This is a genomic window from Cupriavidus sp. IK-TO18, from assembly GCF_015549295.1.
Classification (GTDB): Bacteria; Pseudomonadota; Gammaproteobacteria; order Burkholderiales; family Burkholderiaceae; genus Cupriavidus; species Cupriavidus oxalaticus_A.
On the sequence record NZ_JADGMP010000015.1, the window covers coordinates 114385 to 171836 of the forward strand.

Annotated in this window: 49 protein-coding genes, 1 tRNA gene, 1 pseudogene and 1 riboswitch (1 of these 52 running past the window's edge); of the genes and pseudogenes, 28 read left to right on the top strand and 23 right to left on the bottom strand. The window is 66.3% G+C overall.

The window, feature by feature from the left end:
- Window positions 1–26 precede the first annotated feature (26 nt).
- Complete coding sequence (rpsO, locus tag IPF36_RS13120; protein WP_010809136.1) at window positions 27–296, bottom strand: 30S ribosomal protein S15; 270 nt, start codon at window positions 294–296, stop codon at window positions 27–29.
- Window positions 297–455: 159 nt separating this feature from the next.
- On the bottom strand, window positions 456–1724 hold the full coding sequence (locus IPF36_RS13125; RefSeq protein WP_135704879.1) for a branched-chain amino acid ABC transporter substrate-binding protein: 1269 nt from the start codon (window positions 1722–1724) through the stop codon (window positions 456–458).
- Between the two features lie 199 nt (window positions 1725–1923).
- Here IPF36_RS13125 and IPF36_RS13130 point away from each other — a divergent pair, with 199 nt between their 5' ends.
- Entirely contained in the window at window positions 1924–2457 is a 534-nt protein-coding gene (locus tag IPF36_RS13130; RefSeq protein ID WP_133094156.1) for a hypothetical protein, read from the top strand.
- A 113-nt stretch (window positions 2458–2570) separates the two neighbouring features.
- On the opposite strand, the gene IPF36_RS13135 is transcribed toward IPF36_RS13130, so the two are convergent.
- The 7 genes from IPF36_RS13135 to IPF36_RS13165 form a co-directional block, all read right to left on the bottom strand.
- Window positions 2571–4112, bottom strand: coding sequence for a 2-isopropylmalate synthase (locus IPF36_RS13135; RefSeq protein ID WP_063241466.1), 1542 nt, complete (start codon window positions 4110–4112; stop codon window positions 2571–2573).
- A gap of 333 nt (window positions 4113–4445) precedes the next feature.
- Complete coding sequence (gene lysM, locus IPF36_RS13140) at window positions 4446–4949, bottom strand: peptidoglycan-binding protein LysM (protein ID WP_135704878.1); 504 nt, start codon at window positions 4947–4949, stop codon at window positions 4446–4448.
- 125 nt (window positions 4950–5074) lie between these two features.
- Window positions 5075–5989 (bottom strand): CDP-diacylglycerol--serine O-phosphatidyltransferase, encoded by a 915-nt coding sequence (gene pssA / locus IPF36_RS13145; RefSeq protein ID WP_133094154.1) that lies wholly within the window; start codon window positions 5987–5989, stop codon window positions 5075–5077.
- Between the two features lie 42 nt (window positions 5990–6031).
- Entirely contained in the window at window positions 6032–6682 is a 651-nt protein-coding gene (locus IPF36_RS13150; RefSeq protein ID WP_133094153.1) for a phosphatidylserine decarboxylase, read from the bottom strand.
- 265 nt (window positions 6683–6947) lie between these two features.
- Window positions 6948–7964, bottom strand: coding sequence for a ketol-acid reductoisomerase (gene ilvC / locus IPF36_RS13155; RefSeq protein ID WP_092314074.1), 1017 nt, complete (start codon window positions 7962–7964; stop codon window positions 6948–6950).
- A 128-nt stretch (window positions 7965–8092) separates the two neighbouring features.
- Entirely contained in the window at window positions 8093–8584 is a 492-nt protein-coding gene (gene ilvN / locus IPF36_RS13160) for an acetolactate synthase small subunit (protein WP_116308864.1), read from the bottom strand.
- The gene (locus IPF36_RS13165; protein WP_133094152.1) at window positions 8584–10347 is read right to left on the bottom strand and encodes an acetolactate synthase 3 catalytic subunit; all 1764 of its coding nucleotides are present in this window, start codon (window positions 10345–10347) and stop codon (window positions 8584–8586) included. The genes ilvN and IPF36_RS13165 overlap by 1 nt, the downstream gene beginning before the upstream one ends.
- Window positions 10348–10742: 395 nt before the next feature.
- Between IPF36_RS13165 and IPF36_RS13170 the strand changes: the two genes are divergently transcribed.
- The 10 genes from IPF36_RS13170 (at window position 10743) to IPF36_RS13215 (ending at window position 18221) form a co-directional block, all read left to right on the top strand.
- Entirely contained in the window at window positions 10743–11312 is a 570-nt protein-coding gene (locus tag IPF36_RS13170; protein WP_133094151.1) for an RNA polymerase sigma factor, read from the top strand.
- The gene (locus IPF36_RS13175; protein WP_135704877.1) at window positions 11309–11740 is read left to right on the top strand and encodes a DUF3619 family protein; all 432 of its coding nucleotides are present in this window, start codon (window positions 11309–11311) and stop codon (window positions 11738–11740) included. Before IPF36_RS13170 ends, IPF36_RS13175 begins: the two co-directional genes overlap by 4 nt.
- A 1-nt stretch (window position 11741) precedes the next feature.
- Entirely contained in the window at window positions 11742–12515 is a 774-nt protein-coding gene (locus tag IPF36_RS13180) for a DUF3106 domain-containing protein (protein WP_133094149.1), read from the top strand.
- 92 nt (window positions 12516–12607) lie between these two features.
- Complete coding sequence (locus tag IPF36_RS13185; protein ID WP_133094148.1) at window positions 12608–13147, top strand: RDD family protein; 540 nt, start codon at window positions 12608–12610, stop codon at window positions 13145–13147.
- Window positions 13144–14124, top strand: coding sequence for an alpha/beta fold hydrolase (locus tag IPF36_RS13190; RefSeq protein ID WP_195428140.1), 981 nt, complete (start codon window positions 13144–13146; stop codon window positions 14122–14124). The genes IPF36_RS13185 and IPF36_RS13190 overlap by 4 nt, the downstream gene beginning before the upstream one ends.
- Before the next feature lie 132 nt (window positions 14125–14256).
- On the top strand, window positions 14257–15240 hold the full coding sequence (locus tag IPF36_RS13195; RefSeq protein ID WP_195428142.1) for a UDP-2,3-diacylglucosamine diphosphatase: 984 nt from the start codon (window positions 14257–14259) through the stop codon (window positions 15238–15240).
- A gap of 68 nt (window positions 15241–15308) precedes the next feature.
- Window positions 15309–16421, top strand: a complete 1113-nt coding sequence (locus IPF36_RS13200; RefSeq protein ID WP_135704873.1) for a glycosyltransferase family 1 protein — start codon at window positions 15309–15311, stop codon at window positions 16419–16421.
- On the top strand, window positions 16351–16833 hold the full coding sequence (locus IPF36_RS13205; RefSeq protein WP_195428144.1) for a diacylglycerol kinase: 483 nt from the start codon (window positions 16351–16353) through the stop codon (window positions 16831–16833). Before IPF36_RS13200 ends, IPF36_RS13205 begins: the two co-directional genes overlap by 71 nt.
- A 105-nt stretch (window positions 16834–16938) precedes the next feature.
- Complete coding sequence (locus IPF36_RS13210; protein ID WP_133094143.1) at window positions 16939–17640, top strand: TetR/AcrR family transcriptional regulator; 702 nt, start codon at window positions 16939–16941, stop codon at window positions 17638–17640.
- Window positions 17637–18221 (top strand): TIGR00730 family Rossman fold protein, encoded by a 585-nt coding sequence (locus IPF36_RS13215; RefSeq protein WP_195428146.1) that lies wholly within the window; start codon window positions 17637–17639, stop codon window positions 18219–18221. The genes IPF36_RS13210 and IPF36_RS13215 overlap by 4 nt, the downstream gene beginning before the upstream one ends.
- A gap of 24 nt (window positions 18222–18245) precedes the next feature.
- Here the strand turns inward: IPF36_RS13215 and IPF36_RS13220 are convergent, their stop codons facing one another.
- From IPF36_RS13220 to IPF36_RS13240, 5 genes are all read right to left on the bottom strand, one after another.
- The gene (locus IPF36_RS13220; RefSeq protein WP_133094141.1) at window positions 18246–18842 is read right to left on the bottom strand and encodes a DUF924 family protein; all 597 of its coding nucleotides are present in this window, start codon (window positions 18840–18842) and stop codon (window positions 18246–18248) included.
- Between the two features lie 42 nt (window positions 18843–18884).
- Complete coding sequence (locus IPF36_RS13225; RefSeq protein WP_133094140.1) at window positions 18885–19313, bottom strand: group II truncated hemoglobin; 429 nt, start codon at window positions 19311–19313, stop codon at window positions 18885–18887.
- 24 nt (window positions 19314–19337) lie between these two features.
- Window positions 19338–21959 (bottom strand): ABC transporter permease, encoded by a 2622-nt coding sequence (locus IPF36_RS13230; protein ID WP_135704871.1) that lies wholly within the window; start codon window positions 21957–21959, stop codon window positions 19338–19340.
- Window positions 21960–22084: 125 nt separating this feature from the next.
- Entirely contained in the window at window positions 22085–22693 is a 609-nt protein-coding gene (locus tag IPF36_RS13235; RefSeq protein ID WP_133094138.1) for a DUF4126 domain-containing protein, read from the bottom strand.
- Window positions 22694–22818: 125 nt separating this feature from the next.
- Window positions 22819–23913, bottom strand: coding sequence for a substrate-binding domain-containing protein (locus tag IPF36_RS13240; protein ID WP_195428147.1), 1095 nt, complete (start codon window positions 23911–23913; stop codon window positions 22819–22821).
- A gap of 140 nt (window positions 23914–24053) precedes the next feature.
- Between IPF36_RS13240 and IPF36_RS13245 the strand changes: the two genes are divergently transcribed.
- Entirely contained in the window at window positions 24054–24899 is an 846-nt protein-coding gene (locus tag IPF36_RS13245) for a substrate-binding domain-containing protein (protein ID WP_135704869.1), read from the top strand.
- Between the two features lie 20 nt (window positions 24900–24919).
- Here IPF36_RS13245 and IPF36_RS13250 read toward each other — a convergent pair whose 3' ends face one another.
- Window positions 24920–25867, bottom strand: coding sequence for a LysR substrate-binding domain-containing protein (locus IPF36_RS13250; protein ID WP_063241445.1), 948 nt, complete (start codon window positions 25865–25867; stop codon window positions 24920–24922).
- Window positions 25868–26087: 220 nt separating this feature from the next.
- Here IPF36_RS13250 and xdhA point away from each other — a divergent pair, with 220 nt between their 5' ends.
- From xdhA to IPF36_RS13285, 7 genes are all read left to right on the top strand, one after another.
- Window positions 26088–27590 carry a xanthine dehydrogenase small subunit gene (gene xdhA, locus IPF36_RS13255; protein ID WP_195428149.1) on the top strand — a complete coding sequence of 501 codons (1503 nt, stop codon included), beginning with the start codon at window positions 26088–26090 and terminating at the stop codon, window positions 27588–27590.
- A 19-nt stretch (window positions 27591–27609) separates the two neighbouring features.
- Window positions 27610–29964, top strand: a complete 2355-nt coding sequence (xdhB, locus tag IPF36_RS13260) for a xanthine dehydrogenase molybdopterin binding subunit (RefSeq protein ID WP_135704867.1) — start codon at window positions 27610–27612, stop codon at window positions 29962–29964.
- 155 nt (window positions 29965–30119) lie between these two features.
- Window positions 30120–31109, top strand: coding sequence for a xanthine dehydrogenase accessory protein XdhC (gene xdhC, locus IPF36_RS13265; protein WP_135704866.1), 990 nt, complete (start codon window positions 30120–30122; stop codon window positions 31107–31109).
- 51 nt (window positions 31110–31160) lie between these two features.
- A complete protein-coding gene (locus tag IPF36_RS13270; protein WP_135704865.1) occupies window positions 31161–32216 on the top strand; it encodes an adenosine deaminase in 1056 nt (351 codons plus the stop codon).
- A gap of 75 nt (window positions 32217–32291) precedes the next feature.
- Window positions 32292–33611, top strand: coding sequence for a guanine deaminase (guaD, locus tag IPF36_RS13275; RefSeq protein ID WP_195428152.1), 1320 nt, complete (start codon window positions 32292–32294; stop codon window positions 33609–33611).
- Window positions 33612–33846: 235 nt separating this feature from the next.
- Entirely contained in the window at window positions 33847–35007 is a 1161-nt protein-coding gene (locus IPF36_RS13280; RefSeq protein ID WP_232353231.1) for a fatty acid desaturase, read from the top strand.
- Between the two features lie 49 nt (window positions 35008–35056).
- A riboswitch (yybP-ykoY riboswitch) is annotated at window positions 35057–35256 on the top strand.
- A gap of 64 nt (window positions 35257–35320) precedes the next feature.
- Window positions 35321–35896, top strand: a complete 576-nt coding sequence (locus IPF36_RS13285; protein ID WP_133094130.1) for a TMEM165/GDT1 family protein — start codon at window positions 35321–35323, stop codon at window positions 35894–35896.
- A gap of 270 nt (window positions 35897–36166) precedes the next feature.
- On the opposite strand, the gene IPF36_RS13290 is transcribed toward IPF36_RS13285, so the two are convergent.
- Window positions 36167–37372, bottom strand: a complete 1206-nt coding sequence (locus tag IPF36_RS13290; protein ID WP_135704863.1) for a urate hydroxylase PuuD — start codon at window positions 37370–37372, stop codon at window positions 36167–36169.
- Between the two features lie 31 nt (window positions 37373–37403).
- The gene (uraH, locus tag IPF36_RS13295) at window positions 37404–37757 is read right to left on the bottom strand and encodes a hydroxyisourate hydrolase (RefSeq protein WP_029044808.1); all 354 of its coding nucleotides are present in this window, start codon (window positions 37755–37757) and stop codon (window positions 37404–37406) included.
- A gap of 310 nt (window positions 37758–38067) precedes the next feature.
- Between uraH and IPF36_RS13300 the strand changes: the two genes are divergently transcribed.
- The 6 genes from IPF36_RS13300 to IPF36_RS13325 all read left to right on the top strand — a co-directional run bounded on the left by IPF36_RS13300 (window position 38068) and on the right by IPF36_RS13325 (window position 43760).
- Window positions 38068–38835 (top strand): GntR family transcriptional regulator, encoded by a 768-nt coding sequence (locus IPF36_RS13300; protein WP_133094127.1) that lies wholly within the window; start codon window positions 38068–38070, stop codon window positions 38833–38835.
- A 194-nt stretch (window positions 38836–39029) separates the two neighbouring features.
- Window positions 39030–40436, top strand: coding sequence for a nucleobase:cation symporter-2 family protein (locus tag IPF36_RS13305; RefSeq protein ID WP_133094126.1), 1407 nt, complete (start codon window positions 39030–39032; stop codon window positions 40434–40436).
- A gap of 110 nt (window positions 40437–40546) precedes the next feature.
- On the top strand, window positions 40547–41491 hold the full coding sequence (puuE, locus tag IPF36_RS13310) for an allantoinase PuuE (protein WP_195428154.1): 945 nt from the start codon (window positions 40547–40549) through the stop codon (window positions 41489–41491).
- Window positions 41492–41503: 12 nt separating this feature from the next.
- Window positions 41504–42022, top strand: coding sequence for a 2-oxo-4-hydroxy-4-carboxy-5-ureidoimidazoline decarboxylase (gene uraD, locus IPF36_RS13315; RefSeq protein WP_135704861.1), 519 nt, complete (start codon window positions 41504–41506; stop codon window positions 42020–42022).
- Between the two features lie 185 nt (window positions 42023–42207).
- Window positions 42208–43275, top strand: coding sequence for a porin (locus IPF36_RS13320; protein WP_133094123.1), 1068 nt, complete (start codon window positions 42208–42210; stop codon window positions 43273–43275).
- 239 nt (window positions 43276–43514) lie between these two features.
- Window positions 43515–43760: a hypothetical protein gene (locus tag IPF36_RS13325; RefSeq protein ID WP_135704860.1), complete on the top strand. Its 246-nt coding sequence runs from the start codon at window positions 43515–43517 to the stop codon at window positions 43758–43760.
- Window positions 43761–43880: 120 nt separating this feature from the next.
- Here IPF36_RS13325 and IPF36_RS13330 read toward each other — a convergent pair whose 3' ends face one another.
- A complete protein-coding gene (locus tag IPF36_RS13330; protein WP_133094121.1) occupies window positions 43881–46202 on the bottom strand; it encodes an NADP-dependent malic enzyme in 2322 nt (773 codons plus the stop codon).
- Between the two features lie 307 nt (window positions 46203–46509).
- Entirely contained in the window at window positions 46510–47166 is a 657-nt protein-coding gene (locus tag IPF36_RS13335; protein WP_255519756.1) for a DUF4136 domain-containing protein, read from the bottom strand.
- A 253-nt stretch (window positions 47167–47419) separates the two neighbouring features.
- On the opposite strand from IPF36_RS13335, the gene pepN reads away from it, so the two are divergent.
- From pepN to IPF36_RS13350, 3 genes are all read left to right on the top strand, one after another.
- Window positions 47420–50134, top strand: a complete 2715-nt coding sequence (gene pepN / locus IPF36_RS13340; protein WP_135704859.1) for an aminopeptidase N — start codon at window positions 47420–47422, stop codon at window positions 50132–50134.
- A gap of 96 nt (window positions 50135–50230) precedes the next feature.
- Window positions 50231–51247 (top strand): class 1 fructose-bisphosphatase, encoded by a 1017-nt coding sequence (locus IPF36_RS13345; protein ID WP_133094119.1) that lies wholly within the window; start codon window positions 50231–50233, stop codon window positions 51245–51247.
- A 182-nt stretch (window positions 51248–51429) separates the two neighbouring features.
- Window positions 51430–51505: transfer RNA gene (locus IPF36_RS13350), tRNA-Thr, on the top strand.
- Window positions 51506–51968: 463 nt separating this feature from the next.
- Here the strand turns inward: IPF36_RS13350 and IPF36_RS13355 are convergent.
- The 4 genes and pseudogenes from IPF36_RS13355 to IPF36_RS13370 form a co-directional block, all read right to left on the bottom strand.
- Window positions 51969–52301 (bottom strand): annotated as a pseudogene (locus IPF36_RS13355) (MgtC/SapB family protein); the annotation flags it as partial.
- Window positions 52302–52313: 12 nt separating this feature from the next.
- Window positions 52314–53678: a TolC family outer membrane protein gene (locus tag IPF36_RS13360; RefSeq protein ID WP_255519757.1), complete on the bottom strand. Its 1365-nt coding sequence runs from the start codon at window positions 53676–53678 to the stop codon at window positions 52314–52316.
- A 28-nt stretch (window positions 53679–53706) separates the two neighbouring features.
- Window positions 53707–56760, bottom strand: a complete 3054-nt coding sequence (locus IPF36_RS13365) for an efflux RND transporter permease subunit (RefSeq protein ID WP_195428169.1) — start codon at window positions 56758–56760, stop codon at window positions 53707–53709.
- Window positions 56757–57452, bottom strand: the 3' portion of a protein-coding gene (locus tag IPF36_RS13370) for an efflux RND transporter periplasmic adaptor subunit (RefSeq protein ID WP_255519758.1). It continues 411 nt past the right edge of the window; the window shows 696 of its 1107 coding nt (coding positions 412–1107); its start codon lies off the right edge, out of view; it ends in the stop codon at window positions 56757–56759. The genes IPF36_RS13365 and IPF36_RS13370 overlap by 4 nt, the downstream gene beginning before the upstream one ends.

Genomic DNA, 57452 nt, shown 5'->3' on the forward strand with positions numbered 1-57452 from the left:
CATCGTACGCAACCTCTTGCGCAAGCTTACTTGCGCAGGCCCAGCTTTTCGATCAGGGCGCGGTAGCGGTCGGCGTCGTTGGACTTGAGGTAGTCCAGCAGGCGGCGGCGGCGGCTCACCATGCGCAGCAGGCCGCGGCGGCTGTGGTGATCCTTCATGTTGGCCTTGAAGTGCGGGGTCAGTTCGTTGATGCGGGTGGTCAGCAGGGCCACTTGCACTTCGGGGCTGCCGGTGTCGTTGGCGCCACGGGCGAACTGCTTGATGACTTCGGACTTGTTGATATCGGCGACTGCCATGATGATTTCCTTTCACTTGCGACCGCCACAGCGCGGGATGCGCCGCATGCGTCGTGTCACGGATTTGCCGCCATCCGGCCAGGGGCCAGTCGACGACAGCCGCGCATTATAGCCGAAAAGGCGCGCGAGGAGAATCGCAACCGCGGAGCCTGCCGGGGCTCAAGGGCGCTCCATCCGGCACGTGGTCGGCAGCGTGGTCTGCGCCGCCTTCAGCTTGCGCACGGTGCGGAAGCCGTAGCCCGAGCCCTCGTTATCGAAACGCACCGCACCGCCCTGCTTGTCCATCACGGACACATAGAGCGGCTGCAGTACCTGGTGGTCCTCCGCGCGGACGGTGGCCTCATGGAAATCGTTGACGTAGCGCATGTTCTCCAGCGCCCGCGCCACCTTGACCGCATCGGTGGTGCCCGCTTTCTCGATGGCGCGCGCCAGCATTTCCACCATCATCTGCATGCGCAGATGCACGTAATCGTCCTTCGGCTCGGGGTAACGCGCGCGGAACTGCTGGTAAAACGCATCCGAGGCAGCGCCACCCACGTTCGGGTGCCATTCGGCCACGGCCAGCACGCGGCCGACGCCGGCATCGCCCATTGCCGCGGGCGCCCCCAGGCCGTTGCCGTAGAAGGTGTAGAACTTGGCCTGCAGCCCGCCCTCGCGCGCGGCCTTGACCATCAGGGTCAGGTCATTGCCCCAGTTGCCGGTGATGACCGCGTCCGCGCCGCTTGCCTTGATCTTGGCGATATAGGGGGCAAAATCCTTGATCTTGCCGATCGGATGGAATTCGTCGCCGACGATCTGGATGTCCGGTCGGCGCGCGGCCAGCATCTCGCGCGCCGAACGCGCCACCTGGTGGCCGAAGCTGTAGTCCTGGTCGATCAGGTAGACCTTGCGCACGGACTGGTCCTGCCGGATCACCTCGGTCAGCGCCTGCATGCGCATGTCGGCGCTGGCGTCGAAACGGAAATGCCAGAAGCTGCAGTTCTCGTTGGTCAGGCTGGGATCGACCGCCGAATAGTTCAGGAACAGCACGCGCGCATCGGGCTGGCGCGCATTGTGGCGGTTGATGGCAGAAACCAGTGCGCCCGCCACGGCCGAGCTGTTGCCCTGCAGGACGAAGGGAATGCGCCGGTCGGTCAGCGCGCGCAACTGGATCAGGCTTTCGTCGACATTGCCCTTGCTGTCGAATGTCACCAGCTCGAAGAGCCGCGCGCCCTCGGCGGTCTTGACGCCGCCGCGGGCATTGACGCGCTCGATCGCCAGGCGCAGGTTGCGCGCCACCGCCTCGCCCGCGTTGGCGAACGGGCCGGAAAGGCCGTCGATCATCCCCAGCCGGATCGGCTCCTGCGCGGACGCGCCTGCCGGCACAACCGCCGCCACTGCCAACAACAAGCCACCCAGCCAACCTCGCAACCGCGCCACACCCTGCATAGTCTCTCCCGGAAAGCGGTGGATGGTACGGCAGCACGCCGGTAGTGCGCAAATCACGGCCGCCTCCACTGCATCTGCCGCGATTCGCGTCGAATGCCGTCGTATTCGGCGAAGTAGCGGAGGAAAGCAGCGCCAGGACCACACAAGGCAGGCGGAGAACTACACTTTCGATATCACCCAGGCATTGACCGAGGCCGTCATGAACCCTGCAATCGCCGGCGGCGCCCGCCGGTTCTTACTGGCGCTTGCTGCCGCCCTGCTCTGCGCCTGCTCCACGCTGATGCCGGTCCAGGAAGGCACCAAGCTTGTCGGCCAGCCCAAGGCGGCGGTCCAGGCCATGTTCGGGCCGCCCACCGATATCTACAACCTGCCCGACGGGACCTCGCGCTGGATCTACTCCAAGCAGCCGCTGGGCCAGTACGCCTATGGCGCCGAGTTCGACCGCAACGGCAACCTCACCAGCTTCCGCAATATGCTGTCGACGCCGGAGCTGTACAAGGCGCAGGTCGGCACCTGGACCCGGGAGGATGTGGCGGAGCATTTCGGCGTGACGCGCCTGCCGGTCGAATATTTTCCGCGGATGCGCAATGAAGTCTGGTCCTACCGCTTCCGCCATGAAGACGTATGGCCATCGCTGTTCCACTTCTATTTCGACGATGCCGGCGTCCTGCGCCGGACCCAGATCACGCCCGACCCGCTCTACGACCCCGATGAAAGATTCCGCCGATGGTAGGGGCGATGGCAGGCGCACATGAAAAAGCCCGCCATCCCCGGGTCGGGAATGGCGGGCTTGGTCCGTACGCTCAGGCCGGGTAAGCCGTCCGCCGTCTTACGCAGAAGCCTTGGTCAGATCTGCGGATTGATCTTCTGCACGGCCTTGTCGTGCAGCTTGTTCAACGCGGCCAGGTAGGCCTTGGCCGAGGCGGCGACGATATCCGGGTCGGTCCCCACGCCGTTGACGATGCGGCCGGCCTTGGACAGGCGCACGGTCACTTCGCCCTGGGCCTCGGTGCCGCCGGTGATCGCATTCACCGAATACAGCACCATCTCGGCACCGCTGGCCACGCGCGACTCGATCGCATGCAGCGTGGCGTCGACCGGGCCGTTGCCCTCGCCTTCGCCGCTCTGCTCCTGGCCGTCCATGCTGAACACCACGCGTGCATGCGGGCGCTCACCGGTCTCGGAACGCTGCGACAGCGAGATGAAGCGGAAGTGCTCGTTCGCGTCATGCTGGGCCTCGTTAGAGACGATGGCCATGATGTCTTCATCGAAGATCTCGGCCTTCTGGTCGGCCAGCTCCTTGAAGCGGGTGAAGGCAGCATTGACTTCGCTCTCGCTGTCGAGCTCGATGCCGAGTTCCTGCAGACGCTGCTTGAAGGCATTGCGGCCCGACAGCTTGCCCAGCACGATCTTGTTGGCGGTCCAGCCCACGTCCTCCGCGCGCATGATCTCGTAGGTGTCGCGCGCCTTGAGCACGCCATCCTGGTGGATGCCCGAGGCGTGCGCGAAGGCGTTGGCGCCGACGACGGCCTTGTTCGGCTGCACCACGAAACCGGTGATCTGCGATACCAGCTTGGAGGCCGGCACGATCTGCGTGGTGTCCACGCCGACGTCCAGGTCGAAGTAGTCGCGGCGGGTCTTCACCGCCATCACCACCTCTTCCAGGCTGGTGTTGCCGGCGCGCTCGCCCAGGCCGTTGATGGTGCACTCGACCTGGCGCGCACCGCCCAGCTTGACCGCGGCGAGCGAGTTGGCCACTGCCATGCCCAGATCGTTATGGCAGTGCACCGACCAGATCGCCTTGTCCGAATTCGGGATGCGCTCGCGCACCGAGCGGATCAGCGCCGCGTAGCCCTCCGGCACGGCATAACCCACGGTGTCCGGCAGGTTGATGGTGGTCGCGCCCTCGGCGATCACGCCTTCGAGCACGCGGCACAGGAAGTCCATGTCCGAGCGGCTGCCGTCTTCCGGCGAGAACTCGATATCGTCGGTGAACTGGCGCGCAAAGCGCACTGCCAGGCGAGCCTGCTCGTACACCTGGTCCGGCGTCATGCGCAGCTTCTTCTCCATGTGCAGCGCGGACGTGGCGATAAAGGTGTGGATGCGGAACGAGTTGGCGGGCTTGAGCGCTTCGGCCGCGCGGGCGATGTCCTTGTCGTTGGCGCGGGCCAGCGAGCAGATGGTCGAATCCTTCACCACCTGGGCGATCGAGCGGATGGCTTCGAAGTCGCCGTTCGAGCTGGCCGCAAAGCCGGCCTCGATCACATCGACCTTCAGGCGTTCCAGCTGGCGCGCGATGCGGATCTTTTCCTCGCGGGTCATGGAAGCGCCGGGCGACTGCTCGCCGTCACGCAAGGTGGTGTCGAAAATGATGAGTTTGTCAGACATTTTGTGGAGCTCCTGAGTAGCTTCTGGTGTGCCGTCCCCGGCCTGCTGTGTCCGGGGCTTACCGCCTGTTCCGCGCTCCACGGCTGTGGAATGCAAAACGCCCCGGCGTGCACGAGCAGGCCGGGGCGTTGGTGTTCCTTACGGATTCCGCGCTAAGGGTAGCGTTGTCCTCAGCGCGCGCGCGTCCCGACCTGATGGCCTAGTAGGCCACCTAGGGTGGTGCGGGCGAGTAGGACTTGGCGCGAAATCATGGGAGCGACTATAGCCGGTTTGGCGCGCCCGTGCAATACAGGGTTTTGCCGCACGCGCCCGCGGATCTGTGCGCGCCTCGCCTCAACCCTTGGGCGGGATGCGCAGCTTCTGGCCGGGGTAAATCTTGTCCGGATGCGACAGCATCGGCTTGTTGGCCTCGAAGATCTTGTTGTACTCGGCACCGTTGCCATAAGCGGCCTGCGCGATCGCCCACAGCGTGTCGCCCTTGACCACGGTATGCCATTGCGACTCTGCCGACTCGACGTTCACCGACATCTTGTCCTCGACCTTGTCCACGCCCTCGACATTGCCGGCGCACAGGATGATCTTCTCGCGCGTGGCCTGGTCCGGCGCCACGCCGAACACCGTCACCAGACCCCGCGAGCCATCCACCTGCACCATCAGCCCGGTGGCATCGAGCCCCATCTTCCTGATGTACGCCTCGATCGCATCGCCCGCGGCACGGTTGGCGGCATCGACCTTCTCGGCCGACGCATCCGCCGCCGCGGCCTGCTGCGCCGCCTTGGCCTCGCCGGTGCCGAACAGCTTTTCCCCCGCTTCCTTGATGAAGTCGAACATGCCCATGACATCCTCCTGACGGTAAGTGGAAAACACTGCAGAGTGCCACGGCCAGCGGCCGCGGCGTAAAAACAATTGTGAAACCGGGAAAGCACGAAGGGCGCCTTAGCGCCCTTCCCTGCCCACAACCATCAACCGTTGCCGCCGTTTCCGCCATTGCCGCTTTCGCGCGCCTTGCGGACCCCGCCCGGCTGCCCGTGCAGGGCACGCCAGCCCCACAGCACGTAACCCGAGATCGCGTAGGCGACGAACAGCCCGAACAGCGCCACCGGCGGATCGGTCGACACCACCACGAACAACACCAGGACCAGCACCATCATGCCGAACGGCACGCGGTAGCGGACATCCAGCGCCTTGCCGCTGTAGAACGGCGCATTGGACACCATCGACAGCCCAGCGTACAGCGTGATGCCGAACGCCACCCACGGCATCCACAGTTCCTTGACCGGCAGCTTGTTGTCGATCACCAGCCAGACAAAGCCGGCGACCAGTGCCGCGGCAGCCGGGCTGGGCAGGCCCTGGAAGAAGCGCTTGTCGACCACGCCGATATTGGCGTTGAAACGCGCCAGCCGCAGCGCCGCGCAGGTGCAGTAGACGAAGGCCGCGATCCAGCCCCACTTGCCGAGGTCATGCAGGATCCATTCGTACATCACCAGCGCCGGCGCGACGCCGAACGAGGTCATGTCCGACAGCGAGTCATACTGCTCGCCGAACGCGCTCTGCGTATTGGTGATGCGCGCCACGCGCCCGTCCATGCCGTCGAGCACCATGGCCGCGAAGATCGCGATGGCCGCCACGTCAAAGCGCATGTTCATCGCCTGCACGATGGCGAAGAAGCCGGCGAACAGCGCCGCGGTGGTGAACGCATTGGGCAGCAGGTAAATGCCGCGGCGGCGCGGCCGCTGGCGCTCATAAGCGATGTCGTGGTCGTCCGCGGCATCGTCGTCATAGTCCTCGGCACCGCGCAGCTGGTTATGGCGGAACGGGCGCAGATGCGTCACGTTGCCGCTGCTGCCCCGTTTGTTACGTCGATTGAAGGCAACCATCGCAGTCCTCCTGTGTTCCTGTCGTCCTGGTCAGGCCTTCGCTCACTTCACGTCGAGTTCGGCGAGGATCGTCGACGACGCCGACACCTTCTCGCCAATGGTCACGCGCGGACGCGCGTCGAGCGGCAGGTACACGTCCACGCGCGAGCCGAAGCGGATGAAGCCATAGCGCTGGCCGCGCGCGAGCTTGTCGCCGGCCTTGGTGTAGCAGAGGATACGGCGCGCCACCAGGCCGGCCACCTGCACCAGCGTGACCACCTGGCCATCGGTCGCGCGACGGATGACCACCGCATTGCGCTCGTTCTCGACCGAGGCCTTGTCGAGGTCGGCGTTGACGAACTTGCCCGGGAAATATTCGACCTTCTCGACCGCGCCGTCGACCGACACGCGGTTCGAGTGCACGTTGAAGACGTTCATGAAGACGCTGATCTTCAGCGCCTCGCGATTGGCGTACGGATCCATGGTCTTCTCGACCACGACGATGCGGCCGTCTGCCGGCGCCAGCACCGCGTTGGGCGCCGACGGGATCGGGCGCGGCGGATCGCGGAAGAACTGCAGCACGAACACCGTGATGATCCACAGCGGCAGCGCCCACCAGAAGCCCGCGCTGGCGTGCACCAGCAGCGAAATGACAAAGGCGCCGGCCAGGAACGGCCAGCCTTCACGGGCGATCAGCGGATGAGGATAGTTCATGCAGTACGTGTTTCGGTGGAGTCAAAATCAGGGCGAGGCGGTGCGGCAGCGGCGATATCCGCCGGGGCGGCGCTGGCCGGCTCATGTCGGTTACGTGCCACGGAGCAGCATCAGGCGCACGCCTTGCCCGAAAAGTTCGACAAGGATAACAAAAAGCCGTTCAGGTCCCGGCAGTCCCCTTCCGATGATAGAAGGGCAAGGCACGGAACGCTGAACGGCTTCGGCCCGCCGCCGTGCGGCGCGGGCCATCAGGCAGCGCTACAGATCAGTTCTTCGACTGGTCGACCATCTTGTTCTTGGCGATCCACGGCATCATCGCGCGCAGCTTCTCGCCCACCACTTCGATCTCGTGCTCGGCGTTCAGGCGGCGGCGCGAGATCAGGGTCGGGGCGCCGGCCTTGTTCTCCAGCAGGAAGCTCTTGGCGTATTCGCCGGTCTGGATGTCCTTCAGGCACTGCTTCATCGCCTTCTTGGTCTCCTCGGTCACCACGCGCGGGCCGGTGACGTACTCACCATATTCCGCGTTGTTGGAGATGGAGTAGTTCATGTTGGCGATGCCGCCTTCGTAGATCAGGTCGACGATCAGCTTCAGTTCGTGCAGGCACTCGAAGTAGGCCATTTCCGGCGCGTAGCCGGCTTCCACCAGGGTCTCGAAGCCAGCCTTGATCAGCTCGACGGTACCGCCGCACAGCACGGCCTGCTCGCCGAACAGGTCGGTTTCGGTTTCTTCGCGGAAGTTGGTCTCGATGATGCCGGCACGGCCGCCGCCGTTGGCGGTGGCGTACGACAGGGCGATGTCACGGGCGGCGCCGGACTTGTTCTGGTGCACGGCGATCAGGTGCGGCACGCCGCCACCTTGCGTGTACGTGGCGCGCACGGTGTGGCCCGGGGCCTTCGGCGCGATCATGATCACGTCCAGGTCGGCGCGCGGGATCACGGCACCGTAGTGCACGTTGAAGCCGTGGGCGAAGGCCAGCGCGGCGCCTTCCTTGATGTTGGCGTGCACTTCGTTCTTGTACACGTCGGCGATCTGCTCGTCCGGCAGCAGGATCATGACCACGTCGGCGCCCTTGACGGCCTCGGCCACTTCCTTGACCTGCAGGCCGGCGTTGGCGGCCTTGTTCCACGACGCGCCGCTCTTGCGCAGGCCGACCGTCACGTTGACGCCCGAATCCTTGAGGTTCAGCGCGTGGGCGTGGCCCTGCGAGCCATAACCGATGATGGTGACGTTCTTGCCCTTGATCAGCGAGAGGTCGGCGTCCTTGTCGTAAAACACTTTCATGATAAATCCTTCAATCTCTGTCTTTTATATGAGGGGGGCGGCATCCTCGTGCGCATTGTGTGCGCACGGATCGCGCCGCCCGGGGGATACTGCTTGAACCTGTGCGATTGGCTGCGAGCGGCGCCGGATCAGACCTTCAGGATGCGCTCGCCGCGGCCGATGCCCGAGCCGCCGGTACGGACGGTCTCCAGGATGGCGGTACGGTCGATCGCGTCCAGGAACGCATCGAGCTTGACGCCGTTGCCGGTCAGCTCGATGGTGTAGGTCTTCTCGGTGACATCGATGATGCGGCCGCGGAAGATGTCGGCGGTGCGCTTCATTTCCTCGCGCTCCTTGCCCACCGCGCGCACCTTGACGAGCATCAGCTCGCGCTCGATGTGCGCGCCTTCGGTCAGGTCGACCACCTTGACCACCTCCACCAGGCGGTTCAGGTGCTTGGTGATCTGTTCGATGATGTCATCCGAACCGGTCGTGACGATCGTCATGCGCGACAGCGAGGAGTCCTCGGTCGGCGCCACGGTCAGCGTCTCGATGTTGTAGCCGCGGGCCGAGAACAGGCCCACCACGCGCGACAGCGCACCGGCTTCGTTCTCCAGCAGGACCGAAATGATGTGTCGCATTACAGGTCCTCCGCGCCGAGCAGCATTTCGGAAATGCCCTTGCCCGCCTGGACCATCGGCCAGACGTTTTCGGTGGGATCGGTCTGGAAGTCCAGGAACACGGTACGGTCCTTCAGGCGGAACGCCTCGCGCAGCGCCGGCTCGACGTCAGACGTCTTCTCGACGCGCATGCCGACATGCCCGTAGGCCTCGGCCAGCTTGACGAAATCGGGCAGCGCGTCCATGTAGGAATGCGAGTAGCGGTTGTCGTACTCGATCTCCTGCCACTGGCGCACCATGCCGAGGTAGCCGTTGTTGAGCGAGCAGATCTTCACCGGGGTGTCGTACTGCAGGCACGTCGACAGTTCCTGGATGCACATCTGGATCGAGCCTTCACCGGTGATGGTGACGACTTCCTTCTCCGGGAATGCCTTCTTGATGCCCATCGCGTACGGCAGGCCCACGCCCATCGTGCCCAGGCCGCCGGAGTTGATCCAGCGGCGCGGCTCGTCGAACTTGTAGAATTGCGCGGCCCACATCTGGTGCTGGCCGACGTCGGAGCAGATAAAGGCGTCGCCGTGGGTCAGTTCCCAGATCTTTTCCACCACGTACTGCGGCTTGATGATCTCGGAGCTGCGGTCGTACTTCAGGCAGTCCACCGAGCGCCATTGCTCGATCTGCTCCCACCACTTGGCCAGGGCTTCGCGCTTGGGCTTGACGTCGCTGGCCTTGAGTTGTGCGATCAGTTCCTGCAGCACGTCCTTGACGTTGCCGACGATGGGAATATCGACCTTGACGCGCTTCGAGATCGAAGACGGGTCGATATCGATATGGATGATCTTGCGCGCCTGCGAGGTGAAGTGCGACGGGTTGCCGATCACGCGGTCGTCGAAGCGGGCACCGATGGCGATCAGCACGTCGCAGTTCTGCATGGCCATGTTGGCTTCATACGTGCCGTGCATGCCGAGCATGCCGACGAACTGCTTGTGGGTGCCGGGGAACGCGCCCAGGCCCATCAGCGTGTTGGTCACCGGGTGGCCGGTCATCGCGGCCAGCTGGCGCAGTTCATCGCTGGCATTGGCCAGCACCACGCCGCCGCCGCTGTAGATGTACGGACGCTCGGCGTTCTGCAGCAGTGCCACCGCCTTGCGGATCTGGCCCGAGTGACCCTTGTTCACCGGGTTGTACGAGCGCATGTCGATCGACTTGGGGTACTCGTACTTGCAGGCATTGCGCGAGACATCCTTGGGGATGTCCACCACCACCGGGCCCGGACGGCCGGTGGAGGCAATGAAGAACGCCTTCTTGATGGTCGCGGCGAGGTCGCGCACGTCCTTCACCAGGAAGTTGTGCTTGACGATCGGGCGGGTGATGCCGACGGTGTCGCACTCCTGGAAGGCGTCCTGGCCAATGGCGTGGGTCGGCACGTTGCCGGTGATCACCACCATCGGGATCGAGTCGAGGTACGCGGTGGCAATGCCGGTGACGGCATTGGTCACGCCGGGACCGGAGGTCACCAGGGCGACACCCACCTTGCCGGTTGCGCGTGCATAGCCGTCTGCGGCATGGACCGCGGCCTGCTCGTGGCGCACCAGGATGTGCTCGAACTTCTTTTGCTTGTGGAGCTCGTCGTAGATATACAGCACTGCGCCGCCGGGGTAGCCCCAGACGTACTCGACGCCTTCTTCGGCAAGTGCGTGAACGAGGATTTCCGCCCCGATCATTTCGGGTGCGGCAGATGAATTGCTGTCTGCGTGGGAGAATTCCGCGCTGGGCATGTTCATTTCAGTCCTTTGCAATTTTCGGCAAAAAATTGTTTGGATGCTCTCTGCCGAACTTGTGGCTCGGGTTCAAGCGGTGCGCGTCTGCATGGAAGACCGCCTCATAAGCGGCCGGATGAGACAACCACTGATGTCGTGTGAACCGTCGATGATACTGCAATGCACCAGCGCGGTCTATGGTTGTTTTGCGCCGGTTTATAGGGTTTTACGCAGGGGCAGATGCCGATTTCCCGCTGCACATTGTCTCTCCCTCAATACAAAGTGGTACATGCGCAGGTTTTTTTGCTAGCATCGCAGCACCTTGCGCATGCTACGGGCCGTACGCAGCACATTCCACATTCGCAAGGCTGAGCAATCGACGCCGCACCAAGCTGCACACCAAGCCGCACTCTGCCTGAATGGCCACCGACCAGGAACTGACCGATTTTCTCGCCAGCGTCGAACGCCGCGCCTTCAAGCAGGCCGTGTTCGCGGTGCGCGACGACGAGGCGGCGCTGGATATCGTGCAGGACGCGATGATCAAGCTGGCCGAGAAATACGGCGACAAGGGCGCCGCCGAATTGCCGCCGCTGTTCCAGCGCATCCTGCAGAACACCATCCACGACTGGTTCCGCCGCCAGAAGGTGCGCAACACGTGGGTCACGTTGTTTTCCAGCCTGCGCGACGACCGCGACGGCGGCGACGATAGCGACCTGCTGGAAACGCTGGAGGCGCAGGCCGGCTCCGAATCGGCGGAAAGCAGCGCCGACAAGGTCGAGCGCGCGCAGGTGATGCACATCATCGAGCAGGAGATCCAGCGCCTGCCGGCGCGTCAACGCGAGGCATTCCTGATGCGTTACTGGGAAGATATGGACGTTGCCGAAACCGCAGCCGTCATGGGCTGCTCCGAGGGCAGCGTCAAGACGCACTGTTCCCGTGCCACGCATACTCTGGCGCAAGCCCTGCGCGCACGGGGGGTCCGACTATGAGCATAAACGAGAGAGATATCCGCGAACGCCGGTTCGCCCATGAGATTCGCACGGCACTCGATGCCAGTGCCGAGGCATTGCCGGCCGACATTGCCGAACGGCTCGCCGCCGCGCGCCGGATTGCGCTCGCGCGCAAGAAGGCCGAAGTGGCCGTGCCGGTGCCGCAATTCGCCATGCCGGGACCGCATGTCCCGGTGTTCGACGATGACGACTCGCCGCTGCACCGCGCCGGTGCCTGGCTGCGCCGCCTGGGCCTGATCTGGACGCTGGTGGCGCTGGCCGCCGGCCTGATGGGCATCTACCACTGGCAGCAGCAGAAACGCGTCGAAGAACTGGCCGATGTCGATGCGGCCATGCTGCTCGACGACCTGCCGCCCACGGCATACGCCGACGAGGGCTTCCACGTCTTCCTGAAACACGGGCAATAGCATGGCGCCCGCACTGCCCCGCCCCGACGCCCTGCGCCGCCGGCTGGCCGCGCTGCTGCTGGCCGTATCCGGCGCCGCGGCCGGCTGGTCCCTGCTGCCAGCCGCCGCGCACGCGCAAGGCGCCTCCGGCGCCACGCCGGCACACGCGGCAGCCAGCGCGCGCCCGGCATGGTCCGAGCTGAGCCCGGTCAATCAGCGCATCCTGGCGCCGCTGCAGCCGCTGTGGGACACCCTGCCCGAACTGAACCGCCGCAAGTGGCTGCGCATTGCCGAGCGCTACCCGAAGTTCTCGCCGGAGGAACAGGCGCGGCTGCAGGCGCGCATGGCTGAATGGATCAGGATGACGCCCCAGCAACGGCGGCTGGCGCGCGAGAACTACCAGATCACCCGCGCGCTGCCGGCCGAGAAGAAGGCCGAGGCCTGGGACAAGTACCAGCAACTGCCGGAAGAGCAGAAGAAGAAGCTGGCCGCCGCGGAGCGCGTGCCGAGCCGGCCTGGTGCCGTCAGCGCGCTGCCGAGCACCAAGCGCCTGCCGGGCGGCACCAGCCACGCGGTCCGGCACGAGCCCAGGTCCGCCGGCGCGGGCGGCAAGCCTGCCAGCGAAGCCCAGGCCGCTTCTGCCGTGGCCGCATCGCCGGCAACGGCATCCGCGCCCGCAGCGCTGCCGGCCACTCCAGCCAGCGCCGCGACCGCCGCGGCCGCCAGCACCGCTACGGCTGTACCGGAAGCCGCTACCGAGGCCGCCGCGGCCTCCGAAGGCACGGCGCGGCAGTAGTCGGCCCGCCCGATGGGTGGCCGCCGTGCCCTTTGGCATAATGGCTGTCTTGCGCGTCCCGCGCGCGCTTGCGCCGCCCTTCTTCGCCTGACATGCCCGCTGCCACCACCCTCGACCCCAAGCCCGCCGCAGCTCCCGCGCCCGTGGCACCGCCGCTGCGCCGCCGCATTGCCTGCATGCTGTACGAAGGCGTATTGCTGTTCGGCGTGATGAGTGCTTCCACTGCCTGCTACCTGCTGCTGCGTCCGCTGCTGCGGCAGGTCGGCGCGGACGGTCCGCTGGCGATCCAGCTGTGGAGCTTCGTGGTGATGGGCCTGTATTTCACCTGGTTCTGGCAGCGCAACGGCCAGACCCTGGCCATGCAGACCTGGCGCATCCGCGTCGAGAACGCCGCCGGCGCGCCTCCGCGCTGGCCGCAGGCGGCGCTGCGCTACGTGCTGGCCTGGCTGTGGCTGCCGCCGTCGGCGGCGCTCGGGCACTGGCTGGGGCTGGTCAAGGGCCCGTTCGTCGGCGTGCTGTGCGCCGGCCTGCTGGTCTGGATCCTGCTGGCCTGGCTCGACCCGCGCCGGCAGTTCCTGCATGACCGCCTCGCCGGCACGCGGCTCGCGGACCTGCGCACGCCCAGGGCATGACGTTCGGCGCCGCCGGCATCCGCCGCCTGGCGGTGACCGCGCAGGCGGCCGCGGCGCTTGGCATCGGCGCCGCCCTGGTGCGGCTGGCTGGATGGCCCTGGCCGGGCGCGCTCGCCGCCGGCGTGGCGATGATCCTCGGCGGCTTCGCCGCCGGCATCGCCTTCGCCTTCGCCTTTACCGGGCGCGGCCTGTGGGTGGCGTCAGGCCACCGCCCGCCCGCGCCGCCGCAAGAACTCGCCGCTACACGCCGCCCGTTGCGCGTGCCTGAAGCACTGCGCTGCTACCTGAACGAGATCCGCTCCGTGCTGCGCATGTTCGACTGGCTGCAGCCGTTTCGCGCCCGCGCGCCCTTTGCCCCGCCCGCCGACGCCCTGCCCGGCCGCGACGCACCGCCGGTGCTGCTGGTCCACGGCTACGCCTGCGGGCAGGCGATCTGGCTCGACATGCAGCCCGCGCTGGCGGCCGCGGGCTACCGCTGCGAAGGGATCGACCTGCTGCCGGTCTTCGGCGATATCGACGACTACGCGCACGCGCTGCTCGGCGCGATGCGGCGCGTGACCGCAGATTACGGCCGTGCGCCATTGCTGGTGTGCCACAGCATGGGCGGGCTGGTGGCGCGCGCGGCGCTGCGGCTGGCTGGCGACGAGGACCTCTGCGCCGGCATCGTGACCCTCGGCACCCCGCACCATGGCAGCGCGCTGGCGCGCTTTGGCGGGGGTCATAACGCCAGGCAGATGCGCTGCGGCAGCCTGTGGCTTTCCGCGCTTGCCAGCGCGGAAAGCCCGCGCCTGCGCGCCCGCATGGTGTCGGTGTTCAGCTGGCACGATTCAATCGCCGGGCCACCCTGCACCGGCTGGCTCGAGGGTGCCGGGCATATCGCGCTGTCAGGCATCGGCCATGTGTCGCTGCTGCGGCATCCGGCGGCGATCCGGGCGGTGCTGGATGCGCTGCGGGAACTGTCGGCACGCGGACGCTAGCCGACATCGGAAGCATCGCGGCTGTCCTGCTTGCGCCACGGTTTCCCACGCTTCACAAGTCAGTCATGTTTCCGTCACGGCGCCGTCATCGCGCGCTGGCTGAATGCAGCCATCGCCGCTACCGGGACTGCCATGGTGCAAGCACTCCGATCCGCCCGCGGATACCTGTCGAAGGCCGCGCAACTGAAGCAACGGCTGCGCCGCAGTTCCGGCGGCAGCTGGGATACCGCGGCACCGCTGAGCGCGTTCCTGCCTCCGGGCCTTGACGCCGCCGCCCTCGCGCCGCTGCGCGAGCAGCCGGACACCTATCCGGCCGAGGCGCACAAGATCCACCGCTACCGCGCCATCTGGCTGTCCGACATCCACCTGGGCACGCCCGGCTGCCAGGCCACCTACCTGCTCGACTTCCTCAAGCACAACGAATCCGACCAGCTCTACCTGGTCGGCGACATCATCGACGGCTGGCAGCTGCGCCGCGGCTGGTACTGGCCGCAGAGCCACAACGACGTGGTGCAGAAGCTGCTGCGCAAGGCGCGCAAGGGCACCGAGGTGATCTACGTGCCCGGCAACCACGACGAAGCCGCGCGGCAGTTCGACGGCATGGCATTCGGCGACATCACCGTGCGCGAAGAGGCGGTCCACGTCACCGCCACCGGGCGCCGGCTGTGGGTGGTGCACGGCGACCTGTTCGACGGCGTGGTACAGCACGCGCGCTGGCTGGCCTACCTGGGCGACTCGCTGTACACGATGATCCTGGCGCTGAACCGGCACTTCAACCGGCTGCGCGCGCGGCTGGGCTTCCCGTACTGGTCGCTGTCGCAGTTCCTGAAGCACCAGGTCAAGAACGCGGTCAACTACATCAGCGCCTTCGAGACCGCGATGGTCGACGAAGCGCGCCGGCGCGGCTGCGATGGCGTGGTCTGCGGCCACATCCACAAGGCCGAGATCCGCGAGGTCAACGGCCAGCTCTACTGCAACGACGGAGACTGGGTGGAAAGCCTGTCGGCATTGGTCGAGACCATGGAGGGCGAGCTGAAGATCGTCTACTGGACCACGCTGATGGATCCGCCCGAACCGGCCGCCCGCCGCCGGCGCCGTGCCGCGGTGGCAGGCTGATGCCGGCCCCGCATTCCTCCCGCGCCCCTGATTCCGCATTGCCCTTCCAACGCCCCCTAGGAGGCTGCATGAAGATCCTGATCGTCACCGATGCCTGGGAACCGCAGGTCAACGGCGTGGTGCGCACGCTCAAGTCCACGCGCCGCGAGCTGGAGGCACTGGGCCACACGGTCGACATGATCACGCCGCTGGAATTCCGCACGGTGCCGTGCCCGACCTACCCCGAGATCCGGCTGTCGCTGTTGCCGTCGGCGCGGGTGCAGCGGCGCATCGAAGCATTCGCTCCCGATGCCCTGCATATCGCCACCGAAGGGCCGCTCGGCCTGGCCGCGCGGCGCCACGCGCTGCGCCGGCACCTGCCCTTCACCACGGCCTACCACACGCGCTTCCCGGAGTACGTGCAGGCGCGCTTCGGCGTTCCGCTGGCCTGGACCTACCGCTTCCTGCGCTGGTTCCATGGCCCGGCGCAGGCGGTGATGGCGCCGACGCCGGTGGTGCTCGACGACCTGCACCAGCACGGCATCGACCACGGCGTGCTGTGGACGCGCGGCGTCGACCTCGACATCTTCACGCCGCAGCGCGCCAACGTGCTCAACACGGCGCACCCGATCTTCCTGTACGTGGGCCGCGTCGCGGTGGAGAAGAACGTCGAGGCCTTCCTGGCGCTGGACCTGCCCGGCTCCAAGTGGGTGGTCGGCGACGGCCCCGCGCTGTCCGCGCTGCGCGCGCGCTATCCGGGCGCCAATTACCTGGGCGTGCTGAGCCAGCCGGAACTGGCCCGGGTGTATGCTTCGGCTGATGTCTTCGTGTTCCCCAGCCGCACCGACACCTTCGGGCTGGTGCTGCTGGAGGCGCTGGCCAGCGGCCTGCCGGTGGCGGCGTACCCGGTCACCGGCCCGATCGACGTGCTGGGCGACAGCCCCGCGGGCGTGATGCACGAAGACCTGCGCGAAGCCTGCCTGGAAGCGCTGCGCATCGACCGCGCCACGGCCCGAGCCCATGCCGAACGGTTTTCATGGCGCGCCGCCTCCGAGCAGTTCCTGGCCCACTTGCGGCCGTTCGCTGCCGGAAAGCCCGGCGGCGCGGCGGCCCAACCCGCATCGCAAAGCCATGCCGAAACCCCATCCGGAGCTGCCGTCCGACCCGCCCCTGCAGAGGCCGCCGGCAGCCCAGACCGCTGACTACACGATCGAGCAGAACCCCCACAAGGGCAACCGCGGCCTGGCACGCGCCTGGCACGCCGCCATCAACTCGCTGTCCGGCCTGCGCTACGCGGTGCTGGAGGAAAGCGCGTTCCGCCAGGAGCTGACGCTGGTGGCGATCCTGGCGCCATGCGCCTTCCTGCTGCCCGTGGGGGTGGTCGAGCGCATCCTGCTGCTCGGCACGCTGCTGGTGGTGCTGATCGTGGAACTGCTCAACTCCAGCGTCGAGGCGGCCATCGACCGGATCTCGCTGGAACGCCACAGCCTGTCCAAGCGCGCCAAGGATTTCGGCAGCGCCGCGGTGCTGCTGGCGCTGGTGCTGTGCGGCGGCACCTGGCTGGCCATTGCCGGGCCCCACGTGGTGCAATGGGTGCGGGCGCTGGCGGGCTGAATCCGGGGCAAGGCGCCAGACGGGAGGTGGCCCGGGCCGATTGCTTATAATCGCAACCCTGCCACGATTCACCGATCGACCGATCGACCGACCGCCCGGACGCCCATGGAACCGAAACCGCAAACCGGCCCCCGCCGCACCAGGGACCGCATCCTCGACGTCTCGCTGCGCCTGTTCAACGAAGTCGGCGAACCGAACGTCACCACCACGACGATCGCGGAAGCGATGGAGATCAGCCCCGGCAATCTCTATTACCACTTCCGCAACAAGGACGACATCATCAACTCCATCTTCGTGCGCTTCGAGCAGGAGATGGAGCGCCGCCTGAAGATGCCGGACGACCACAAGGCGACCCTGGACGAAAGCTGGGGCTACCTGCAGTACATGTCCGAGTTCCTGTGGAACTACCGCTTCCTGTATCGCGACATCAACGACCTGCTGGCGCGCAACCGGATGCTGGAGACCAACTTCAAGCGCATCGTCGAGCAGAAGCAGCGCTTCGCGCACGAGATCTGCCGGCAGTTCCTGGAAGACGGCGAGATGGAAGCCACGCCCGAGCAGGTCGAGGCGATCTGCACCAACATGGTGGTGATTGCCACCTACTGGCTGTCGTTCCAGTTCGTGCAGCATCCGCGCCAGTACAACGATGCCGAGCAGATCCGCGGCTACCTGCACGGCTCGAGCTACCACATCTTCTCGATCCTCGCGCCCTACCTGCGCGGCCGCGCGCGCGAGGCCTTCGACCAGCTGGCCCGCGACTACGCGGCGTCCAAGGCAGCCGCCGAGGCGGCAAAGGAAAAGAAGTGAAATCCGTCTGCGTCTATTGCGGCTCCAGCCCTGGCAACCGCCCCGAATATGCCGAGGGCGCGCGCCTGCTCGGCCGCACGCTGGCCGAGCGCGGCCTGGCGCTGGTCTACGGCGGCGGCAAGGTCGGCCTGATGGGCACCGTGGCCGACGCGGTGCTGGAACACGGCGGCACCGTCATCGGCATCATCCCGGAAGCGCTGATGCAGAAGGAAGTGGGCCACCGCGGCCTGACCGAGCTGCACGTGGTGCGCAACATGCACGAGCGCAAGCAGATGATGGCCGACCGTGCCGATGCCTTCATCGCCATGCCCGGCGGCGTGGGCACCTTCGAAGAGCTGTTCGAGACCTTCACCTGGCTGCAGCTGGGCTACCACGACAAGCCGGTGGGGCTGCTTAACGTCGGTGGTTTCTACGACGACATGCTGGGTTTCCTCGGCCATGCCGTGCAGGAAGGATTCCTGAAGCAGGTGCATGCCGACCTGCTGCATGTGGCGGACCTTCCCGGCACGCTGCTGGACCAGCTGGCCGCCGCGCCGCGCGTGCGCGTGGACAAGTGGCAGCAGGCCCGCGACAAGACCTGACGCCCGGCGCGGCTCCTGCCGCGCCTAGAACGACGAGCCCGGCCGCTGCAGGAACGCCAGTTCCTCCGCCGTGCCCGGCCTGCCCAGCACCGCATTGCGGTGCGGGAAGCGGCCAAAGCGCACGATGATCTCGCGGTGCTTGTCGGCCCACTCCACCACATCCACCTTACCGCCACTGGACTCGCGCAGCTGCGTCATCAGCCGCACCGCCTCGTCCTGGTCTTCCAGCGCTTCCGAATGCTCGAACGGCATGTAGCAGAACATGCGGTGGTAGTCCGTCGGCAGCTCGCGGTCCATGCCGGTCGCGACGATGCGCCTGGCCAGCGCCAGCGCCTGCGCATCGGTGCCGAAGCTGCGCGGATCGTTGCGGAACATGTTGCGCGGGAACTGGTCCAGCAGCACCACGCGGGCACAGGCGCCTTCGGGGGTGACCGACCAGTCGTCCGGCGCGCCCTCGCTGGCGACCTGCCAGTCAGACAGGAAGTGCGTGCGGATGCGGTCGTCGAAATCATCCGACTTGGTGAACCATGCGCGGCGCTCGGTATTCCAGGCCGCCGAACCAGGCTGGTCGAACCAGAAATCGAGCACGCGGCAGGCACCTTCGGGCAGTTGCACGGACATGGGTGGAGATTCTTTCTCAGTGAGCAGGGGAAGGAAGGCGCCTCAGCGCGCCACGTTGCGCATCCAGTCGGCGGTCTGGAAGAACGCCTGCATCAGGCGCAGCTGCAGGTCCTCGGACAGGCCGATGTCCTGCATCGCCAGTGCCATGCAGCGCATCCACTGGTCGCGCTCGCTGATACCGATCTCGAACGGCATGTGGCGCGCGCGCAGGCGCGGATGGCCGAAGCGCTCGATAAAGTGGTTGGGGCCGCCCAGCCAGCCGCACAGGAACCAGAACAGCTTGTCGCGCGAGCCGTCTAGCGACGGCGGATGGATCGCGCGCAAGCCGGCAAACTGGGTTTCCAGGTCCATCAGGTCATAGAAGCGGTCGACCAGCTCGCGCACGCGCGCCTCGCCGCCGACCAGCTCGAAAGCCGTGACCTCGGGGGCGCCGTCGGCATTGCCGGATTGTTGATTGGATTCAGTACTCATCACAAACTCGAGGCGCGGCGCCGTTCAGGCGTCACGCAAGGTCGCCAGCGCCGGCTGGCGCAGCACTTCGCGCAGGCCCAGCCAGCCGCCGGCAAAAGCGCACAGCATGCCAGAAACCACGCCGACCGGCACGATCCACCCATTGAAGCGGTAGGGGAAGTCGAAAACGAACTGCGACAGCCCCCACCCCACCGCGATCGCTCCCAGGCTGGCCAGGAATCCTGCCAGGCCGCCCACCACGAGGAATTCCGCGTATTGGGTCTGCCGCACCAGCGCCGCCGACGCCCCCAGCGCCTTGAGCAGGCCGGCGTCGCGCATGCGCTCGTCGCGCGCGCCGGACAGCGCCGCGTACAGCACCGTGACCCCGGCGGCCAGCGTGAAGATAAACAGGAACTCCACCGCCGCGATCACCTGGTCCAGGATGTCCTGGATCTGGCGCAGGATCATGTCGGTGTTGACCACCGTGATGTTCGGGAAGGCCGCGATCAGCCGGTTGCCCAGCGCCGCGCTGGCAGCGGGCAGGTGGAACGAGGTGATGTAGGTCTCGGGCATGCCCTGCATCGCCGACGGCGGCAGGATCACGAAGAAATTGACCCGCATCGAGCCCCAGTCGAGCTTGCGCAGCGAGGTCACGCGCGCCTGCACCGCCTGGCCGGCCACGTCGAAGCGCAGCGTGTCGCCGAGGTGGATCCCGAGCGTCTTGGCGATGCCCTCCTCCACCGAGGCACCCGCGTCGGTGCCGGCGCTGCCATCGGACCACCGCCCGGCGATCACGCGGTTGCCCTCCGGCAGCACATCGGTATAGGACAGGTTGAATTCGCGCTCGACCAGGTTGCGCGCGCGGCCTTCCTCGAAGCTGCCGGCCTGGATCGCACGCTCGCCGATATGGGTCAGGCGCCCGCGCACCATCGGATAAAGCAGGTCGTTGATGCCGGCGCCGGCCAGCATCTTGCGCAGCGGTTCGCGCTGGTCGGGCTGGATATTGATGATGAAGCGGTTGGGCGCGTCGGCCGGCGTGGCGCTGCGCCACGAATCGACCAGGTCGTTGCGGGTCATGCCGAGCAGCAGCAGCGCCATCAGCCCCACTGCCAGCGCCACGGTCTGCAGCACGGTGACGCCGCGGCGGCGCTCCAGCACCGCCAGCGCAAAACGCCAGCCCATCGACGCGGCACCACGCAGGCGCCCGCGCAGCAGGCGCGACAGCAGCGTGAGCAGCCCCAGCGCCAGCAAGCCGAACACCACGCCGGCGCCGACGAAGCCGCCCGCGGTGGTCAGCCCGAGCCGCAGGTCGCGCGCCGCCACCAGCAGCAGCGCGACGAAGGCACCCAGGCCGAGCGCGTACGCGACCCACGCGGATACCGGAGGCAGCCCGATATCGCGGCGCAGCACCCGCAGCGGCGCCACGCGCGTCAGCGCCAGCAGCGGCGGCAGCGCAAACCCCGCCAGCAGCACCAGTCCCGCCAGCACACCCACCAGCGCCGGCAATGCCGAAGGCTGCGGCAGCGACACCTTGAGCAGCCCGCCCAGCGACAGCAGCAGCCCGTAGTGCGCCAGGTAGCCGATCAGCACGCCGGCCAGCGCGCCGCCCGCGCCGATCAGCAGGAATTCCAGCCCGAACGCGCGCAGGATCTGTCCGCGCGACAGCCCCAGGCACTTGTAGACCGCGCAGGCATCGGTATGGCGCTGCATGTAGCGGCGCGCCGACATGGCGATTGCCACCGCCGCGATCATCGACGACAGCACCGCCACCAGCGACAGGAAGCGCTCGGCCCGGTCGAGCGTGGCGCGCATCTGCGGCTGGCCGGATTCGAGCGACTCGATGCGGGTGTTGCGCAGCTTGCGGCGGTCGATCTCCGCCTGCGCCCATTTCTGGTAAGCGGCACCGGCGGCGTCGGGGCCGGCCACCAGCAGCCGGTAGGTCACGCGGCTGCCCCAGCCGATCAGGCCGGTGCCTTCCAGGTCCGACAACGGCATCAGCACGCGCGGCGCAAAGTTCATGAAGCCCGTGCCGCGGTCCATCTCCTGCGTGATGATGCGGTCGATGCGGAAGGTGCGGCTGCCAAGCTGAAGCGCGTCGCCCACGTTCAATCCGAGCGCGCCCAGCAGCGCTTCGTCGACCCATACCGTGCCCGGCGCGGGAATCCCTTCGGCGGGCGCGTCCGGCGTGCCCGGCGCGTTGGCCACCCTGAGCCTGCCGCGCAGCGGATAGCCGTCGGTCACCGCCTTGAGCGCGGCCAGCTGGCTGGGCGCGTCGGCACCGGCGGCGCGCGCCTTGCCGCTGGCCGTGGCCATGCTCGGGAAGGTCACCGTCTGCGCCACCGCCAGCCCCTGCTGCCCGGCACGCTGCGCGAAGGCGGCGTCGAAAGGCTGGTCCGAGACCAGCAGCACGTCAGACGCGATCATTTGCCGCGCATCGCGCTCCAGCCCCAGCCGCATGCGGTCGGCCATGAAGCCGACGCTGGACAGCGCCGCCACCGCGAGCACCAGCGCGAACAGCAGCAGGTAGAGCTCGCCGGCGAGCCAGTCGCGGCGTGCCATGCGCAACGCCTGGCGCCAGGCGGAAAACCTGCCCGCTTGCGCGGTGCCCGCCCCGGCGGCGGGACTGGCATTGGTGGTCGGGGCGTCGATGGCGGACTCGGAGGGCATCGGTTGTTTGGTGAATTCTTCGGTGAATTGTTCGGTGATGGCTTGGCGCCGGTGCGCCGCGGGTCAGTCGGAAAGCCAGGAAACAGGGATACGGTCCGGCGTGAACGGCAACGGAACGGCAAGCGCTACGGAGGTCCCGGCCGCCCCGGCCGCGCGCTGCCGCCGCGCAGCGTGGCATGCAGCCGGCGCACGCCGCGCCACAGCCTGGGCAGCAGCCAGATGGCGGCCACCAGGAACAGCACCAGCACCACCAGGAACACTACCGGCAGGAAGAACGCCAGCATCAGGCTGCCGGTCGCGGTCAGGTCCTCGGTGAATGAGGCCGCCCAGTTGGAAAACGGTTCCGGCGAAACGTTGATCAGCGCGCGCGTGCCGGCCTTGGCCGCATGCGCGGTGCCGGCCAGCGTGCCGCCGATCAGGCCGGCAGCCACCACCCACTGCGGGTCGAGCTGGCCGAACGCGGCGGCCGCCAGGATCGCGCCGGCCGGAATGCGCACGAAGGTATGGATGCCGTCCCAGACCGAGTCGAAGCCCGGCACCTTGTCGGCGATGAACTCGGCCACGGCCAGCACCGCGGCCACGCCGATCACCCACCAGGATTCCAGCGGCTGCAGCCCGGGGGGCAGTTCCAGCCAGCCCAGGCGTGCCAGAACGCCGGCGGCGAACACGGCGAGATAGAGGCGAAAACCGCTGGCCCAGGACATGCCCGCGGCCAGCGCGGCGGTTTCCAGCATGTTGCTCCTTGCAAGGCCGGGCGTGCGCGGGGCACGCCCTGGCAAGGAGTGTAATACGAGCGGAGCGGGCGGGCAGCGCGCCCGCCATCCAGCCCATCATCCGCTCCTGCCGCCCGGCCCGCCGCTCAGGTGCCCTCGCCGTCCGGCCCGAACCAGGGCAGCGCTTCCTGCGGCGTCAGCACCCCGGCCGGCTCGGCCATGGCGTAGCCGGGCAGCGCCTCGATGCGTTTTGCGAACGCCGGATCGGCCAGCAAGGCCAGCAGCGCCGCCATCCAGCCGGCGGTCTGGTCGTTCTTGCGCAGCGCCAGGTAGTAAGCCTCGCGCGTCAGCGGCACGAAGGCCAGGCCGTGACTTTCGGCGTTCATGCGCAGCCCGAAGCCAACCTGGGCGCGGCCGCCATGCACCGCCTCAGCCACCTTCTCGTTGCTGAACTCGGTTTCGTCATAGCCGGCGACCTGGTCCTGGTACAGGCCCTGTGCCGCCAGCAACTGGTCGAACAGCATGCGCGTGCCCGAACTGCGCTGGCGGTTGACGAAACGCGCCTGGGTGCGCACCAGGTCGCGCAGGTCGCGGATCTCGCGCGCCAGCTCCGGCGCCACGATCAGCCCCTGCTCGCGCCACGCCAGGCGCAGCAGCCGCACCGAGGCCGGCCGCAGCCACTTGCGCAGGGTCACATGCGCCACAGATCCCGCCGTCTGCACCGGCGAGACGTAGAAGCCCGCCAGCTCCGACTGCCGCTCCTGCAGGCATACCAGCCCTTCCACGCTGCCGCAGAACACCGTGTCCAGCTGCAACGGCGCGACCGCCTGGCCGAGCGCCGCAGCCAGCACTTCCACGGCCGGGTCATGGCTGCCGGTGAAATGGACGCACGATTGCGGCTGCTGGGCATCGTCGAGCTCGGCGATGAAATCCGCCATGGCCTTCTGCACCACCGGTTCGACCGACTCGCGCAGGCGCAGCTCGGCGCGCAGCAGCCGCTCGCCAAAACGCGTCAGCGATGCGCCGCGGCCCCGCTCCATGTCGAGCATGGAGCGGCCCAGCATTTCCTCCCATGTGCGCATCACCCCCCAGGCATGGCGGTAGGACAGGCCGATCTCGCGCGCGGCCCGGTGCAGCGAGCCGGTCTCGCGCACAGCCTTGAGCAACTGGAACACCTTGTCGTTGGCGCGCGGGTTGTCGTCCGGCGCAATGACCGGAAACAGGTCAAAGCGGAACGTCATATGTTCCTCGCTTCATATTTACATCTGAAATTCCGCTGGATCACAATGAACACCCCTGCTTATTGTCTTTCGCTGCATTCTCCCCGAGTCCTGTAGGGAAAGGCAATTATGTCCATCAAAACATAACTCAATGGGTCCCCATGCAGCCGCGCCACACCTCCAGCCCGTTCCGCCACCTGCGCCGCGCCACCGCCGCCGCCTGCGTGGTCCTGATGTCGGCCGCGCACGCCGGCGAACTGAAGCTCGCCACCACCACCAGCACCGACAACTCCGGCTTGTTGAAGTACCTGCTGCCCCGCTTTGAGCAGAAGTCCGGCGTCAGCGTCAAGGTGATCGCCGTCGGCTCCGGCAAGGCGATGAAAATGGGCGAGATGGGCGACGTCGACGTGCTGCTGGTCCACGCCCGCAAGATGGAAGACGCCTTCGTCGCCGCCGGCTACGGCGTCAACCGGCGCGACGTGATGTACAACGACTTCATCGTGGTCGGCCCGGCCAACGACCCGGCCGGCCTGAAGGGCGGCAAGGACGTGCTCGCCGGCTTCCGCAAGCTGTCGGGCAGCGGCAGCAAGTTCATCTCGCGCGGCGACAACTCCGGCACCGACGTGATGGAGAAGGAGTACTGGAAAGAAATCGGCATCGAGCCCAAGGGCAAGCTGTGGTACGTCAGTGCCGGCCTGGGCATGGGCGAGGTACTGACCATGGCCGCGCAGATGCCGGGCTACACGCTGTCAGACCGCGCCACCTACGGCGCCTACCGCGCCAAGACCGGCCTGGCCATCGCCATCGAGGGCGACCCGAAGATGTTCAACCCGTACGGGATCATCGCGGTCAATCCGGCCAGGCACCCGGGCACCAACTATGGGGATGCGATGAAGCTGATGGAGTGGGTCACGTCGAAGGAAGGGCAGGACGCGATCGCCAGTTACAAGGTGGAAGGGGAACAGCTGTTCTTCCCGAACTACAAGGCGCAGACCGCGCAGAAATAAATCGCCCGGGGGCAGGGGGATCAACCCGCCTCCGCCTCCAGCCGCGGCAATTGCGGCAGGTCCGCCGCCACCTCCGCGATCATGCGCCGGATCCACATGATGTCCGGCGCCGCGTGGCAGCGCTCGTGCCACAGCTGGTAGAAGCGCATGCGCGGGAACGACACCGGCGACGGCACCATGCGGATCGGCAGATATTGCGCATAGTGCGCCGCGAACTGGCGGCCGGTGGTGAAGACCATGTCAGTCTTCATCAGCACATACGGCACCAGCCCGAAGTACGGCAGCGTCACCTGGATATTGCGCTTGTAGCCCTGCTCCGCGAGCGCCTGGTCGATCATGCTGCGCTGCATCGACGCATATGGCGCCGGGGCCAGGTGCGGCATCTCCAGGTAGTGCTTGAGCGTCAGTCCCTTGCGCGCCAGCGGGTGCTGCGCGCCCAGCATGCACACCACCTCATCGTCGAACAGTGGCGAGATATGCAGGTGTTCCGGCGGCGACAGCCAGTTGCCGACCACGATATCCAGCTGCCCCTGTTCCAGGTCGTCGAGGAAGTCCGACGACGACGTCATCGGATGCACGAACAGCTTGGCGCCCGGCGCCAGCCGGCGCACGCGTTCGACGATATTGGGCAGGAAGAAGGCGTCGAGGTAGTCCGGCGCCCCCAGGTGGAAGGTGCGCGTAGTGGTGGCCGGGTCGAACTGCTGCGGCGGGCGGGCAATGCGGTCCATCGCCGCGAGGCTTTGCTCGGCCAGCGCCAGCAGTTCGCGGCCGCGCTCGGTCGGCACCATGCCGTTCTTGCCCCGCACCAGGATGGCGTCGCCGGTGATCTCGCGCAGGCGCTTCAGGGTGTTGCTGATGGCGGGCTGCGACTGGCCCAGGCGCACGGCGGTGCGGGTCACGCTCTGCTCGGTCAGCAGGGTGTGGAGCACCCGCAGCAAATATGTATCGAGATGGTCGCGTCCGTGCATGGCGATGGGCAGCCCTCCGGCGGGGGCCGGATAGGTGGCGTGGGGGATGGGAACGGCGCATAGTGTATGACAAGCACCCCACAATCGGTCAAATCCGCATACCGCTCAGTGCGGCCGGGCACCGACCGGCGTGCCCGCTGATGGCGCATATCACCTGGGTCGAATATTGCATGAAACGTAGCGATGCTATGTTTCCGCCATCCCCAAGAGAGAGAAGACCATGGAGACGCAAACCATCCGCTTTTTCCACCGCGGCCAGGTCAAGGAAGTATCCGACGCCCCCATTACCCGCACCGTGCTGCAGTACCTGCGTGAAGACGCCCGCTGCACCGGCACCAAGGAAGGCTGCGCCGAAGGCGACTGCGGCGCCTGCACCGTCGTCATTGGCGAACTGCAGGACGGCGGCGACGTCGAATTCAAGGCGGTCAATGCCTGCATCCAGTTCCTGCCCACGCTCGACGGCAAGGCCCTGATCACGGTCGAGGACCTGCGCCAGGCCGACGGCACCCTGCACCCGGTGCAGGAAGCCATGGTCGAGTGCCACGGCTCGCAGTGCGGCTTCTGCACCCCCGGCTTCGTGATGTCGCTGTGGGCGCTGTACCAGCAGCACACCCCCGGTGGCGAGGCGCCTTCGCGCCAGACCATCTGCGACGCGCTGACCGGCAACCTGTGCCGCTGCACCGGCTACCGCCCGATCATCGACGCCGGCGAGCGCATGATGGCCCTGCCCGCCCCGACCGACGGCAAGCTGGACCCGAAGCAGATCGCCGACACGCTGCGCAACCTGAAGCGCGGCGAGACCTTCCGCTACCGCGCGCAGGGCCAGGACTTCTTTGCCCCGCGCACCGCGGCCGAGTTCGGCGCGATCAAGGCGGCGCAGCCCGATATCCGCATCCTCGCCGGCAGCACCGACGTCGGCCTGTGGGTGACCAAGCAGTTCCGCGAGCTGGGCAACCTGCTCTACGTGGGCCAGGTGGAAGACCTGAACCGGATCGAGCAACGCGACGGCGTGATCGAGATCGGCGCTGCCGTCACGCTGGAGAAGGCCTATACCGCGCTGAACGCCGCGCACCCGGAACTGGAAGAGCTGTGGAAGCGCTTCGCTTCGCTGCCGATCCGCAATGCCGGCACGCTGGGCGGCAATATCGCCAACGGCTCGCCGATCGGCGACTCGATGCCGGCGCTGATTGCGCTGGGGACCGAAGTGTTGCTGCAGCTTGGCGAAACCCGCCGCACGCTGCCGCTGGAAGACCTGTACCTGGCCTACCAGAAGACCGCCATGCAGCCGGGCGAATTCGTCGCCGCGCTGCGCGTGCCGGTGGCGGGGCCGCAGCACTTCCGCACCTACAAGCTGTCCAAACGTTTTGACGAGGATATCTCGGCCGTGTGTGCCGCATTCGGCATCACCGTGCGGGACGGCATCGTCCGCGAGGCGCGCATCGCCTTCGGCGGCATGGCGGCCACGCCCAAGCGCGCGGCCGCCACGGAAGCGGCCCTCATCGGCCGGCCGTGGAACGAAACCACCGCCCGCGCCGGCATGGCCGCGCTGTCGCAGGACTACGCCCCGCTGACTGACATGCGCGCGACCGCGTCGTACCGCAGCCGCGGCGCCGCCAACCTGCTGTACCGCTTCTGGCTGGAAACCACCAGCGAAGCGCTGCCCGCGGCAGCCGTCAATGTCCGTGCGCCCGGCGCCGGCACCATCGCAATCGTCACGGCCTGAGAGAAAAAGGAAAATCGGCATGAACAAGCAAACCGAACCCTTCCTGCTCGACGCCGGCATTGCCGCCGAGGCAGTGCCGCAGGTCGGCATCTCGCGTCCGCATGAATCCGCCCACCTGCACGTGGCCGGCACCGCCACCTATACGGACGATATCCCCGAGCTGGCCGGCACGCTGCACGCCGCGCTCGGCATGAGCAGCCGCGCGCACGCCCGCATCAAGTCGATCTCGCTCGACAAGGTGCGCGCCGCTCCCGGCGTGGTGTCCGTGCTGACGGTGGACGACATCCCCGGCACCAACGACTGCGGCCCGATCATCCACGACGACCCGATCCTGGCGCGCGACGTGGTGCAGTTCATCGGCCAGCCGGTCTTTATCGTGGTGGCGACCTCGCACGACGCCGCCCGCCGCGCCGCCCGCCTGGGCGTGATCGAGTATGAAGACCTGCCGCCGGTGCTGTCGCCGGAAGCCGCGCACGAAGCCGGCAGCTATGTGCTGCCGCCGATGCACCTGAAGCGCGGCGAGGCGGTCAGCCATATCGCCGGCGCTGCCCACAAGGACGGTGGCAAGATCCACCTCGGCGGGCAGGAACAGTTCTACCTGGAAGGCCAGATTTCCTACGCCGCGCCGCGCGAGAACGACGGCATGCAGGTGTGGTGCTCGACCCAGCACCCGACCGAGATGCAGCACGCCGTGTGCCATATGCTGGGCTGGCAGGCGCACCAGGTGCTGGTCGAGTGCCGCCGCATGGGCGGCGGCTTCGGCGGCAAGGAATCGCAGTCGGCGCTGTTCGCCTGCTGCGCCGCGCTGGCCGCGTGGAAGCTGATGTGCCCGGTCAAGCTGCGTCCGGACCGCGACGACGACATGATGATCACCGGCAAGCGCCATGACTTCGTGTTCGACTACGAAGTGGGCCACGATGACGAGGGCCATATCGAGGGCGTCAAGGTCCAGATGGTGTCGCGCGCCGGCTTCTCGGCCGACCTGTCGGGCCCGGTGATGACCCGCGCCATCTGCCACTTCGACAACGCCTACTGGCTGCCGAACGTGCAGATCGACGGCTACTGCGGCAAGACCAATACCCAGAGCAATACCGCCTTCCGCGGCTTCGGCGGCCCGCAGGGCGCGTTTGCGATCGAGTACATCCTGGACAACGTGGCCCGCAACGTCGGCAAGGATTCGCTCGAAGTGCGCCGCGCCAACTTCTACGGCAAGACCGGGAACAACGTCACGCCGTACGGCCAGACCGTGGAAGACAACGTCATCCACGAGCTGATCGACGAACTGGTCGCGACCAGCGCATACCGCGCCCGCCGCGAGGCCACGCGCACCTTCAACGCGCAGAGCCCGATCCTGAAGAAGGGCATCGCCATCACCCCGGTGAAGTTCGGCATCTCGTTCAACGTGGCCCACTTCAACCAGGCCGGCGCTCTGGTGCACGTCTACAACGACGGCTCGGTGCTGGTGAACCACGGCGGCACCGAAATGGGCCAGGGCCTGAACACCAAGGTGGCGATGGTGGTGGCGCATGAGCTGGGCATCCGCATGGAACGCGTGCGCGTGACCGCCACCGATACCAGCAAGGTGGCCAACACCTCGGCTACCGCGGCATCGACCGGCGCCGACCTGAACGGCAAGGCCGCACAGGATGCCGCCCGCCAGATCCGCGAGCGCCTGGCCGCGTTTGCCGCGCGCAAGGCCGGCGTGGAGCCGTCCGAAGTGCGCTTCAACGACGACCTCGTAAGTGCCGGCGAACTGCGTGTATCGTTCGGCGAACTGGCGCGCGAGGCCTATGTGGCGCGCGTGCAGCTGTGGTCCGACGGCTTCTACACCACGCCCAAGCTGCACTGGGACCAGAGCAAGCTGCAGGGCCGCCCGTTCTACTACTACGCCTACGGCGCCGCCTGCTCCGAGGTACTGGTCGATACGCTGACCGGCGAATGGAAGCTGCTGCGTGCCGACGCGCTGCACGACGCCGGCCGCTCGCTGAACCCGGCGCTGGATATCGGCCAGGTCGAGGGCGCGTTCATCCAGGGCATGGGCTGGCTGACCACCGAGGAACTGTGGTGGAACAAGGACGGCAAGCTGATGACGCACGCCCCGTCCACGTACAAGATCCCGACGGTCAACGACTGCCCCGAGGAATTCAACGTGCGCCTGTTCCAGAACCAGAACGTCGAGGACAGCATCCACCGCTCCAAGGCGGTGGGCGAGCCGCCGCTGCTGCTGCCGTTCTCGGTGTTCTTCGCGATCCGCGACGCGATTGCGGCGGTGGGCGACTACCGCATCAACCCGCCGCTGAAGGCGCCCGCCACCAGCGAGGCGATCCTCGACGCCGTGGAAGCGGTACGCGAAGCGGCAGCGCAAGCGGCCTGAGCGCAGGCAACGAAGCGATCGCAAGGAAGCGCGCGCCCGCGGGTGCCCCGGACTTTCCCCCCGTGCCTGCCGTGACAGGCACGGGGCCGGCGGACGAAGCAGGCGCGCGCCCACCCTGCCCCAGGCAAGACCCAGTTTTCCGATAAGGCCCCCACATGCAGGACGCACCGCTCAAACCCTTCCGCTTCGCCGACGCCGCCCGCATGGTGCGCACCGGCGTGCCGGTGGCGATGGTGACCATCGTCGAGGTCAAGGGCTCGGCCCCGCGCGAGCCCGGCATCCGCATGCTGGTCAGCCCGGACGACCTGGTCGGGACCATCGGCGGCGGCCACCTGGAATGGCGCGGCATGGATATCGCGCGCGAGATGCTGGTGCGGCACGAGCAGCGCCGCATCGAGCGCATCCCGCTGGGCCCGGCGCTGGGCCAGTGCTGCGGCGGCGTGGTGCAACTGGCGTTCGAGGTGCTGGGCGAGGCCGACCTGGCATGGCTCGATGCGGTCGAACGCAATTTCGCCGCGCACCGCGCGCTGCAGCGCCACGTGCCGGCCAGCGGCGCGGTGACCTTTGCCGACAGCCGCGCCGTCCTCCCCGCCGTCGACCTGCGGCCGGACGGCAGCTGGACCGACACGGTGGTGCCCGACGCCATGCACGTGGTGCTGTTCGGCGCCGGCCACGTCGGCCACGCGCTGGTCAAGGTGCTGGCGACGCTGCCGTGCCGCGTGCACTGGGTGGACGAGCGCGACACGCTGTTCCCCGGCGGCCTGCCCGACAACGTCGAGGCCGAGGCCAGCGACACACCCGAGGCCGTGGTGACGCAGGCGCCGGCGGGCAGCTATTTCCTGGTGATGACGCACAGCCACGCGCTCGACCAGACCCTGTGCGAAGAAATCCTGAAGCGCACCGATTTCGCCTACTTCGGCCTGATCGGTTCCAAGACCAAGCGCGCCCGCTTTGAACACCGCATGGCCGAGCATGGCATCGACCCGGCCAGGTTTGCGGAAATGACATGCCCCATGGGGGTTCCCGGGATTACCGACAAAGCTCCGGCTATGATTGCGGTTGCTATCGTCGCCCAGCTGCTCCAGGTTCGCGAACAGCGCCTAGCCGCGCTGCGTGCGGGCCTGGCGGAGGCGGTGCATCCCTGAGAACCCGTGCCGCCGGCCCTGGCTGGCGGGCATAGAGAACACGAGGCCCCCATGACCATCGATGCCGCACTGGCGGACAAAATCCGCCGTACCCCCAAGGCCGAACTGCATGTGCATATCGAAGGCACGCTCGAGCCGGAACTGATCTTCCGGCTGGCCCAGCGCAACCAGGTGGCGCTGCCCTACCCCAGCGTGGAGGCGCTGCGCGCCGCCTACGCCTTTACCGACCTGCAGTCGTTCCTCGACATCTACTACGCCGGCGCCAGCGTCCTGCTGACCGAGGAAGATTTCTTCGACATGACCATGGACTACGTCAAGCGCGCCGTCGCCGACAACGTCCGCCACGCCGAGATCTTCTTCGACCCCCAGACCCATACCGCGCGCGGGGTGCCGATCGGCGTGGTGATCGACGGCATTGCCGACGCCCTGGCCCAGGCGCGTACGGAATATGACTTCTCCAGCAGCCTGATCCTGTGCTTCCTGCGCCACCTGTCGGAGGAAGACGCCTTTGCCACGCTGGAAGCCGCGCTGCCCTACCGGGACCGCTTCGTCGGCGTGGGGCTGGATTCCTCCGAGAAAGGCAACCCACCGGAAAAGTTCGAACGCGTGTTCGCCCGAGCGAAAGAGCTGGGCCTGCACCGGGTCGCGCACGCCGGCGAGGAAGGCCCGGCGCAATACGTCTCCGATGCGCTCGACATCCTCAAGGTCGAGCGCATCGACCACGGCGTGCATGCCATCGACGATGCCGCGCTGATCCAGCGCCTGGCGCGCGAGCGCGTCGCGCTGACGGTATGCCCGCTGTCCAACGTCAAACTCAAGGTCTACCCCGACCTGAGCGACCATCCGCTCAAGCGCATGCTGGATGCGGGCGTGGCCATCACGCTCCATTCGGACGATCCGGCCTACTTTGGCGGCTACATGAACGCCAACTGGGAAGCCACCTTCGACGCGCTGCCGCTGGATGCCGCCGACGCGCACAAGCTGGCGCGCAACAGCTTTGAAGCGGCCTTCCTGCCCGAGGTGCAGAAGGCCGAGTTCCTGGCCGAAGTCGACCACTTCTGGTCGGCCACGCCCAAGTCCCCGCCCGCGACGGCCCCTGCGGCCTGACCGGCGCATGCCAATAGACCGGCCCGCCGCGTGACGTAACGTCGGCACGCGCGGGCCGGCCACAAGAGACAAACGATGACGACCACCCCCACGACCGAGTCCACCACCCGTGCCATCCGCGGCCGCGTGCTGCATTTCCTGCGCGACCCGCAGTTCCATGAGGATGCGTACCAGTATTGGGACGACGGGGTGCTGATCGTCACCGACGGCCGCATTGCCGCCGCCGGCGAGTATGCAAAGCTGGCAGACCGCATCCCGGCCGGCGCCGAGATCGTCGACCACCGTGGCAAGCTGATCGTGCCGGGCTTTATCGACACCCACGTGCACTACCCGCAGACCGACATGATCGCGTCGCCGTCGCCGGGCCTGCTGCACTGGCTCGACACCTACACCTTCCCCGAAGAGCGCCGCTTCGCCGATCCCGACTACGCCCGCGGCGTGGCCGGTTTCTTCACCGAAGAACTGCTGCGCAACGGCACCACCAGCGCGGTGGTCTGGAGCACGGTGCACAAGGCCTCGGCCGACGCGCTCTTCACCGAGAGCGAGGCGCGCAACCTGCGCCTGGTCACCGGCAAGGTGATGATGGACCGCAACTGCCCCGAATTCCTGCGCGATACGGCCGAGACTGGCGCGCAGGATTCGGCCGACCTGCTGTCGCGCTGGCATAACAAGGGCCGCCTGTCGTACGCGATCACGCCGCGCTTCGCGCCGACCTCGACCGAAGCACAGCTGGCCGCCTGCGGCGAACTGGCGCGCGCCTACCCCGACGCCTTTATCCAGACCCACGTGGCCGAGAACCGCGACGAGGTCAAATGGGTAGCCGAGCTGTTCCCGGACGCGCGCAGCTACCTGGACGTCTACGACCGCTACGGCCTGCTGCGCCCCGGCGCGATGTACGGCCACGCCATCTACCTGGACCAGGACGACCGCCGCCGGCTGGCCGACAGCGGCGCCGCGGTGGCGCACTGCCCCACCTCCAACCTGTTCCTGGGCAGCGGTTTCTATGACTTCCACCAGTCCGACGCCAACCGCCTGAACGTGACGCTGGCCACCGACGTCGGCGGCGGCACCTCGTTCTCGATGTTCCGCACCATGAACGCCGCGCACAAGGTCGCGCGCATGGGCGGCTACTACCTGACCGCGCTGCGCATGTTCTACCTGGCCACGCGCGCCGCCGCCGAGGCGCTGGGCTGGACCGGCCGCGTCGGCAGCTTCAGCGAGGGCTGCGAGGCCGACTTCGTCGTGCTCGATCCCAAGGCCACGCCGCTGATCGCCCGCCGCAGCAACCGCTCGGAGACGCTGGAAGAAGAACTGTTCGCCTTTGCCATGCTGGGCGACGACCGCGTGATCGACAGCGTCTACATCATGGGCGAGCCGGTGCGCGCCGCCGCCTGATCCGTCACATCCGGCACTCCTGTCCGGTACCCAATTCCGGCACCACGGCGCCCGCCCTTCGCGGCGGGCGCGCTTTTACCGCTTAGCGCGTCCTTCCGGATTGACGCCCGTCAAGATCCCCACCGGCAAAGCCTTCTAACCTTGCGGTTTCGCCATGGCCGGCATGCGCCGGCCTCATTGGCAGCATTGGCTGCGTTGGCCAACGCCATCCGACCGCAAAACCAGAAGGTTCCGCATGACCGCAATCCCATCCACGCCCTCAGCGCATCCCGAGCATGCCCCGCATGCCCGGCAGTCCGCCAAGCCCGGCCGGCTGCCGCTGCCGGAGCCGATCGCCCCGGACGCGCCGTTCCCGTCGCGCAAGGTCATCCGCGGCTGGCTGATCCCGCTGGGGGAGCGCAGCACGCCGCGCGCGCTGGCGCTGTTCGCCTTCGACTACCTGCTGTTCGCCGCCGTGCTGGCCGGCGTGGTGCTAGCCTCGCACTGGGCCGCCAAGCTGGGGCTGGGCGTGCTGGCCGGGCTGGTGATCGCGCGCCTGTTCATCATCGGCCACGATGCCTGCCACCAGAGCCTGACGCCGCGCCGCGGCCTGAACAAATGGCTGGGCCGGCTGACTTTCCTGCCGTCGCTGACGCCGTACAGCCTGTGGGAAGTCGGCCATAACGTGGTCCACCACGGCTATACCAACCTGAAAGGCTTCGACTTCGTCTGGGCGCCCTACTCGCTGGAAGAATTCAACGCGCTGCCGCGCTGGCGGCGCGCGCTGGAGCGCATCTACCGCACCGGCTTCGGCCCGGGCCTGTACTACCTGGTAGAGATCTGGTGGAGCAAGCTGTTCTTCCCCAGCAAGCGCCAGATGGCCACCCGCCGCCCGGTCTTCGTGCGCGATTGCCTGCTGGTGGCGGCCTTCGGCGTGGCCTGGATCGGCGCGCTGGTGGCACTGGCCTTTGCCACGGGCCAGTCGGCCTGGATGCTGGTCGGCGCCGGTTTCGTGCTGCCTTTCCTGGTGTGGAACGTGACCGTGGGCTTCGTGCTGTACGTGCACCACACCCATGCCAGCGTGGCCTGGTACGACACCAAGGCCATGTGGGCCAAAGCGCAGCCGTTTGTCTCGACCACAGTGCACCTGCGCTTCCGCCATGGTATCGGCTCCGCGCTGCATCACATCATGGAGCACACCGCGCACCACGTCGACATGAGCGTGCCGCTGTATCGCCTCAAGCGCGCGCAGGCGCTGCTGGAGCACGCGCTGCCGGGCCGCATCATCATCGAGAACTTCTCCTGGCGCTGGTATTTCGACACGGCGCGCCGCTGCAAGCTGTATGACTTCAAGGCGCTGTGCTGGACCGATTTCCGCGGCCGCCAGACCAGCGAGAACGCGCCGGTGCCGGCCTGATCGCCATACCGACCGCGGCGGCGGTGGACGATCCACCGCCGCCGCGGTTATAATTGCCGCTTCCATTGGGGAGTAGCCGCCCTGCTCTCACCGCGCCGCGCAATGCGGATTCCGGGGGACAGGGGCGTACGTCAACAGACTTGACCGCTTGCGGTTATGGCGTGCGCAGCTCCGGACCCCGCCTGGCCAGACTGGCCCAGGCAGCGTCCACGCCTGGCGAGACCGATGACCATACCTTTCTGGCCGGGCCGGGAAAGGTGTGCGTCATTGGCATCTCGCGATGCATTGCGGCCTGGTTATCCCACATAACAACATGGAAGCCTTCCTCGTCTCCACAGGCATCGTCGCCCTTGCTGAAATGGGCGACAAGACGCAACTGCTGTCGCTGGTCCTGGCCGCGCGCTATCGCAAGCCCCTCCCCATCATCCTTGGCATCCTGATTGCCACGCTCGTCAACCACGGCTTTGCCGGCGCGCTTGGCGGATGGATCACGCATGTGGTCGGAGAAAACCTGCTGCGCTGGATCCTGGGCCTGGGCTTTATCGCGATGGGCGCATGGATGCTGATTCCCGACAAGCTCGACGATGCCGAGCAGGCCAAGCCGGTGAAGGGCGCGCTTGGCATCCTGGCTACCACCATCGTTGCGTTCTTCTTCGCCGAGATGGGTGACAAGACGCAGATCGCCACCGTTGCCCTGGCGGCGCGCTTCAGCGATGCGGTGGTGGCCGTGGTCGCCGGCACGACCTTCGGCATGATGATCGCCAATGCGCCTGCTGTTCTGCTGGGGGACAAGTTTGCCAACAAGATGCCGATTGGGCTGGTGCATAAGATTGCGGCCGCGATCTTCGTGGTGCTGGGCGTGCTGGCGCTGATGAATATTGGAGGTTGATTTCGGGGGTGGGTCGCTGTTGGTGACAGCAACGCATCAACAGCCGATAGCATGTCGCCAACTGCACCAGCAGTGCACACCCCCAACCCTATGATCACATCGCGGCGAAAGCAAAAAAAACGGGACACAAAGGCCCCGTTCAAACCCTCGCCGGTCCGGTACTAACGACTGCCGACAACTCAGCCCTCCAGACCGTCGATCACCGATGCTCGGATTTCGCGGGCCGGCTCGGCAAGAGCCAGCCCCAATGCTTTTCAACTCAAACCACGATCAATTCGTAGTCTTCGCCCCGCCTTCGAACCACTGCCCCAGCAGCGCACGTTCGTCGTCGGTAATCTGCGTCACGTTGCCCAGCGGCATCGCCTTCTGCTGCACGGCCTGCTGGTAGATCAGCTGGGCGTGGGCCTTGATGTCTTCTGGCGTCTCCAGCTTGATCCCCTTGGCCGCCGTCGGCATCATCTTCGGCTGCTCGGCGTGGCATTGCACGCAGCGTGCGTTCATCACTTCCTGCACCTTGGCAAAGCTGACGGTCGCTGCGGCTGCCTCGCCACCCTTGGCCACGGCGGGGCGCGGCTGCGGCGCGATCATCACGGCCACAACGCCCAGCGCGGCAACGCCGGCAGCAGGCCACAGCACGTTGATCTTGCCCTTGTGCTTCAAGATGAAGAACTGGCGGATCAGCACGCCCGACAGCATGATCAGGATCAGCACCACCCAGTTGTACTTGTGGGCGTAGGTCATGCTGTAGTGGTTTGACAGCATCGCGAACAGCACCGGCAGCGTGAAGTAGGTGTTGTGCACGCTGCGCTGCTTGCCACGCTTGCCGTGGATCGGGTCCACCGGCTGGCCGGCCTTCAGTGCTGCCACCACCTTGCGCTGGCCCGGGATGATCCATGCCAGCACGTTCGCGCTCATGATCGTCGCGATCATCGCGCCGGTCAGCAGGAACGCCGCGCGGCCCGAGAAGACGTGGCATGCGACGTAAGCGGCCGCCGCGATGTAGATCGCCACCAGGATGCCGACCAGTCGGTCATTCTTGTTGAACAGGCGGCAGATGCTGTCATAGACGATCCAGCCGATCAGCAGGTACGACACCGCGAAGCCGACCGCCGCGCCAGGCGACATGTCGAACACATTCTTGTCGATCAGGAACGTGCTGGCGTTGAACAGGTACAGCACCACCAGCAGCGCGAAGCCGCTCATCCAGGTCGAGTACGACTCCCAGTAGAACCAGTGCAGGTTCTCCGGCAGCTGCTTGGGCGCGGTCAGGTACTTCTGCGGGTTGTAGAAGCCGCCGCCGTGCACGGCCCACAGTTCGCCGTCGACGCCTTTTTCTTTCAGGTCGGGCGCGGTGGGCTTGGTCAGGCTGTTGTCCAGCCACACGAAATAGAACGAAGAGCCGATCCATGCAATGGCGGTGATGACGTGCACCCACCGCAGCAGCATATTGGCCCAGTCGAGGATATAGCCTTCCATGTCTTGTCTCCTGTTTCCCTATGCCACCGCGTCAGCTGCCGCGGTAGGTCGAGTACGACCAGGGCGAAACCAGGAGCGGCACGTGGTAGTGCGCGTTGACGTCGGCAATGCCGAAGCGCAGGGGCACCACGTCCAGGAAAGCCGGCTCGGGCAGCTTCGTGCCCTGTGCGCGGAAATAGTCGCCCGCGGCGAATTCCAGTTCGTACACGCCGGCGGCAAGGTCGGCGCCTTCCAGCAGCGGCTGGTCGCAGCGGCCGTCGTGGTTGGTGACCACGGTCTTCAGGGTTTCGCGGCGATTGTCGACAATTTTATGGAGAGTAATCGACATCCCTTGTCCGGGCGTGCCGGCAGCGGTGTCAAGAACATGGGTGGTCAAGCGTCCCATCGTATTTGTCCTTTTGCGATTGGGTTGTGAGGGGCGCCGCTGCCTTCACTAGCACCATTTGTGGGATGGTGCCCGCTCGGTACGTCTGGTAACGCATCCCGGCGCTGGGTTGGTGCGTGGCGACAATGCGCCTGCCCGACCCGGTTGACAACTCCGGGATTACCCTGAGTTGTCGAAAACCTGAGTTGGTTTTGTTGACAATATTGCCGTCCCAACCAAATAATTGTCAACAATTTTCGGATCACCGGACCCTGATACAGGGCATTACGGGGGTCCGGACCGACCTGATTGCATGACCGCTGGTGCCAAGATGTCCAAGAGCCTGAAGCTGATTGCCGGTGTCACCGGCGTTTCCGATGCCGACCCAGCCGGGTCCCTGCCCACCAGGCCGGACAAGCCCGCGCGCAAGGGCTCGGTCGAAGAGCGCATGTACCACGAGATCTACGACGCGATCATGGAGCACCGGCTGCCGCCGCGCACCAAGCTCACCGAGCATTCGCTTTGCGAGATCTATGCCACCGCGCGCCACACCGTGCGCAAGGTGCTGTCGCACCTGGCCGCCGACGGCATGGTCGACCTCGAGCCCAACCGCGGCGCCTTTATCGCCAGCCCCTCCACCGACGAAGCGCACGACATGTTCGAGCTGCGCCAGATGCTGGAGCGCGCGGTGCTGGAAAAGCTCGCCGGCATGCCCGACGTGAAGGCCGTGATCGCGCCGCTGCGCAAGATGGTCGCCAGCGAGCGCCAGGCCTTCCTGACGCACGACCGCCCCAAATGGATCCGCCTGTCCGCCGAATTCCACACGGCGCTGGCGGAGCTGTCGGGCAACGCCCTGCTGGTCAATATGATGCGCCGGCTGGTGTCGCGCACCACGCTGATGATCGCCAGCGTGGAAGCCCCGGGCAACAACGCCTGCTCGTTCGACGAACACGAGGAAATCCTCGATGCACTGGAACAGGGCGATGCCGCGCTGGCCCAGTCGCGCATGGCGCACCACCTCGGCGCCTGCGCCGACCGCGTGCAGCCGGACGAGCCGGGCAGCTTCGATCTTCGCAGCGTGCTAGGCCGCTCCACCTAGCACGGTGTTCCCGCCACGCCCCCGCAAGAAGCAGGCCGAACGCCCGCCGTCCGCACCGCGCCCAGGCAGTGCAAACGAGAGCGCAGCAGCGGCAGGCCGACAACAACGATAGCAAGGCCGGCAACACGCATTGCCGGCACAGAACTGGCACGGGCGTGGCGTTCCCGTCAAACCAAAGGAGAGGAGACGCACCAATGAATTCCGCAAGCACCACGGTCCCGACGGACCTCACCAACGAGCGTTTGCCTTCAGGGCGCCTGCTCGCGCTTGGTTTGCAGCACGTTCTGGTGATGTACGCCGGCACGGTTGCCGTACCGCTGATCGTCGGCGGCGCGCTCAAGCTGCCCAAGGACCAGCTGGCCTTCCTGATCAACGCGGACCTCTTCGCCGCGGGCCTGGCCACGCTGATCCAGGCCATCGGCTTCTGGAAATTCGGCATCCGCCTGCCGGTGATGATGGGCGTGACCTTTGCCTCGGTGGCGCCGATGATCGCCATCGGCACCGATCCCAACGTCGGCCTGCTCGGCATCTACGGCGCGGTGATCGCCTCCGGGATCTTCGGCATCCTGATTTCGCCGATGATGGGGCGCATGCTCGGATTATTCCCGCCGGTGGTGACCGGCACGGTGATCACGCTGATCGGCGTGTCGCTGATGCGCGTCGGCATCAACTGGGCGGCCGGCGGCCAGCCCACCACGCGCGCGGTGATCGACGGCGTGGCCAAGGAAGTGCCCAACCTCGCCTACGGCGACCTGACCAACCTCGGCATCGCCGGGCTGACGCTGGTGACCATCCTGCTGCTGACCAAGTACGGCCGCGGCCTGGTCGCCAACTGCGCGGTGCTGCTGGGCATCATCATCGGCACGCTGGTGGCGATGGGCATGGGCAAGGTGTCGTTCGAAGGCCTGGATGAAGCCAGCTTTGTCGCCGTCATCACGCCGCTGCACTTCGGCATCCCGACCTTCGAGGTGACCGCGATCCTGTCGATGTGCATCGTCATGCTGATCACGCTGGTGGAATCGACCGGCATGTTCCTGGCGCTGTCGGACATCACCGGCAAGAAGCTGAGCAACGACGACCTGACCCGCGGCCTGCGCGCCGATGGCCTGGGCACCGTGATCGGCGGCATCTTCAACACCTTCCCGTACACCTCGTTCTCGCAGAACGTGGGCCTGGTCACCGTGACCGGCGTGCGCTCGCGCTACGTGGCGGCTGCCGGCGGCATCATCCTGATCGCCTTCGGCCTGTTTCCCAAGATGGCCCACGTGGTGGCCTCGGTGCCGCAGTTCGTGCTGGGCGGCGCCGGCATCGTGATGTTCGGCATGGTCGCCGCCACCGGCATCCGCATCCTGGGCTCGTGCGATTTCAACCGCAACCGCCACAACCTGTTCATCGTCGCCATCTCGATCGGCTTCGGCATGATCCCGACGCTGGCACCGACGTTCTTCCAGTACCTGCCCAAGTGGACCGGCCCCTTCACCCATAGCGGCATCGTGCTCGGCACGATCGTGGCCGTGGCGCTGAACCTGTTCTACAACGGCATCCAGTCGCGCGAGGAAGCGATGCGCAACGCCGCCGCCAATTCGCACGGCACCGAGTAGCGGTTATATCGAAGTACGCCACCGGGCCAGTGACTGGCACGCTCATTGCACAGTCGACGGCGCTTGCGGGCGCCGCGGCCCGGACGGTTCCCCTGAAGCAAGCAACGACCATGACAACAGAGAACTATCCACGCGATCTCATCGGTTACGGCGCCCGGCCGCCGCACGCCCGCTGGCCGGGCGGCGCGCGCATCGCCGTGCAGTTCGTGCTCAACTACGAAGAAGGCGGCGAGAACTGCGTGCTGCACGGCGACGCCGCCTCCGAGCAGTTCCTCTCCGAGATCGTCGGCGCCGCGGCCTACCCCGACCGCCACATGAGCATGGAGGGCATCTATGAATACGGCTCGCGCGCGGGCGTCTGGCGCATCCTGCGCGAGTTCGAGAAGCGGGGCCTGCCGCTGACCATCTTCGGCGTGTCGATGGCGCTGCAGCGCCATGCCGAACTGACGCGCGCCTTCGTCGAGCTGGGCCACGAGATCGCCTGCCACGGCTGGCGCTGGATCCACTACCAGAACATCGACGAGGCCACCGAGCGCGAGCACATGCGCATCGGCATGCAGATCATCAAGGAGCTGACCGGCGAGCTACCGCTGGGCTGGTACACCGGCCGCGACAGCCCCAACACGCGCCGGCTTGTAGTCGAGCACGGCGGCTTGCTGTACGACTCCGACTACTACGGCGACGACCTGCCCTTCTGGACCGAGGTGGAAGTCACCGGCGGCGAGAGGAAGCCGCACCTGGTGGTGCCGTACACGCTGGACTCGAACGACATGCGCTTTGCCACGCCGCAGGGCTTCAACACCGGCGAGCAGTTCTTCCAGTACCTGAAGGATTCGTTCGACGTCCTCTACGAGGAAGGCGATCCCGCAGGACAGGACAGCCCCAAGATGCTGTCGATCGGCATGCACTGCCGGCTGCTCGGCCGCCCCGGCCGCTTCCGCGCGCTGCAGCGCTTCCTCGACTATATGCAGGGCCATGACAAGGTGTGGATCTGCCGCCGTGTCGACATCGCCCGCCACTGGGCCGAGACCCACCCCTACACGCCCGCCAAGTAACCCGGATCCAGCATGAGCCACACCTACACCCTCGCCCAACTCAACACCATGCCTGTCGCGGAATTCGTGCAGGTGCTGGGCGGCATCTATGAACATTCGCCGTGGTTCGCCGAGGCCGCCGCCGCGCAACGCCCCTTTGCCGATGCCGCCGCGCTGGCGCAGGCGCTGCGCAGCGCCGTGGATGAAGCCGGCGAGGCCGCGCAGCTGAAGCTGGTGCGCGCCCACCCCGAGCTTGCCGGCAAGGCCGCGGTGCGCGGCGAGCTGACTGCCGAGTCCACGCGCGAGCAAAGCGGCGCCGGCCTGAACCTGTGCACGCCGGAAGAGTTCGATCGCCTGCAGGCGCTCAACGCCGCATACAACCAGAAGTTCGGCTTTCCGTTCATCCTCGCCGTGCGTGGCTACGACCGCCACGGGATCATCGCGGAGTTCGCGCGCCGCGTAGAAAACTCGCCGAAAGACGAGTTGCAAACTTGCATCAACCAGATCCATCGCATTGCGCAGTTCCGTCTTGACGACTTAGTATCCGCCTGAGAAAAAAAGCGTCACCTGTATAACAAAAAACGCTGTACCCGATGCCGCCGGTCCCCAAGCAACACCACACCACACCGAGCCAAAGCCAGGCGGCACGAATAAAAGCACAAAGACATTAAAAGAACCCGACAGGGACCCAGTACACAACGTTCCAAGCAGGATCCAGAAACCACGGAGGTCTAAACATGCAGAAGCAGTACAAGCCGGCAATGAAGCTGGCAGCGGTAGCGGCTACCCTTCTTTCCGGCACGGCCATGGCCCAGTCCAGCGTGACGCTGTACGGCCAGGCCGACATGTTCGTCGGTGCGGTCAAGAGCCCGGGTGTGGGCGAGCGCGCATGGGTCGCCAATTCGGGCGGGATGCAGACGTCTTACTGGGGTATCAAGGGCACCGAGGACCTGGGTGGCGGCACCAAGGCCATCTTCGACCTGAACGGCTTCTTCCGTACCGACAGCGGCAACAGCGGGCGCTTCAACGGCGACTCGATGTTCAGCCGCAACGCCTTTGTCGGCCTGCAGAACGACAAGGCCGGCACCATCAAGCTGGGCCGCAACACCACGCCATACTTCGTGTCGACCATCCTGTTCAACCCGCTGATCGACTCGTACGTGTTCTCGCCGACGATCTTCCACACCTACTTCGGCGCGACCAGCGGCGCGGTGGTGGATCCGGGCGTCATCGGCGACTCGGGCTGGAACAACTCAGTGCTGTACTCAACGCCGAATTTCGGCGGCCTGACCGCCAACTTCATCTATGCCTTCGGCGAGCAAGCCGGCGCCGCCGGCAAGAACAAGTGGGGCGGCAACCTGATGTACTTCAGCGGCCCGTTCGCGGCCACCGTTGCCTACCAGCAGGTGCGCTTCGACAACGTGCCGACCGACCTGTCCAATGCCGGCCTGTCGCGCCAGGACGCCGCCCAGATCGGCCTGTCCTACGACTTCAACGTGGTCAAGCTGTTCGCGCAGGGCCAGTACATCAAGACCCGCGCCACCACCGCGCCGTCGGGCGACACCAAGCACATCGACGGCCAGTTTGGTGCCTCCGTACCCATCGGCGCCGGCAGCCTGCTGGCCTCCTACGCATACGGCAAGGTCGACAACTCGCTGGGCGACTTCAAGCGCAACACCTTCGCGGTCGCCTACGACTACAACCTGTCCAAGCGTACCGACGTGTACGCCGCCTATTACTACGACAAGATCACCGGCATCGAGCACGGCGATACCTTCGGCGTGGGCGTGCGCCACAAGTTCTGATGGCGTAATCGCCGCACCGGCAGTCCTGATGCCCGCCCTTCCGGCGGGCTTTTTATTGCACCTGCACCAATCACTTCCGGCAGGAAAGCCTCACGGAATGCTGCGCTGCGCCATTAGATGCCAAGCCTGTACTCGGATCGGAAACCTTCGCTCCATAGGGGGATTCAATTGGAAGCGCCCTCTTGCGCTACCTAGATTGGTGTTCCAGGCCTCAAAACTCGATCCTAGAGAGGTGACTCATGCGGCGAAATGCGAAGACGCGATCCGAACTGATGGCCATCCTGAACCAGTGCCTCGACAACAACCCCGAGTGCGGCGAATGCGAGCTGCACGCGGTGCGAATGCACCAGCCTGACCATACCGGATGCAACTGGAGCGCCGAGGTCGATTTTCGACAGGAATACGTCGAAAACCTCGACAGCCAGCTGGCCGCGGCCAAGTCCATCATCGTGGTCATGCGCGAGCATTACAACGTGCTGCAGTAGCCACCGCACCGAATGCCTTGCCGCACGTGTCGTGCGGCAAGGCAGCATAAACAAAAAGCCGGGTCAGATGGCCCGGCTTTTTCATCCTGGCGCAACGCCAGCAGCTACCTTCTCAGCGCATCAGCGGATAGCATTGCACTCCGCCACCGCCACCGCCGTCATGTTGACGATGCGGCGCGTGGTCGCCTGCGGGTTCAGGATGTGCACCGGCTTGGCCGCGCCCAGCAGGATCGGGCCCACGGTCACGCCCTGCCCGCCCGTGATCTTGAGCAGGTTGAACGCGATATTGGCGGCGTCCAGCGTCGGCATCACCAGCAGGTTGGCGCTGCCGGCCAGCTGGGTCGACGGCAGGAAGTGGCGGCGCACGTCTTCGTCCAGGGCGGCATCGCCTTGCATCTCGCCTTCCACTTCCAGGTGCGGTGCCGCCTTGGCCAGGATCGCGGCAGCCTCGCGCATCTTGCGCGCCGACGGGCGGGTCGAAGAACCGAACATCGAGTGCGACATCAGCGCGGCCTTGGGATGCAGCCCGAAGCGCCTGATCTCCTCGGCGGCCAGCTGCGCGATCGCGGCCAGTTCCTCGGCGGTGGGATCGTCATTGACGAAGGTGTCGGTGATGAACAGCGTATGCTTTTCAAGCATCAGCGCGTTCATCGCGGCGAACACCCTGGCACCCGGCGCCAGGCCGATCACGTCGCGCACATGCTCCAGGTGCGCCTCGAAGCGGCCGACGGTGCCGCACAGCAGCGCGTCGGCGTCGCCCATGTGCATCAGCATGGTGCCGATCAGCGTGTTGGAGCGGCGCAGCGCCACCTTGGCCATGTCCGGCGTGACGCCGTCGCGGCCGCGCAGCGCGTGGTAGGCCTCGTGGTAGGCGCGGTAGCGCGGGTCTTCTTCCGGGTTGACCAGATCGAAGTCCACGCCCGGCTTCAGGCGCAGGCCGGCCTTCTCGATGCGCATCTGGATCACGTGCGGACGGCCGATCAGGGTCGGGCGTGCCAGCCCTTCGTCGACCACGCCCTGCACCGCGCGCAGCACGCGCTCCTCCTCGCCCTCGGCATAGGCGACGCGCTTGGGCGCGGCCTTGGCGGCCGAGAACACCGGCTTCATGATCAGGCCGGTGTGGTAGACGTAGGTCGACAGCTGCTGGCGATAGGCTTCCAGATCCTGGATCGGACGCGTGGCCACGCCGGACTCTTCAGCGGCCTTGGCCACCGCCGGCGCGATCTTCTCGATCAGGCGCTGGTCGAACGGCGTCGGGATGATGTAGTCGGGGCCGAACTTCAGCTCGCGGCCACCGTAGGCGGCGGCCACGGCCTCGTTCAGCTCGGCTTCGGCCAGATCGGCGATCGCCTTCACGCAGGCCAGCTTCATCGCTTCCGTGATCTTGGTCGCGCCGCAATCGAGCGCGCCGCGGAAGATATACGGGAAGCACAGCACGTTGTTGACCTGGTTCGGATAGTCCGAACGGCCGGTCGCGATGATGCAGTCCGGGCGCGCGGCCTTGGCCACTTCCGGGCGGATTTCCGGCTCGGGGTTGGCCAGCGCCAGGATGATGGGCTTGTCGGCCATGGTCTTGACCATGTCGCCGGTCAGCACGCCGGCGGTCGAGCAGCCCAGGAAGACGTCCGCGCCCTTGACGATGTCAGCCAGCGTGCGCGCCGAGGTGTCCTGCGCGTAGCGGGCCTTGTTGGCTTCCATGTTGGCGTCGCGGCCAACGTAGATCACGCCCTTGGAGTCCACCACGGAGATGTTCTCGCGCTTCACGCCAAGGCTGACCATGGTGTCAAGGCAGGCGATCGCCGCGGCGCCGGCGCCCGACACCGCCATCTTCACGGTGCCGACGTCCTTGCCCACCACCTTCAGGCCATTGAGCAGCGCCGCCGTCGAAATGATGGCCGTGCCGTGCTGGTCATCATGGAAGACGGGGATGTTCATGCGCTCGCGCAGCTTCTGCTCGATATAGAAGCATTCCGGCGCCTTGATGTCTTCCAGGTTCACGCCGCCAAGCGTGGGTTCCAGCGCGGCGACGATCTCGACGATCTTGTCCGGGTCGCGTGCATCCAGCTCGATGTCGAACACGTCGATGCCGGCGAACTTCTTGAACAGGCAGCCCTTGCCCTCCATCACCGGCTTGCCGGCCAGCGGGCCGATGTCGCCCAGGCCCAGCACGGCGGTGCCGTTGGTCACCACGGCCACCAGGTTGGCGCGCGAGGTGTATTCGGCGGCGGTAGCGGGATCCTTGGCGATTTCCTCGCAGGCGTACGCGACGCCCGGCGAGTAGGCCAGCGACAGGTCGCGCTGGTTGGACAGCGCCTTGGTCGCCGTTACCTGGATCTTTCCCTTGGTGGGACTGCGGTGGTATTCCAGTGCAGCGAGGCGCAGTTGCGCTTCAGGACTGTTCGGGGCATGTTGCGGTGCATCACCGCTGTTCTGGCTGCTCATTGGCTCGTCCGGAAAATGGCCCGGCCGGAAGCGCCCTTCTCCCGCCATGATTCGTATCGGCCGCAATCGGGAGAAGGACCGGAAGCGAAAAAACATCTGGCAGCGAAACTGACGATCCCGACCACGAAGGCTCGGAAAAATCGAGCAGTCATTCTAGCCCACGGCTTCGTGCAAAGTGCCACCAAAGCCAGTCCGGAAGCCGTTTTTTGGTCGGAATGTTCCAGTTAAACAGCTTTTACCAATGGGTATGCAATGAACGTGCAGAAGCATGCCTCTGCACGCAATTGCACGCAGCTCGGTTTTTGCGCTATTTCTGCGGCTTTTCGACTTCCAGCGTGACCCGCCGCGGCCGCCCGCTGTCCCCCGGAAAGTCCGCGAAGGCGCTGCGGATCAGGTATGGCATCGTCGCCGGCAGGCTGCCGTTCTCGGTCTGGTTCTGCGCCGTGACCTGGTAGACCCGCTTGCCGCTGGCAGCGTCCCTGAAATAGACGCGCAGGTTAGAGAACAGCACCGGCACGTCGCGCACCACCGTCTGCGGCGGCCAGTAGCCCGGTCCCCACGGGCCCCACGGCCCCCATGGACCCCACGGGCGGTAATAGCCGGGCCCCCAGTACGGCCCCCAATAGGGCCCCCACGGGCCATACCAGGGATCGGGATAGACCGTCTCGGCCACGCGCACGATGCCGGGCGCGGCGTCGTAATCCATGCTGATGCGGTAGCGCGCCTGCTTCTCCGGCACCTGTTCGTAGCCGGCGTCGTACAGCGCCTCGGCCAGCCATTGCTCGTAGGTCTGGCGGTCCAGCTGGCCCGCCTGCTCCGGCGTGCGCTCGAAGCTGTAGGTGCGCGGCGCATCGTTCTGCCAGCCGGGCTGCCGGAAAGCGGTGACATCGGTCACCACGGTACTGGCGCAGCCCGACAGCAGCAGCGCCAGTAGCGCCAGCGCCCAGAGGCCCGGGATTCCCATGGACCAGGCATTTTTTCTTTTTTCATCGCCGACACCGCCTGAGCGCCGCCACATAGCTACCTCGCTTTCCACTCTCAAAATCGTCCTGCGTGTCGCTGAGACCACGCGGCGCCGGCGGAATTCCCGCTTGCCCGGGCGCGGCTGCTGACAATGAACCCCCACCCCCTTGGCTACAATGAGGACTTCGGCGCCATGCTTCGCCCGCACGCGCATGGCACCCTCCCCAACGGTCTTCCGAAGACAGGATCCCTCCATGCTGCGCACCGACACGCCCGTTACCGTCTATCGCAAGGACTATACCGCGCCCCCGTTCGCCATCGACCATGCCGACCTGGTGCTCGATCTCGATCCCCAGCGCACCGTCGTCACCAGCACGCTGCGTTTCGCGCGCCAGCCCGGCGGGGCCGCCGACGCGCCGCTGGTGCTGTGCGGCGACGAACTCGAACTGGTCGGCGTCAGCCTGGACGGCAAGCCGGTGGCCAACGCCACCCAGGACGCCGGCACGCTGACCATCCCGGGGCTGCCCGCGCAAGGCTCGCTCGAGATCACGACCGCGTGCCAGCCCGCGGCCAATACCACGCTGTCGGGCCTGTACGTGTCCAACGGCAACTTCTTCACCCAGTGCGAGGCCGAGGGCTTCCGCCGCATCACCTACTTCCTCGACCGCCCGGACGTGATGGCGACCTTCCGCGTCACGCTGCGCGCCCGTCGCGACGCCTACCCGGTGCTGCTGTCCAACGGCAACCTGGTCAGCAAGCAGGACCTGCCCGACGGCCGCCACGAAGCCGTGTGGGAAGACCCGTTCCGCAAGCCGTCGTACCTGTTCGCGCTGGTGGCCGGCAAGCTGGAATGCATCGAGGAGCGGATCCAGTCCGCCTCCGGCAAGGACAAGCTGCTGCAGGTCTGGGTCGAGGCGCGCGACCTGGACAAGACCCGCCACGCGATGGACTCGCTGGTGCATTCGATCCGCTGGGATGAACAGCGCTTCGGGCTGGAACTCGATCTCGACCGCTTCATGATCGTCGCCGTCGGCGACTTCAACATGGGCGCGATGGAGAACAAGGGCCTGAACATCTTCAACACCAAGTACGTGCTGGCCAATGCGGAAACCGCCACCGACACGGACTTCGCCAATATCGAGGCGGTGGTCGGCCACGAATACTTCCACAACTGGACCGGCAACCGCGTGACCTGCCGCGACTGGTTCCAGCTGTCGCTGAAGGAAGGCCTGACCGTGTTCCGCGACCAGGAATTCTCCGCCGACATGATGGGCTCGGAATCGGGCCGCGCGGTCAAGCGCATCGAGGACGTGCGCGTGCTGCGCCAGGTGCAGTTCCCCGAGGACGCCGGTCCGATGGCACACCCGGTTCGCCCCGACAGCTACGAAGAGATCAACAACTTCTACACCGTCACGGTGTACGAGAAAGGCGCCGAGGTTGTGCGCATGTACCAGACCTTGCTGGGCCGCGACGGCTTCCGCAAGGGCATGGACCTGTACTTCCAGCGCCACGACGGCCAGGCCGTCACCTGCGACGACTTCCGTGCGGCGATGGCCGATGCCAATGGCCGTGACCTGGCGCAGTTCGGCCTGTGGTACAGCCAGGCCGGCACGCCGGTGGTGACCGCGCGCACCGCGTGGAACGCCGACGACGGCAGCCTGGCGCTGACGCTGACGCAGCGCTGCCCCAAGGTCGGCATCGAGACCCGCGCCGGCACGCCCGAGAAGCAGCCCTTCCACATCCCGTTCGCGCTCGGCCTGCTCGGCGCCGACGGCAAGGACCTGCCGCTGCAGCTCGAGGGCGAAGGCGCGCCCGGCGCGACCACTCGCGTGCTCGACTTCACGCAGGCCGAGCAGACCTTCCGCTTCATCAACCTCCCGCGCGGGACCGAAGCGCCGCTGCCCTCGCTGCTGCGCAATTTCTCCGCACCGGTGATCGTCGATGCCGAGTACACCGACGCGCAGCTGACCTTCCTGCTGGCGCACGACAGCGACGCCTTCAACCGCTGGGAAGCCGGCCAGCGCCTGGCCACGCGCGCGCTGCTGCAGCTGGTCGCCGACGTGCAGGCCGGCCGCGAGCTCAGGCTCGACCCGGCGCTGGTGCAGGCCATGCGCGCGGTGCTGACCGACGACACGCTCAACCCCGCCTTCCGCGAGCAGGCGCTGGTGCTGCCCGCCGAGGCCTACCTGGCCGAGCGCATGGGCGTGGCCGATCCGGCCGCCATCCACCGCGCCCGCCAGTTCATGCGCGAAGGCCTGGCCCGCGCGCTCAAGGCCGACTGGCTGGCCGCCTACGAGGCCAACGCCACGCCCGGCCCCTACTCGCCGGATGCTGCCTCCGCCGCCAGGCGCGCGCTGCGCAACCTGGCGCTCGGCTATTTGGCCGACAGCGGCGACGCCGACATGCACGCGCTGGCCGACCAGCAGTACCAGGCCGCCGACAACATGACCGACCGCTTCGCCGCGCTGTCGGCGCTGGTCAACAGCTTCGCGCCCGGGCGCGAGCATGCCCTCACCGATTTCTACGAGCGCTTCGAGGACGACCCGCTGGTGATCGACAAATGGTTCTCGCTGCAGGGCATGCAGCGCGGCAGCGTGGGGAAACAGCCGGGCGGTCCGCACGCCGGCAAGCGCACCATCGACACCGTGCTCAGGCTGATGGAGCATCCGGCGTTCAACCTGCGCAACCCCAACCGCGCGCGCTCGCTGATTTTCAGCTTCTGCTCCGGCAACCCGGCGCAGTTCCATGCCGAGGACGGCTCGGGCTACCGCTTCTGGGCCGACCAGGTACTGGCGCTCGACGCCATCAACCCGCAGGTGGCCGCACGGCTGGCGCGGGTGATGGACCGCTGGCAGAAATACGAGCTGACGCTGCGCGACCGCATGCGCGCCGAACTGGAGCGCGTCGCCGCCAGCACCACGCTGTCGCGCGACGTCCGGGAGATCGTCGGCAAGGCGCTGGCCGCCTGAACCACGGAGTATGTCAGGGAGGCCCCGCAACGCCCCCTTTGCCCGGCCAGGGCCGGCCGGGCATGTAGAATTGCGGCCATCCAAGGAGAACCAACCATGACTCGCATCAGCCTCACCCGCTACCTGGTCGAGGAGCAGCGCAAGCACAACACGATCCAGCCCGAACTGCGGCTGCTGATCGAAGTGGTCGCGCGCGCCTGCAAGGCCATTTCCAACGCCGTCAACAAGGGCGCGCTCGCCGGCGTGCTCGGCTCGGCCGGCACCGGCAACGTGCAGGGCGAAACCCAGCAGAAGCTGGACGTGATCGCCAATGAAGTGCTGCTCGACGCCAACGAGTGGGGCGGCCACCTCGCCGCGATGGCGTCGGAGGAAATGGAATCGTTCTACGAGATTCCCAACCGCTATCCGAAGGGCGAATACCTGCTGCTGTTCGATCCGCTCGACGGCTCGTCCAACATCGACGTCAACGTGTCGATCGGCACCATCTTCTCGGTGCTGCACATGCCCAAGCCCGGCCAGACCGTGACCGAGGCCGACTTCCTGCAGCCGGGCACCCACCAGGTCGCCGCCGGCTACGCCGTGTACGGTCCGCAGACCACGCTGGTGCTGACCGTCGGCAACGGCGTGCACGTGTTCACGCTGGACCGCGAGGCCGGCAGCTTCGTGCTGACGCAGTCCAACCTGATGATTCCGGAAGACACCAAGGAATTCGCCATCAACATGTCGAACATGCGCCACTGGGCCCCGCCAGTGCGCAAGTACATCGACGAATGCCTGGCCGGCGACGAAGGCCCGCGCGGCAAGAACTTCAACATGCGCTGGATCGCCTCGATGGTCGCCGACGTGCACCGCATCCTGACCCGCGGTGGCGTGTTCATGTATCCGTGGGACAAGCGCGAGCCGGAAAAGGCCGGCAAGCTGCGCCTGATGTATGAAGCCAACCCGATGGCGATGCTGGTCGAGCAGGCTGGCGGTGCCGCCACCAACGGCCAGATCCGCCTCATGGACGTGCAGCCGGAAAAGCTGCACCAGCGCGTGTCGGTGATCCTGGGCTCGAAGAACGAAGTGGAACGCGTCACCCGCTACCATCACGAAGCCGAAGGCAAGGCCTGAGCCTCGCCACCCGGCAACAAGACGGGGCGCCAGCTGGCGCCCCGTTTTTCATCCGCCTCCCGCAAGCGGAGCAGGCGCCGCCTGGACGGTAGACGGCGGATGACACAGGCGACACAAAGGGCTTCCCAAGCCGTAAAAACACTGCTAGTATTGCGGGCTGTTCCAGTTCACCGGAACTTGTTGCCGAAGTAGCTCAGTCGGTAGAGCAGCTCATTCGTAATGAGAAGGTCGGGGGTTCGATTCCTCTCTTCGGCACCAATCAAATCAAGCACTTAGCCCAGCCCGCCCGGTTGGGCTTTGTTGTTTCTGGGCAGCGTGTAGCCAGCAGGCTGCGGTTATTCTGCGCTGCCTGAAGCCGATGCCGAGGGCGTGGCATCGGCAAGAACGTGCGTGGCCACCCAAAGCCAGCCACTTGTCGTCGACCGACGCCTCCACGAGCCGGCTCTGGCCGCTTACGTCAGGTCTCTTCCAACAGTACTTTGGCATCTTGCCAGTCAACGGTATCGAACCCTTCGGTGAAGGTGTCATGAATACCGGCCAGGATGGTGCAGTTCGGCCGCGAAGATCAGGCTCATGGCAAGGGCGAACGGATCAGAGGCCTTGCTGGCCAGCGCCAGCGCTTTCTCGCTGCGCACGCACGCCTGGTCCGGAAAACCAAGAAACCAGAGCGTCCAGCTTAACGTGCTCCGCATATGGAGGGCGAGGTTAGGCGCATGACGCAGAGGCCCCGGATGGTCATGCCGTCCTTCATGATGCCCCCCGCGCAAAGGAAGCCGACGCCGGTGACGACCCCCTGCACAATACGTGTCGGGTCTGCCTGGGCGTGCGCTGCAGCACCGCCGTACCACAGCGCCGGGTAGCCGACGAACACCGTCAATGCCGTCGACGCCATGCACACGAGGCCGTAAGTGCGCATGCCAGCGGCCCGGCCGTTGTACGAGCGCTCGTAGCCAACCAGCATTCCCAGCAGCAACGCGCCCGCCAGGTTCAATCCGATGAACGCGTTGGCGGCGAGAAAGCTACCGCTCCAATAGTGCTGCAGATCTCCGATCATGGGGTTTCGCGATCAGGATGCGAGCCAGGCATTCAGCGAGCGCAAGGTTTCCTCGCTCAGCTCGCCGGCCGCGGCGGCAAGACGCAGACGGCCCAGGAGGTAGTCCAGGCGTGCCTGGACCACGTCAAGCTCGGCGGCGAACACGCGCTGCTGCGCGTCCAGCACGTCGGGTTCCGTACGGGTTCCCACGTCACGGCCAAGCGTCGTCGCCGCGAGCGCGCTACGCGCCGAAGTCAGCGACTGCTCGAGTGCGGCGACGCGCGACACGCCCGTTTTCACCGAGAGGAATCCATCCTGCACCTTCAGGCGCACGTCGCGCCGGGCGGCGGCAAGCTCCTGCTCCGCCTGGCTCTTCCTCGCAACGGACTCCCGCTCGCGCGAATCCAGACCGCCGCCCGCGTACAGCGGAATGTTGAGCTGCAAGCCGACCGTCGCGGTGCGGGTGTTGCTGGGTGCAACCCAGGGAGCCAGGTTGCCGCTCTGCCCTTGTGCGCCATAACGTGCCACCAGCGCAACGGTCGGGCGGCTGCTGACGCGGTACTTGTCGATCTCCATGCCGGCAATGTCGAGCTCCGACTGCCTGGTCTTCACCAGGTAGCTCTGCTCTTCCCCCCTTGCCTGCCACGCCGTGAGATTGTCCGGTTCCGGCGGCCGCGGCGCGAAACCGGGCGCCAGCGCGCTGAGGTGATCGGGCGGCATGCCGACGGTTTCCTGGAATCGCGTGCGTCGTTGCTCCAGCGCGGACTGCGCCGTAACTTCGCGACTCTCCACCCCATCCAGGCGCGCCTGGGCTTCATGAAGATCGGTGATCTTGCCCTGGCCGACGTCGAAGCGGGCCTTGGCGCGGTCGCGTTGCTGCCGCAAGGCCGCCTTCTCGGCTTGCACCACACGCAGCGTTTCCTCGCCCAACACCACGCCGAAGTATGCCTCTGCCACCCGCAGGGCCAGGTCTTGGCGAGACTGGTCGAACTGCGTCTGCGCCAGGTTTGACTGCTCGCGGAACTGCTTCCTCGTTGCTACCGCGGTCCTGTCGTACAGCGGCTGAACCAGCACCACGCCGGCCTGCCGCGACGTTCCCGAGCTATCGCTGGCTACCAGCGGCGCGCCGTCGACCGGCTGGTTGCCAGACGAACGATTGTTGATCCTGTCCAGTGCCGCCTGGAGGTTTACGCGGGGACGCAGCAAGGCGTCGCCCTGCACTGCCTTTTCCCTCCCCGCCGTGAGCGCATCGTTTGCAGCGAGGCTCGTCGGATCATGCGCCAATGCTTGCTGATAGGCCGTCACGAGATCGATAGCGCCCGACTCTCCGGCGTTTAGGAACAGCATGCAGCCCAAAGCCACTTGCGCGGCCCGCAGGGCCATACTCAATCTTTTCATCGAAATCACTCTCATCGTCACATTGCGATCAGACGGTCGCAGGACGCTTTGCGCGGTACCAGGTCGCATACAGGGCAGGAAGGAAGACGAGGGTCAGCACCGTGGCAACGGCGAGCCCACCCATGATTGCCCACGCCATGGGACCCCAGAACACGGAATGGGTAAGCGGCACCATCGCCAGGATCGCCGCCAGGGCAGTCAGCACGATCGGGCGTAGCCGTCGGACCGCCGCCTCCACGATGGCCGTCCACAATGGGACACCCGCGGCCACGTCCTGGTCGATCTGCACGACCAGAATCACCGAGTTGCGGATGATCATTCCGGCGAGGGCGATAACGCCTAGCATGGCGACAAAACCAAATGGAATCCGGAACGCGGCCATGATGATGCTGACACCGATCAATCCGAGCGGCGCTGTCAGCAAGACCATCGCCATCTTTCTCATATCCTGCAATTGAATCATCAGCAGCAGGAGCACCACGATGATCGTCACAGGCATCACCGCGAAAACAGAAGCCTGAGCCTTCGCACTCGATTCGTAAGCGCCACCGATCTCGATGCCGTAGCCGAGCGGAAGTTCTTTTTCCAGTGCGTCGATCTTCGGCTGCAGTGCACGCGTGACGTCGGGTGCCTGCGCCCCCGCGATATCGGCACGAACCGTCAGCGTCGGCACGCGATTACGCCGCCACAGCTCGCTGTCCTCGCTGTCAAGCGTGAGTCGGGCCACCTGCGAGACCGGCACGAACTTGCCGTCGCGCACGTAGATCTTTGCGTCCTTCAGGTTGTTCAGGTCCGTGCGTTCCGCCGCGACGAGGCGCGACACCACATCGATACCCTGGTCTTCCTCGCGGTACTGCGTGATTGGCGTGCCCGACAGCGAAGCCTCAAGGGCCTCCTTGATCTGGCCTGAGCTGACACCCAGTGCACGCGCCTTGTCCTGGTCGACGTCGACCTGCAAGCGCTTGACGCGTTCGCCCCAGTCCTGATTGACCTGGCGCACGTGCGGCTCTTCGCGCATGATTGCGGCCAGTTTCTGCCCGATTGCGCGTACTTTGGCGTTGTCCTGCCCGTACACTCGGAACTGCACCGGGTAACCGACCGGCGGACCGTTTTCCAGTCGATTGACGCGGCCGCGCACATTGGGGAATTTTTCGTCGAACAGCTTCTCGAGCTTCTCCTTCACCCGCTCCCGTGCCTCGCCGCCCTTCGTCATCACCAGCATCTCGCCCAGATTCAGATTGGGCGTCTGCACGTCGAGGGGCAGGTAGAATCGCGGCGCACCGTTGCCAACAAAGCTGGTCACCGCCGCAATGTCCGGATCGCCCTTGAGCAGGCCTTCCAGCTTCTGGACCTCGCGTTGACTCGCCTCGAACGTCGAAGCCTTCGGCATCCACAGGTCCACAATGAGTTCGGGACGGTCAGACGCCGGAAAGAACTGCTGGGGTATTGCCTTGAACAGCAGCAGTGAGCCGATGAACGCAGCAACCGTGATGCCGAGCACCCACACGCGCTGCTTCAGGCAGAAGTCGATGAACCGGCGGAATCTGACATAGAAGCCGCGCTGGTAGACCGCGTCCTCGTCATGCGAGGCGTGCGCATGCTCCTTCAGGAGTTTGAAGCCGATGTAAGGCGTAAAGAGGACTGCCACGACCCATGACAGCACCAGCGAAATACCCACCACCTGGAACAGGGAGTACACATATTCGCCCGTGCCCGACTTCGCAAAGCCGACCGGGAGAAAACCCGCCGCGGTAATCAGCGTTCCGGTGAGCATCGGGAAAGCCGTGGCAGTGTAGGCGTAGGTGGCGGCGCGGAACCTGTCCCAGCCCTGCTCCAGCTTCAGCGCCATCATTTCGACGGCAATGATGGCGTCGTCCACCAACAAACCTAGCGCGATGATCAGCGCACCGAGCGAGATGCGCTGCAACTCGATGCCCATCACGTACATCGCCAGGAAGGTCATGGCCAGCACCAGCGGGATGCTGAGCGCGACGACCAACCCGGTGCGCAAGCCCAGCGACAGGAAGCTGACGACGAGCACAATGATCACGGCCTCGGCCAGGCTCTTCTTGAACTCGAATACGGAATGTTCGACGATACGCGGCTGGTCGCTGACCGCGTGGATCTGCACGCCCACCGGCAGGTTGGACTCGATGCGCTGGATCGTTTCGTCCAGCTTTGCGCCAAGCCGAATCACGTCGCCGCCCTTGCGCATGCTCACAGCCAGGCCGATCGCCTCATTGCCGTTGAAGCGCATCCTCGAGGTGGCGGGCTCCACAAAGCCGCGGCGGACGTCGGCGATATCGCCAAGGCGGAAGGTACGCTGGCCGGCACGGATGCCGATGGCGCGAATTTTTTCGACTGAGTCGAACTCGCCACTGACAGCCAGCCGTACTTGTTCCGCCGACGTTTGAACCGTTCCGCCGGATGTCACGGCATTGGTTTGTGCGAGCGTCGATGCGATCAGTGCCGGGTCGATACCCAGCGAGGCGAGCTTGGCGGTGGAGACTTCCACATAGATCTTTTGTTCCTGCTTGCCTACCAGGTCGACCTTGTTGACGTCGTCGACACGAAGGAACTCATTACGCGCGGCGTCCGCGATCCGTCTCAGGTCGTCATAGTCGAAGCCATCGCCCGTGATGGCATAGAGGTTACCGAACGTGTCGCCGAACTCGTCATTGAAGAGCGGGCCCTGCGTGCCCTGGGGCAGGGTATGCCGGATGTCGCCCATCTTCTTGCGGACCTGGTACCACACATCGGGTACGGCCTCCGGTGGTACATTCTCGCGCAGGTTGACCTTGACCTGCGTTTCGCCCGGCTTCACATAGGTGGACGTATAGTCAATCTCGGCGACCTCTTGCAGCTTGCGCTCGATCTTGTCGGTGACCTGGTCGGCCATCTGCTGCGCGGAGCTTCCCGGCCAGTACGCCTGCACAACCATGGTCTTGATCGTGAACTCGGGGTCTTCCTTCTGGCCCAGGCTGCCGTATGCCAGCGCACCGGCCACTGACAACAGCAACAGCAGAAACGCCACCATCTGCTGGTGCTTCAGTGCCCATTCGGACAGGTTGATCCCTTTCACTTCACACCTCCCGCCCTGGCGACAGTTACCGCCTCGGCCACCTTCACCTGCTGGCCCGCCTGCAGCATGTGCACGCCGGCACTCACCACGGTCTCTCCGCCCGCCAGGCCCTCAACCACGAGGACGCTGTCGTTCTGCGCCGCACCCAGCCTGACTTCACGCGCGATCACCCGCGACGTCTTCGGGTCGACCACCCATACCTGGCGGCCACGTTCATGATCAACGATGGCGGTCAGCGGCACGCGGACTACGCCGTTGCCGTCCACGTCGGGTGCGATCACCGACGCTGTCATGCCTAACCGCAGCTCCGGATCCGCCTCCTGAATGGAGATGCGCGCCGAGTACGTCCGGGTGACGCTGTCCGCGTCCGGCGCAAGCTCGCGGAGCTTGCCCGTCCAGGACTTGTCCGGTTGCGCCCATACCGTAATCGTCAGCATCGGCGCCTTGCGCAACTCGTCGACGCGCGACTCCGGAATGCTGATTGAAACCTCGCGTTCGCCGTCAGCCGCGACGGTGGCGATCGTCTGCCCGGCTGAAACCACCTGGCCAGCTTCCGCGTTGATTGCGCTTACCACGCCATCGCGGTCGGCTACGAGCGTGGTAAATCCGCGCATGTTGGCATTCAGCTGCTGACGCGCCTGTGCCGAACGCAGTTGTGTTTCCGCCTGGTTAAGCGCCAGCCGCTGCTGGTC

Coding starts and splice junctions, on each gene's coding strand:
- rpsO (WP_010809136.1), bottom strand. CDS start 296: ATGGCAGTCGCCGATATCAACAAGTCCGAAGTCATCAAGCAGTTCGCC.
- IPF36_RS13125 (WP_135704879.1), bottom strand. CDS start 1,724: ATGCAGGGTGTGGCGCGGTTGCGAGGTTGGCTGGGTGGCTTGTTGTTG.
- IPF36_RS13130 (WP_133094156.1), top strand. CDS start 1,924: ATGAACCCTGCAATCGCCGGCGGCGCCCGCCGGTTCTTACTGGCGCTT.
- IPF36_RS13135 (WP_063241466.1), bottom strand. CDS start 4,112: ATGTCTGACAAACTCATCATTTTCGACACCACCTTGCGTGACGGCGAG.
- lysM (WP_135704878.1), bottom strand. CDS start 4,949: ATGGGCATGTTCGACTTCATCAAGGAAGCGGGGGAAAAGCTGTTCGGC.
- pssA (WP_133094154.1), bottom strand. CDS start 5,989: ATGGTTGCCTTCAATCGACGTAACAAACGGGGCAGCAGCGGCAACGTG.
- IPF36_RS13150 (WP_133094153.1), bottom strand. CDS start 6,682: ATGAACTATCCTCATCCGCTGATCGCCCGTGAAGGCTGGCCGTTCCTG.
- ilvC (WP_092314074.1), bottom strand. CDS start 7,964: ATGAAAGTGTTTTACGACAAGGACGCCGACCTCTCGCTGATCAAGGGC.
- ilvN (WP_116308864.1), bottom strand. CDS start 8,584: ATGCGACACATCATTTCGGTCCTGCTGGAGAACGAAGCCGGTGCGCTG.
- IPF36_RS13165 (WP_133094152.1), bottom strand. CDS start 10,347: ATGAACATGCCCAGCGCGGAATTCTCCCACGCAGACAGCAATTCATCT.
- IPF36_RS13170 (WP_133094151.1), top strand. CDS start 10,743: ATGGCCACCGACCAGGAACTGACCGATTTTCTCGCCAGCGTCGAACGC.
- IPF36_RS13175 (WP_135704877.1), top strand. CDS start 11,309: ATGAGCATAAACGAGAGAGATATCCGCGAACGCCGGTTCGCCCATGAG.
- IPF36_RS13180 (WP_133094149.1), top strand. CDS start 11,742: ATGGCGCCCGCACTGCCCCGCCCCGACGCCCTGCGCCGCCGGCTGGCC.
- IPF36_RS13185 (WP_133094148.1), top strand. CDS start 12,608: ATGCCCGCTGCCACCACCCTCGACCCCAAGCCCGCCGCAGCTCCCGCG.
- IPF36_RS13190 (WP_195428140.1), top strand. CDS start 13,144: ATGACGTTCGGCGCCGCCGGCATCCGCCGCCTGGCGGTGACCGCGCAG.
- IPF36_RS13195 (WP_195428142.1), top strand. CDS start 14,257: ATGGTGCAAGCACTCCGATCCGCCCGCGGATACCTGTCGAAGGCCGCG.
- IPF36_RS13200 (WP_135704873.1), top strand. CDS start 15,309: ATGAAGATCCTGATCGTCACCGATGCCTGGGAACCGCAGGTCAACGGC.
- IPF36_RS13205 (WP_195428144.1), top strand. CDS start 16,351: ATGCCGAAACCCCATCCGGAGCTGCCGTCCGACCCGCCCCTGCAGAGG.
- IPF36_RS13210 (WP_133094143.1), top strand. CDS start 16,939: ATGGAACCGAAACCGCAAACCGGCCCCCGCCGCACCAGGGACCGCATC.
- IPF36_RS13220 (WP_133094141.1), bottom strand. CDS start 18,842: ATGTCCGTGCAACTGCCCGAAGGTGCCTGCCGCGTGCTCGATTTCTGG.
- IPF36_RS13225 (WP_133094140.1), bottom strand. CDS start 19,313: ATGAGTACTGAATCCAATCAACAATCCGGCAATGCCGACGGCGCCCCC.
- IPF36_RS13230 (WP_135704871.1), bottom strand. CDS start 21,959: ATGCCCTCCGAGTCCGCCATCGACGCCCCGACCACCAATGCCAGTCCC.
- IPF36_RS13235 (WP_133094138.1), bottom strand. CDS start 22,693: ATGCTGGAAACCGCCGCGCTGGCCGCGGGCATGTCCTGGGCCAGCGGT.
- IPF36_RS13240 (WP_195428147.1), bottom strand. CDS start 23,913: ATGACGTTCCGCTTTGACCTGTTTCCGGTCATTGCGCCGGACGACAAC.
- IPF36_RS13245 (WP_135704869.1), top strand. CDS start 24,054: ATGCAGCCGCGCCACACCTCCAGCCCGTTCCGCCACCTGCGCCGCGCC.
- IPF36_RS13250 (WP_063241445.1), bottom strand. CDS start 25,867: ATGCACGGACGCGACCATCTCGATACATATTTGCTGCGGGTGCTCCAC.
- xdhA (WP_195428149.1), top strand. CDS start 26,088: ATGGAGACGCAAACCATCCGCTTTTTCCACCGCGGCCAGGTCAAGGAA.
- xdhB (WP_135704867.1), top strand. CDS start 27,610: ATGAACAAGCAAACCGAACCCTTCCTGCTCGACGCCGGCATTGCCGCC.
- xdhC (WP_135704866.1), top strand. CDS start 30,120: ATGCAGGACGCACCGCTCAAACCCTTCCGCTTCGCCGACGCCGCCCGC.
- IPF36_RS13270 (WP_135704865.1), top strand. CDS start 31,161: ATGACCATCGATGCCGCACTGGCGGACAAAATCCGCCGTACCCCCAAG.
- guaD (WP_195428152.1), top strand. CDS start 32,292: ATGACGACCACCCCCACGACCGAGTCCACCACCCGTGCCATCCGCGGC.
- IPF36_RS13280 (WP_232353231.1), top strand. CDS start 33,847: ATGACCGCAATCCCATCCACGCCCTCAGCGCATCCCGAGCATGCCCCG.
- IPF36_RS13285 (WP_133094130.1), top strand. CDS start 35,321: ATGGAAGCCTTCCTCGTCTCCACAGGCATCGTCGCCCTTGCTGAAATG.
- IPF36_RS13290 (WP_135704863.1), bottom strand. CDS start 37,372: ATGGAAGGCTATATCCTCGACTGGGCCAATATGCTGCTGCGGTGGGTG.
- uraH (WP_029044808.1), bottom strand. CDS start 37,757: ATGGGACGCTTGACCACCCATGTTCTTGACACCGCTGCCGGCACGCCC.
- IPF36_RS13300 (WP_133094127.1), top strand. CDS start 38,068: ATGTCCAAGAGCCTGAAGCTGATTGCCGGTGTCACCGGCGTTTCCGAT.
- IPF36_RS13305 (WP_133094126.1), top strand. CDS start 39,030: ATGAATTCCGCAAGCACCACGGTCCCGACGGACCTCACCAACGAGCGT.
- puuE (WP_195428154.1), top strand. CDS start 40,547: ATGACAACAGAGAACTATCCACGCGATCTCATCGGTTACGGCGCCCGG.
- uraD (WP_135704861.1), top strand. CDS start 41,504: ATGAGCCACACCTACACCCTCGCCCAACTCAACACCATGCCTGTCGCG.
- IPF36_RS13320 (WP_133094123.1), top strand. CDS start 42,208: ATGCAGAAGCAGTACAAGCCGGCAATGAAGCTGGCAGCGGTAGCGGCT.
- IPF36_RS13325 (WP_135704860.1), top strand. CDS start 43,515: ATGCGGCGAAATGCGAAGACGCGATCCGAACTGATGGCCATCCTGAAC.
- IPF36_RS13330 (WP_133094121.1), bottom strand. CDS start 46,202: ATGAGCAGCCAGAACAGCGGTGATGCACCGCAACATGCCCCGAACAGT.
- IPF36_RS13335 (WP_255519756.1), bottom strand. CDS start 47,166: ATGGGAATCCCGGGCCTCTGGGCGCTGGCGCTACTGGCGCTGCTGCTG.
- pepN (WP_135704859.1), top strand. CDS start 47,420: ATGCTGCGCACCGACACGCCCGTTACCGTCTATCGCAAGGACTATACC.
- IPF36_RS13345 (WP_133094119.1), top strand. CDS start 50,231: ATGACTCGCATCAGCCTCACCCGCTACCTGGTCGAGGAGCAGCGCAAG.
- IPF36_RS13360 (WP_255519757.1), bottom strand. CDS start 53,678: ATGAAAAGATTGAGTATGGCCCTGCGGGCCGCGCAAGTGGCTTTGGGC.